48 protein-coding genes, 1 tRNA gene and 1 pseudogene are annotated in these 55858 nt (G+C 59.2%); 23 read left to right on the forward strand and 27 right to left on the reverse strand.

All coding sequences use genetic code 11. The features are described from left to right. Positions 1-269 precede the first annotated feature (269 nt). From EJD88_RS01765 to EJD88_RS01810, 10 genes are all read right to left on the reverse strand, one after another. Positions 270-758, reverse strand: coding sequence for a DUF3237 domain-containing protein (locus EJD88_RS01765; RefSeq protein ID WP_158876440.1), 489 nt, complete (start codon positions 756-758; stop codon positions 270-272). A gap of 42 nt (positions 759-800) precedes the next feature. Then, complete coding sequence (locus tag EJD88_RS01770; protein WP_158876448.1) at positions 801-1904, reverse strand: polyamine ABC transporter substrate-binding protein; 1104 nt, start codon at positions 1902-1904, stop codon at positions 801-803. Between the two features lie 39 nt (positions 1905-1943). Beyond that, a complete protein-coding gene (locus tag EJD88_RS01775; protein ID WP_158876450.1) occupies positions 1944-3281 on the reverse strand; it encodes a hypothetical protein in 1338 nt (445 codons plus the stop codon). A 116-nt stretch (positions 3282-3397) separates the two neighbouring features. After that, positions 3398-4660 (reverse strand): serine hydrolase, encoded by a 1263-nt coding sequence (locus tag EJD88_RS01780; RefSeq protein WP_158876452.1) that lies wholly within the window; start codon positions 4658-4660, stop codon positions 3398-3400. Between the two features lie 316 nt (positions 4661-4976). Further along, complete coding sequence (locus tag EJD88_RS27115) at positions 4977-5543, reverse strand: hypothetical protein (RefSeq protein ID WP_244643838.1); 567 nt, start codon at positions 5541-5543, stop codon at positions 4977-4979. Positions 5544-5942: 399 nt separating this feature from the next. Further along, positions 5943-6018: transfer RNA gene (locus tag EJD88_RS01790), tRNA-Gly, on the reverse strand. Positions 6019-6078: 60 nt separating this feature from the next. Next, positions 6079-6639 carry a CDP-diacylglycerol--glycerol-3-phosphate 3-phosphatidyltransferase gene (gene pgsA / locus EJD88_RS01795; protein ID WP_099585065.1) on the reverse strand — a complete coding sequence of 187 codons (561 nt, stop codon included), beginning with the start codon at positions 6637-6639 and terminating at the stop codon, positions 6079-6081. Positions 6640-6671: 32 nt separating this feature from the next. Continuing rightward, complete coding sequence (gene uvrC / locus EJD88_RS01800) at positions 6672-8495, reverse strand: excinuclease ABC subunit UvrC (RefSeq protein WP_099585066.1); 1824 nt, start codon at positions 8493-8495, stop codon at positions 6672-6674. Position 8496: 1 nt separating this feature from the next. Then, positions 8497-9138, reverse strand: coding sequence for a UvrY/SirA/GacA family response regulator transcription factor (gene uvrY / locus EJD88_RS01805; protein ID WP_099585067.1), 642 nt, complete (start codon positions 9136-9138; stop codon positions 8497-8499). Between the two features lie 151 nt (positions 9139-9289). Further along, positions 9290-9655 carry a helix-turn-helix domain-containing protein gene (locus EJD88_RS01810; protein ID WP_099585068.1) on the reverse strand — a complete coding sequence of 122 codons (366 nt, stop codon included), beginning with the start codon at positions 9653-9655 and terminating at the stop codon, positions 9290-9292. Between the two features lie 82 nt (positions 9656-9737). Between EJD88_RS01810 and EJD88_RS01815 the strand changes: the two genes are divergently transcribed. Further along, the gene (locus EJD88_RS01815; RefSeq protein WP_034097254.1) at positions 9738-9977 is read left to right on the forward strand and encodes a DNA-binding protein; all 240 of its coding nucleotides are present in this window, start codon (positions 9738-9740) and stop codon (positions 9975-9977) included. 35 nt (positions 9978-10012) lie between these two features. On the opposite strand, the gene EJD88_RS01820 is transcribed toward EJD88_RS01815, so the two are convergent. Both EJD88_RS01820 and EJD88_RS01825 read right to left on the reverse strand, forming a co-directional pair. Further along, entirely contained in the window at positions 10013-10438 is a 426-nt protein-coding gene (locus EJD88_RS01820; protein ID WP_158876454.1) for a GNAT family N-acetyltransferase, read from the reverse strand. Continuing rightward, the gene (locus EJD88_RS01825; RefSeq protein WP_158876456.1) at positions 10439-11188 is read right to left on the reverse strand and encodes a carbon-nitrogen hydrolase family protein; all 750 of its coding nucleotides are present in this window, start codon (positions 11186-11188) and stop codon (positions 10439-10441) included. 622 nt (positions 11189-11810) lie between these two features. Here EJD88_RS01825 and EJD88_RS01830 point away from each other — a divergent pair. After that, a complete protein-coding gene (locus EJD88_RS01830) occupies positions 11811-12881 on the forward strand; it encodes a 3-deoxy-7-phosphoheptulonate synthase (RefSeq protein ID WP_158876458.1) in 1071 nt (356 codons plus the stop codon). A 143-nt stretch (positions 12882-13024) separates the two neighbouring features. After that, positions 13025-13236, forward strand: a pseudogene (locus EJD88_RS01835) (aldo/keto reductase); the annotation flags it as partial. Here EJD88_RS01835 and EJD88_RS01840 read toward each other — a convergent pair. The 8 genes from EJD88_RS01840 to EJD88_RS01875 form a co-directional block, all read right to left on the reverse strand. After that, positions 13233-13655, reverse strand: a complete 423-nt coding sequence (locus EJD88_RS01840) for a chemotaxis protein CheY (RefSeq protein ID WP_112194535.1) — start codon at positions 13653-13655, stop codon at positions 13233-13235. The pseudogene EJD88_RS01835 and the gene EJD88_RS01840 overlap by 4 nt on opposite strands. Positions 13656-13789: 134 nt before the next feature. Next, positions 13790-17407 carry a transporter substrate-binding domain-containing protein gene (locus EJD88_RS01845; RefSeq protein ID WP_158876461.1) on the reverse strand — a complete coding sequence of 1206 codons (3618 nt, stop codon included), beginning with the start codon at positions 17405-17407 and terminating at the stop codon, positions 13790-13792. Between the two features lies 1 nt (position 17408). Next, entirely contained in the window at positions 17409-18038 is a 630-nt protein-coding gene (locus tag EJD88_RS01850) for a response regulator transcription factor (RefSeq protein ID WP_099585074.1), read from the reverse strand. Between the two features lie 281 nt (positions 18039-18319). Continuing rightward, the gene (locus EJD88_RS01855) at positions 18320-19036 is read right to left on the reverse strand and encodes an MgtC/SapB family protein (RefSeq protein ID WP_099585075.1); all 717 of its coding nucleotides are present in this window, start codon (positions 19034-19036) and stop codon (positions 18320-18322) included. A gap of 16 nt (positions 19037-19052) precedes the next feature. Beyond that, complete coding sequence (gene mgtA / locus EJD88_RS01860) at positions 19053-21758, reverse strand: magnesium-translocating P-type ATPase (RefSeq protein ID WP_158876463.1); 2706 nt, start codon at positions 21756-21758, stop codon at positions 19053-19055. 534 nt (positions 21759-22292) lie between these two features. Continuing rightward, positions 22293-22880: a GNAT family N-acetyltransferase gene (locus tag EJD88_RS01865; RefSeq protein WP_371926528.1), complete on the reverse strand. Its 588-nt coding sequence runs from the start codon at positions 22878-22880 to the stop codon at positions 22293-22295. A 31-nt stretch (positions 22881-22911) separates the two neighbouring features. Next, positions 22912-23349, reverse strand: a complete 438-nt coding sequence (locus tag EJD88_RS01870) for a T6SS immunity protein Tdi1 domain-containing protein (protein WP_158876469.1) — start codon at positions 23347-23349, stop codon at positions 22912-22914. Positions 23350-23373: 24 nt separating this feature from the next. After that, on the reverse strand, positions 23374-23718 hold the full coding sequence (locus EJD88_RS01875) for an FKBP-type peptidyl-prolyl cis-trans isomerase (protein WP_099585077.1): 345 nt from the start codon (positions 23716-23718) through the stop codon (positions 23374-23376). Positions 23719-23967: 249 nt separating this feature from the next. Between EJD88_RS01875 and EJD88_RS01880 the strand changes: the two genes are divergently transcribed. The 3 genes from EJD88_RS01880 to EJD88_RS01890 all read left to right on the forward strand — a co-directional run bounded on the left by EJD88_RS01880 (position 23968) and on the right by EJD88_RS01890 (position 28107). Next, positions 23968-25917 carry an FAD-dependent oxidoreductase gene (locus tag EJD88_RS01880; protein WP_158876471.1) on the forward strand — a complete coding sequence of 650 codons (1950 nt, stop codon included), beginning with the start codon at positions 23968-23970 and terminating at the stop codon, positions 25915-25917. A 118-nt stretch (positions 25918-26035) separates the two neighbouring features. Further along, entirely contained in the window at positions 26036-26923 is an 888-nt protein-coding gene (locus tag EJD88_RS01885) for a nitrilase family protein (RefSeq protein ID WP_158876473.1), read from the forward strand. Between the two features lie 14 nt (positions 26924-26937). Then, a complete protein-coding gene (locus EJD88_RS01890; protein WP_178117021.1) occupies positions 26938-28107 on the forward strand; it encodes a hypothetical protein in 1170 nt (389 codons plus the stop codon). 181 nt (positions 28108-28288) lie between these two features. Here EJD88_RS01890 and EJD88_RS01895 read toward each other — a convergent pair whose 3' ends face one another. Further along, positions 28289-29257 carry a hypothetical protein gene (locus tag EJD88_RS01895; protein WP_158876475.1) on the reverse strand — a complete coding sequence of 323 codons (969 nt, stop codon included), beginning with the start codon at positions 29255-29257 and terminating at the stop codon, positions 28289-28291. A 186-nt stretch (positions 29258-29443) separates the two neighbouring features. On the opposite strand from EJD88_RS01895, the gene EJD88_RS01900 reads away from it, so the two are divergent. Together EJD88_RS01900 and EJD88_RS01905 are read left to right on the forward strand one after the other, a co-directional pair. Then, the gene (locus EJD88_RS01900; protein ID WP_112194520.1) at positions 29444-30940 is read left to right on the forward strand and encodes a PAS domain S-box protein; all 1497 of its coding nucleotides are present in this window, start codon (positions 29444-29446) and stop codon (positions 30938-30940) included. Positions 30941-31043: 103 nt separating this feature from the next. After that, positions 31044-31316 (forward strand): DUF1652 domain-containing protein, encoded by a 273-nt coding sequence (locus tag EJD88_RS01905; RefSeq protein WP_099585081.1) that lies wholly within the window; start codon positions 31044-31046, stop codon positions 31314-31316. On the opposite strand, the gene EJD88_RS01910 is transcribed toward EJD88_RS01905, so the two are convergent. Continuing rightward, positions 31279-32472 (reverse strand): MFS transporter, encoded by a 1194-nt coding sequence (locus tag EJD88_RS01910; RefSeq protein ID WP_099585082.1) that lies wholly within the window; start codon positions 32470-32472, stop codon positions 31279-31281. The two genes, EJD88_RS01905 and EJD88_RS01910, sit on opposite strands and share 38 nt — an antisense overlap. A 76-nt stretch (positions 32473-32548) precedes the next feature. Then, positions 32549-32857: an RcnB family protein gene (locus EJD88_RS01915; protein ID WP_099585083.1), complete on the reverse strand. Its 309-nt coding sequence runs from the start codon at positions 32855-32857 to the stop codon at positions 32549-32551. A 170-nt stretch (positions 32858-33027) separates the two neighbouring features. On the opposite strand from EJD88_RS01915, the gene EJD88_RS01920 reads away from it, so the two are divergent. The 4 genes from EJD88_RS01920 (at position 33028) to EJD88_RS01935 (ending at position 38400) form a co-directional block, all read left to right on the forward strand. Then, positions 33028-35184, forward strand: a complete 2157-nt coding sequence (locus tag EJD88_RS01920) for a WG repeat-containing protein (protein ID WP_158876477.1) — start codon at positions 33028-33030, stop codon at positions 35182-35184. Between the two features lie 180 nt (positions 35185-35364). Continuing rightward, positions 35365-35922, forward strand: coding sequence for a helix-turn-helix domain-containing protein (locus tag EJD88_RS01925; protein WP_112194514.1), 558 nt, complete (start codon positions 35365-35367; stop codon positions 35920-35922). 11 nt (positions 35923-35933) lie between these two features. After that, complete coding sequence (locus EJD88_RS01930; RefSeq protein WP_158876480.1) at positions 35934-37280, forward strand: glutamine synthetase family protein; 1347 nt, start codon at positions 35934-35936, stop codon at positions 37278-37280. 22 nt (positions 37281-37302) lie between these two features. After that, positions 37303-38400: a DNA alkylation repair protein gene (locus EJD88_RS01935; RefSeq protein WP_158876483.1), complete on the forward strand. Its 1098-nt coding sequence runs from the start codon at positions 37303-37305 to the stop codon at positions 38398-38400. 42 nt (positions 38401-38442) lie between these two features. Here EJD88_RS01935 and EJD88_RS01940 read toward each other — a convergent pair whose 3' ends face one another. Further along, a complete protein-coding gene (locus EJD88_RS01940) occupies positions 38443-39333 on the reverse strand; it encodes a LysR family transcriptional regulator (RefSeq protein ID WP_099585088.1) in 891 nt (296 codons plus the stop codon). A gap of 129 nt (positions 39334-39462) precedes the next feature. Between EJD88_RS01940 and EJD88_RS01945 the strand changes: the two genes are divergently transcribed. The 6 genes from EJD88_RS01945 (at position 39463) to EJD88_RS01970 (ending at position 47230) form a co-directional block, all read left to right on the forward strand. After that, positions 39463-41109: a GMC family oxidoreductase gene (locus tag EJD88_RS01945; RefSeq protein WP_158876485.1), complete on the forward strand. Its 1647-nt coding sequence runs from the start codon at positions 39463-39465 to the stop codon at positions 41107-41109. A 65-nt stretch (positions 41110-41174) separates the two neighbouring features. Continuing rightward, positions 41175-42800: an MFS transporter gene (locus tag EJD88_RS01950; protein ID WP_158876487.1), complete on the forward strand. Its 1626-nt coding sequence runs from the start codon at positions 41175-41177 to the stop codon at positions 42798-42800. Between the two features lie 217 nt (positions 42801-43017). Next, positions 43018-44967 (forward strand): DNA topoisomerase III, encoded by a 1950-nt coding sequence (locus EJD88_RS01955; protein WP_158876490.1) that lies wholly within the window; start codon positions 43018-43020, stop codon positions 44965-44967. 131 nt (positions 44968-45098) lie between these two features. After that, positions 45099-45539: a CBS domain-containing protein gene (locus EJD88_RS01960; RefSeq protein WP_158876493.1), complete on the forward strand. Its 441-nt coding sequence runs from the start codon at positions 45099-45101 to the stop codon at positions 45537-45539. A 9-nt stretch (positions 45540-45548) separates the two neighbouring features. Beyond that, positions 45549-46394, forward strand: coding sequence for an NAD-dependent protein deacetylase (locus EJD88_RS01965; RefSeq protein WP_158876496.1), 846 nt, complete (start codon positions 45549-45551; stop codon positions 46392-46394). Positions 46395-46900: 506 nt separating this feature from the next. Then, a complete protein-coding gene (locus tag EJD88_RS01970) occupies positions 46901-47230 on the forward strand; it encodes a hypothetical protein (RefSeq protein ID WP_158876498.1) in 330 nt (109 codons plus the stop codon). Positions 47231-47291: 61 nt separating this feature from the next. On the opposite strand, the gene EJD88_RS01975 is transcribed toward EJD88_RS01970, so the two are convergent. Continuing rightward, positions 47292-48197, reverse strand: coding sequence for a LysR family transcriptional regulator (locus EJD88_RS01975; protein ID WP_158876500.1), 906 nt, complete (start codon positions 48195-48197; stop codon positions 47292-47294). Positions 48198-48330: 133 nt separating this feature from the next. Between EJD88_RS01975 and EJD88_RS01980 the strand changes: the two genes are divergently transcribed. The 3 genes from EJD88_RS01980 to EJD88_RS01990 are packed head-to-tail and all read left to right on the forward strand — an operon-like array spanning position 48331 to position 50918. After that, on the forward strand, positions 48331-49029 hold the full coding sequence (locus tag EJD88_RS01980; RefSeq protein WP_017530493.1) for a CoA transferase subunit A: 699 nt from the start codon (positions 48331-48333) through the stop codon (positions 49027-49029). 36 nt (positions 49030-49065) lie between these two features. Beyond that, positions 49066-49725 (forward strand): CoA transferase subunit B, encoded by a 660-nt coding sequence (locus EJD88_RS01985; RefSeq protein WP_099585096.1) that lies wholly within the window; start codon positions 49066-49068, stop codon positions 49723-49725. Positions 49726-49736: 11 nt separating this feature from the next. Beyond that, positions 49737-50918: an acetyl-CoA C-acetyltransferase gene (locus EJD88_RS01990; protein ID WP_158876502.1), complete on the forward strand. Its 1182-nt coding sequence runs from the start codon at positions 49737-49739 to the stop codon at positions 50916-50918. A 103-nt stretch (positions 50919-51021) separates the two neighbouring features. On the opposite strand, the gene EJD88_RS01995 is transcribed toward EJD88_RS01990, so the two are convergent. Continuing rightward, on the reverse strand, positions 51022-51438 hold the full coding sequence (locus EJD88_RS01995) for a PaaI family thioesterase (RefSeq protein WP_099585098.1): 417 nt from the start codon (positions 51436-51438) through the stop codon (positions 51022-51024). Positions 51439-51593: 155 nt separating this feature from the next. On the opposite strand from EJD88_RS01995, the gene EJD88_RS02000 reads away from it, so the two are divergent. After that, on the forward strand, positions 51594-52388 hold the full coding sequence (locus tag EJD88_RS02000; RefSeq protein WP_158876505.1) for a DUF4349 domain-containing protein: 795 nt from the start codon (positions 51594-51596) through the stop codon (positions 52386-52388). Here the strand turns inward: EJD88_RS02000 and EJD88_RS02005 are convergent, their stop codons facing one another. Next, on the reverse strand, positions 52389-53474 hold the full coding sequence (locus EJD88_RS02005) for a DUF1615 domain-containing protein (RefSeq protein ID WP_112194501.1): 1086 nt from the start codon (positions 53472-53474) through the stop codon (positions 52389-52391). Positions 53475-53902: 428 nt separating this feature from the next. Between EJD88_RS02005 and EJD88_RS02010 the strand changes: the two genes are divergently transcribed. After that, positions 53903-55858: RHS repeat domain-containing protein (locus tag EJD88_RS02010; protein ID WP_160384996.1), on the forward strand; the 1956-nt coding region annotated here is incomplete at its 3' end.

A 55858-nucleotide genomic window follows, 5' to 3' on the forward strand; every position in this document is an offset into this window, starting at 1 on the left:
TCACGAGGAACTGTTCGGATACCTGTGAGAAATAACAGTGCCGACGAATGGCAGTGGCCCAGGACGGGCCACTTGAAACAGAGGGGTCAGGGCTGACGGTTCCAATGCCGGAACAACGGCTCCGCCAAAAACAGCACCAACAGCCAAGGCCAACTTACGGGTGCCGGATGAAACTGCGGCGCGCCGCCCTCCAGCATACGACGGAGGGGCAGCTACGCGTGATCATAGTGAAGATAGTCGTCTGTCAGGCCGTCACGGGAGCAAGGGTCTCAGTAAAACCGATAACAACGAATCACTACTTGGTCGACACTGGGGTAATGCACCAGGCCGATAAAACTGGAACGCCCAAGCCACTCCAATCGTCCCTTGGGCACCTGGAACACCGGCGTGCAGGTGCAGCGGTATTCCGCCTCCGGAATCGGCCACTGCCCCTCACGTTCCAGTTGGCGCCCGTACTCAGTCATGTTCAGAACACCCCGGTTCCGCAGGTTGATCAACTCGCCCTGGTCGGTTTTGAGGCTGTAGCGCGCATCCAGCTGACCGACGCCATCCGGGCGCAAGACAAACAAGTCTTCGCCGCCCGCCAGGACTTGGCCTCTGACACCGACCCCGTCGAAATCACCGCCCACAATCGGGTAGTTGCAGCGCACGCCTTCAACGCTGTCACCCAGCATCACGCCAGGCCCTATCGCCACGCGCAACGTCAGCACGCGCTGCAGGTTGGGCGCAATATCCAGCAAGTCCAAATGCTCACTCATGGCACCCTCCAGGCCCGGCGCGCACGCACCGGGCCACACTGATCAGCGATTGGTCTTGATGTTGGTCCAGGTGCGAGTACGAATGCGCTCGATCGCGGCTGGAATCGGTTCAAGCGCGAACAGCGTCTTGCGCGCCTCCTCCGGCACGTACATGTTGGGGTTGTTGCGGATACTGGCGTCCACCAGTGCGGTAGCGTCCTTGTTCGGGTTGGGATAGCCGATCTTGTTGCTGATGCGGGCAATCACTTCCGGGCGCAGGATGTAATTGATGAACGCGTGGGCCTCAGCGACGTCGGGAGCATTGGCCGGAATCATCATCACGTCCGACCACATCGGCGCACCTTCCTTGGGCAGTGCCATCTCGACCTTGACGCCCTTGCCGGCGGCATCCGCCAATTGCTTTGCCAGCGCGACGCCGCCGGACCAGCCCACGCCCACACAGATATCACCGTTGGCCAGGTCCATGCCGTAGCGCGACGAGTTGAAGTAGGTGATGTAGGGACGGATTTTCATCATCACCGCCTGGGCCAGCGGATAGTCCTCGCGTTTCTGGCTATTGGGGTCCAGGCCCTGATAGCGCAAGGCGATTGGCACGATCTCGTTGCCCGCGTCGAGAAAACCCACGCCACAACTGGCGAGTTTGGCGAGGTTCTCTTCCTTGAAGATGACGTCCCAGGTATCCATTTTGACGTCGGGGCCAAGGGCTTTGCGCACCTTGTCGACGTTGTAGCCGATCAGCGTGGTGCCCCACAGGTACGGCGCGGCGTAGCGATTGCCAGTGTCACCCACGGCTTCCAGGGACTGCATGAACTGCGGGTCCAGGTGTTGCCAGTTCGGTAACTGCTTGCGGTCCAAGGGCTGGACGGCGCCAGCGGTGATCAGGTGCCCGAGATTCGCGGTGCCGGGGAACACCACGTCATACCCGGAGTTGCCCGTCAGCAGCTTGGACTCCATGGTTTCGGCACTGTCAAACACGTCATAAATCGGGCGAATGCCAGTGTCTTCCTGGAAGCTCTTGAGCACTTCCGGCGGCAGGTATTCGATCCAGTTGTAGATCCGTACGGTTCGTTCTTCAGCCACGCAAGCGCCACTGATCAGCAATGAGGCAACCGTACCCAGCAAGGTGTGACGCAAAAACCTGTTCATGATGAAACACTCCAGCGCGGCCACGATGGCTCGCGGCACTTAATAGCGATAGGTGAAATACATTTCCAGCGCACTGAATGTCTGGTCATCGCCAAAGACCTGCTTGGCAGCGGCCAGTGGCTTGACCCAGTTATAGGACAGCGACGTATAGAACGACGGCGTGGGCGTCCAGTCGACAAATACCACGCTCTCATCGGCAAAACGCCGCTCACTGACTGCGGCGCCCAGGTAGTTTTTCTCGTCCAGCCAGAACTGGTAGTGAATCGTGCCGAGGGTCACGGTATCGCTGAGGTGGGTCTTGAGCGAGAACTGCTGGACCTTTTCGTTGCTGTTGAACAGCAGGTAATTGCCGACCACGTCGCCGACGAGCCACGTGCCCCAGTCGAGAAAACCTTTGCTCAGTGGATCCCAGGCTTTCTGGCGGTTGTCGGTGAGGTTGTCATCCCCGGAAAAGCTCGCGTAGCGATAACCGATGATCGGTGTCAGCGGCAGCGTACTGAAGGCGTAGTCGGCCTGGGCATACCAGGCGTTGGCAGCGTAATCGGCACCCTCGCCGCTGCCACGCTCCACGGCGTACTCGGCGTTGAGCGTCAGTGCTTGCACACCGGGCACCTTGGCGTTGAGCGCTCGCACGTTGTAGACCTGCATCCCGTCACGAAGACGCGGGAACGTGCTGCCTTTTGGCCCCAAGGCATGGACCTTCATGGCCATCGCCCCGAGGGTTACCTGGTCATCGAGGTTGTAATCGAGGTTGACGCCGGTCATGCGGAAGTCGCCCAAATCGTCGTCGGTGCGCAAGGTAAATGCCTGGGATTTGAATGCGCCATGGTTCCAGGCCAGGATCGCCGAATCCTTGAACGCGGTGCGAGGCCCCAGCCAGTAGGCGGCGTCCTTGTACTGGTCGAGGTTGCCGTCCATGACGATGAACCCCGTACCGATCATGTAGTTCTGGCGGCCTGCGGTGAGCGTCCATTCGCCGGTTCGAACACCCGCGTAGAGTTCTTCGACGGCGGCCTTGCCGTCGGAGCTGCGGGTGAAGCCGCCCGCGTCGCCGTCGCCGAAGGTGCTGGCCGCCACCAGGGAGCCGCCCGTCAGCAGGCTGAAGTCGGGTTGCAGCGCATAATCAAGCTTGACGCCGGGTTTGACGTAGAGCTCTTGCCAGTTGATGTTGGCGCCGCCATTTTTACCGCTGCGGGCATCAACCTGGCCACTGCCGAAGTTGACGCCACGGGTAAACAGCGTGCCACCGCCCGCCGTGAGATTGACTTCACCCTTGAGATTGCCGTCCTCAAAGGTGTAGCCCGCCAGCGCGACGTGGGTGGTCAAGGGTAAGCCGACCGCTAAGAGCGCCCGGGAAAAACGCTTGGTGAAAACCATAAGAAGCTCCTGTGGAATTATTGTTGTTACAGGGCAGTCAATGGCGACGCAGCGCGCCGCCAACACCTGGGCGGGCCAGGTGAATAGAACGCAAGACTCTTATTGTTTGGCGTGTGTCAGTGGTTCAGGTGGGCGGCAATGGCGCGCAGCATGCGCACGCTGTCGGCATCGAACGGGCCGACCGCCTCCGCCAGGGAGGATTGCTTGACGATCACCACGCCGGAGGGCTTGTCGATGAACAAGTACTGGCCGTGAATTCCGCCGGCCATCAGCGCTTGGCTGTGGTCGTTGAACACGTACCACTGGCTGCGATAGGACGCTCCCGGCGTCCAGCTGGAAAACTCGTCATTCTGCGCATAGATCGCCGGATCGGCCCCGGCAGCGATTCGGGCCACGGTGTCAGGCGACAGCAACTCAAGACCGTCGTGACGGCCATCGTTGGCCAGTAACCGACCGAAACGCGCCATGTCTCTCAAGGTGGCGCTGAAGCCCGCCCCCGCCACATTGCGTCCCCAGGCATCGGCCATGAAATAACCATCACGGTCGCACCCCAAGCGCTTCCAGATCGCCTCCAGCATCTGACTGCAGGCCTTGCCCGAGGCACGTTCCATGACCCAGGCGAGGGCTTCGGTGGTCGCGGTCACATAGTGGAAAAACCCACCGTGGCTGCCGCGCTTCTTGAGGGACGGCAAGTACTGATACAGGGATTCGAACTGTGCGTAAGTCGCAGGCGCCGGCTGAAAACCGCAGGCGTAACCGTACTGCGAACTCTCTGAGTTGGGATCGTCATAGACCTCGCTGTAGTCGATGCCTACCGCCATGTCGAACAACTGGCGCACGGTGGCATCGCCAAACGCGCTGCCCGCCAGTTCGGGGACGTAATACGCAGCAGGCAACTCGGGCCTGAGCACACCCTCGGTGACCAGTTGCTCGCCCAAGGTGCCGATCAGCGACTTGGTCACCGAGAACATGATGTGTCGATCACAGGCGCGCTGCCCGTTGAAGTAACGCTCGAACAGCACCGTGTCGCCCTGCATCACCAAAAAGGCGTCGGTCTGGCTGGCGACAAGGTGATCGATAACGCTGATGCTCAGCCCACATTCACTGTCAAAGCACAGCGATTCCAGGGCTTTGGGCGCGTCCTTGAGCGTACCCACGGGACCTGGGCCTGCCGCGACATCAATGGAGGGCCGCAGCCGCGCCAGGTTACGGAACCCCCACTGGTTGAAGGGCGCACGCATCCAGTTGTGCCACGTGACCCGGTGTTTCAGTTCGGCAGGAAAGCCCTGCATCAGCAAGGGGGCAACGCCTGTTGCCAATGACGATTCGTTTGCCTCGACGTAAAGCGTCGCTAGCGAGGACGCGATTGTTTGACTCATCGGGATAACCCTGAAGATGACTCTGCATGACAGCAGATGCCCAGGAATAATTATCCGATAATTTATTTTAGTCAATAAAACTTTTTACGAGGCAATCTGAATTTCACAGGACATCGAGCTACCGCGCTATCACCAGCCAGAGCAGGCATGAACGATTAGCCAAGCCTCATAATTTTACCGACACGTGAGGTTTGAGATACCCAGAGGACAAACAACGCCAGCCTGGGCTTCAGCGGTTTATCGCAGAAACGAAAAAAGACGCCGTAGCGTCTTTTTCAGTGTGCCCTCATCTGGCGTAAATCGCGCCCTGAAGAAATCATTGCCTGGCTTGGCGAATCACAAGCTGCGTCAGACGGCTCTTGACTCGGAAGCAGAACTCACGAATTTGAAATTGATAAGCTGGCATCACCATATCGTTAATATCCGGGCTTATGGAGTCTTTGATTTCCATGTATTTACCCGTCTTGCTGGCGATTGCCTGGTATTCCGCCTCGTATTTATTGTACGACGCCTTGTTGTAAACCTTCAAAACATCGAGCTCTTTGCGGCATTGCTCAGCGCTATAGATGTTTGAGCTCGCTTCTGGTTCTGGCTGAGTCGTATGGGGCGAGACAGCGACCGGGGCCGCAGCAGCGGCAGACTCATACCGCACCGAATAACCCTCAGATGGGTTTGCGGCTGCAGGGGTGGAGACTTCAGCTGGTGATTGCTGGACGACGACAGGTTCTGGAGTCACTCCAGGTTTTTCTGGAGTTTTCGTAGCGCATCCAGAGAGGGCGAGCCCTACCGATACAACGATGCCACAAATTTTATTCATCGGTTTCACCAAGGGGTAATTATGGTTGGCTGAGTCATTACGTTCGGGGTAAAGGTAAGAACTCATTCAATGATCGAGGGTAAAGTTTCTACCAGCCTCAAGGCACTCAGCCTCTCTTCCTTGAGTGCGCAGCTAACCGATAATAGTAAAAAAACAACGACATGACGAGTAAAAGCTTGTCAAAAACGCCACAAGTACAATGGGACAATTACTGCGGGTGCCGGGCATCTTGAGGCGAAACCATGAGCGACGCCTGAAGCTCCAACTATCAAAATTGGCATCACCTGATGTGCCTCATTGAGCGGCTGTGCCTTGAGGTGAGTCTTCCAGGAAAAGGTACATGAGCGTAGCGGATTACCCCGGATGCCAGTGGTTTTGCGCAGAAACGAAAAAGACGCGAAGCTTCTGTTTGGTGAATTTCAGGCAAAAAAAAGCCACTCGTTTGAGTGGCTTTTTCTTAATGCTTGGAGCGGGAAACGAGACTCGAACTCGCGACCCCGACCTTGGCAAGGTCGTGCTCTACCAACTGAGCTATTCCCGCTTGGTGATGCGCATTCTATAGAATCTTGAGCACCCGTCAACCTCTTGATTCAAAAAAGTTTTATTTCTTTTCAACCTCAGTGCGCAGATGCGGCCAGGCGGCGCGCAGATACTGGAGCATCGACCACAGGGTCAAGCCGGCGGCGATGAGCAGCAAGGCGTAGCCCAGCAGGACCCAGAAGGTGAAGTCCGACGGGTTGGCCAGCAGGATCACCAGCGCGAGCATTTGCGCGGCGGTTTTCCATTTGCCCATGTTGGACACGGCCACATGGGCGCGGGCGCCGATTTCGGCCATCCATTCGCGCAGCGCCGAGACGACGATCTCGCGGCCGATGATCACTGCGGCTGGCAGGGTCAGCCACAGGTTGCCATGCTCCTGCACCAGCAGGACCAGGGCGACGGCCACCATGAGTTTGTCGGCCACAGGGTCCAGGAAGGCGCCGAAAGGCGTGCTCTGTTCCAGGCGGCGGGCCAGGTAGCCGTCGAGCCAGTCGGTAGCGGCCGCAAAGGCGAACACTGAACTGGAGGCCAGGTAGCTCCATTCGTACGGCAAATAGAACAACAGTATAAAAATCGGAATGAGCAGGACGCGTAGAACGGTGATCAGATTAGGGATATTCATCGGCACAACTGGCTACGAGGTGGAAAGGCATTCTATTCGCTGTGCAGATTCGCATAAATCAGCTCAGCGAGCTTTTTACTGATACCGGGTGCTTTGGCTATCTCGTCAATGCTGGCACGGGACAGCTCCTGCAAGCCACCAAAATGTTTAAGCAAGTCGCGACGTCGCGTCGGGCCGACCCCTGCCACCCCTTCCAGGGTTGAGGTTCGCCGGGTTTTGCCACGGCGAGCGCGGTGGCCGGTAATGGCGAAACGGTGGGCTTCGTCGCGAATCTGTTGGATCAAATGCAGCGCGGGTGAATCGCCCTTCAAAGTGAACTCATGGGCGGCATCATTCAAGTACAACGTCTCGAAACCGGCCTTGCGCGTGGCGCCCTTGGCGACGCCCAGCAGGATCAGATCGGGTACCGCCAGCTCATTGAGCACGTCGCGGGCCATGGACAGCTGACCCTTGCCGCCGTCGACCAGGAGGATATCCGGCAACTTGCCCTCCCCGTCCTTCAACTTGCTGAAGCGGCGCGTGAGGGCCTGATGCATGGCGGCATAGTCGTCGCCGGGGGTCACGCCTTCGATGTTGTAGCGCCGGTAGTCGGACTTGATCGGCCCTTCCGGCCCGAACACAACGCAGGAGGCCACAGTGGCCTCGCCGCTGGAGTGACTGATGTCGTAGCACTCCAGGCGCTGTGGCGGCTCGTCCAGGTTGAGGACTTCGGCTAGGGCGTCGAAGCGTGCGGCCACATGCTGTCGATTGGCCAGGCGTGCGCTCAGGGCTTGCTCGGCGTTGGTCACCGCCAGTTGCTGCCAGCGCGCTCGGGTGCCGCGTACACGGTGGCTGATGTCCAGTTCCCGGCCGCGAAGTTCGTGAATCGCTTCGATCAAGGTGGGGAAGTCTTCGTGCACCACATTGACGATCAGCTCCGACGGCAGGTCGCGCTCAGGGCTGCTCACATAGTACTGGCCCAGGAAGGCGGCCATGACTTCGGCCACTTCCTCGTCGATCCCGGTCTGCGGGAAGAAGTTCTTGCTGCCCAGCACTCGTCCGCCGCGCACGCTGATCAGGTGTACACAGGCGCCGCCTGGGTTGACGAAGGCCGCGATCACGTCCACATCGCCAGTGCCACCTTCCATGCTTTGCTGGTCTTGAACCCGGCGCAGCAAGGAGATCTGGTCGCGCAATTCTGCTGCCTGCTCGAAATCCAGGGTGCTGGCCGCCTGCTCCATGGCCGTGGAAAGCTCGTCGGTCAGCGCGTTGCTGCGTCCTTCGAGGAACATCACCGAATGGCGCACATCCTCGGCGTACTCCGCCGGCTCCACCAGCCCCACGCACGGCCCCTTGCAACGTTTGATCTGGTATTGCAGGCAAGGCCGCGTGCGGTTCTTGAAGAAGCTGTCTTCACACTGGCGCACAAAAAAGGTTTTTTGCAGCAGGCTCAGGCTTTCACGGATCGCCCCGGCGCTGGGATAAGGCCCGAAGTACTTGCCCTTCGCCTTCTTCGCCCCACGGTGAATGCTCAGGCGTGGGAAGTTACCGTCGGATAAAAACACGTAGGGGTAGGATTTATCGTCACGCAGCAGAATGTTATAGGGCGGTCGCCATTCCTTGATCAGCGTCTGTTCAAGTAGCAGCGCCTCGGTTTCATTGGCGGTGATGGTGGTTTCGACCTGGGCGATACGCGCCACCAGTGCGGCGGTTTTCGGCGCGAGACCGCTCTTGCGAAAGTAGCTCGCCAGACGGTTCTTCAGGTTCTTGGCTTTGCCGACGTAAAGCAGGCGTGCCTCGCCGTCGAACATGCGGTACACGCCGGGGCGGCCACTGCAGGTTGAGAGAAAGGCACTCGGATCAAACGGTGTGGTCATGTCAGGCGCTGGCGTCCACCATACCGTGGCGCACCGCGAGCAGGGTCAATTCAACATCACTGCTGATAGCGAGCTTCTCGAAAATGCGATAGCGGTAGGTGTTGACGGTCTTGGGTGACAGGCACAGTTTGTCGGAGATCGTCTGGACCTTCTGGCAACCGACGATCATCAAGGCGATCTGGATTTCCCGCTCTGACAGCGTATCAAACGGCGAGTCGCTGACAGGCTGGAAGGACTTGATAGCCAATTGCTGGGCAATCTGCGGGCTGATATAGCGCTGGCCGGCAAACACCAGGCGAATGGCCTGGACCATTTCCGCCAAGCCAGCGCCTTTTGTGAGGTAACCCGCAGCGCCTGCCTGCAGCAGACGTGTCGGAAACGGATCTTCCTCGCACACGGTCACCACTACGACTTTGATGTCCGGATGGCTGCGCAGCAATTTGGTCGTCGCACCAAGACCGCCGATCCCAGGCATCTTGACGTCCATCAACACCACATCGGGTTTCAACTCCCGGGCCTTGATCAGGGATTCCTCCCCCGACTCTGCCTGGCCGACTACTTGCAGGCCATCGATGTCAGCCAGCATTCGTGTAATGCCTGTACGAACGAGATCATGGTCATCGACTACTAGCACCCTAATCAAGCAGACACCTCGCGAAATGGTCTTATAGGTTGCTGAACACCTTAGCAAAAAACCAAGGCGCAGACCTAGTTGCACACGTCATATATATGGAGTTTGGTTAAACGACAGCCACCCGCTGGCAGGCGGGTGGCTTGATTTGCTGGGCGAAGCGTCAGGAATCCTGGGGCTGCGGCTTGGCTTTTCCGTTCATCGCAGATGAATGCTCGGCGAGGGTCGAGGTCAGACGACGGATCGCAGCCTGGTCTTCCTTGAACATTGCGCGGTAGTCCCCAAGCACCTTCTCTTCAATCTGGCTAAGGTTTTCCAATTGAATCGGCGTGGCCACGCCGGTCAACACATACAGCACGTCCACGCCTCTTTCGGCGACCCGCGACAGGTAGTCCGCTTTAGGTGCCCGCCCTCCACTTTCGTATTTGCCTTGTGCGTTGGCCTCAACGCCTCCTATTTCACCAAATACTTTTTGCGACAAGCCAAGTCGCTCTCTTTCTTGCCTCAAACGCGAACCGATTCCACTCATTTGGATGTATGATCCTATTTGGCACACCCCAAGAGGTGACACACTCATCTCTTAGTTAAACAAACTTGAACGGTTTTGAACTATGCCCGGAATCCGTACTGCTGCACAAGCCAAGGCCTGGCTGGAACACCAAGGAAAATCAGTTCAAGCGTTCGCCCGAGAACATGGCGTCGATCCGGCAACCACCTATCAAGTGCTCGCTGGGCGCAAAAAGGGACGACGTGGAGAGGCCCATAAGGTAGCGGTCCTTCTGGGCATGAAAGAGGGGATTATCCTTTCTGAGGCTGATGGCCAAAACAACGATCAGGAAGTCGACTCCTGAGGCCAGTATGCGCTTATTGGGATTCAACGCATGGTTTAACTACAGACACGTTCCATGCGCCAGAAGCAGTCTTCTTCACCCACGATATTGAACCCCATACGCAAATAAAGCGTTTTTGCCGGATTCGTCTTGAACACGGTCAGACGCAATCGGCCAAGCCTCTGTGCCTTGAGCGCCATCTGCCCCAACACCCAGGTCCCGGCGCCGATCCCGCGACAGTCTTCGAGCATATGCAACTCGCGAATGTAGAGCGCGCGGCTGTCGCGACTCAGGCTCACAAACCCCAGCACGGCGTCGTCGCGGCAGATCAGCCAATTTTCCCGACCGGCCCAGGCGGTGTCGAAGCCATCGTTGGACCACCACAGCCCGTACTGCACGTAATAGCGGGCCATCGCTTCATGGGTGAGCGTTCGTGCGAAGGGCAAGTGCTGATCCGTCGCCGCGCGTAGGTGAAAAACCATTTAGAGGGCCATCACTTGGTTAGTCCAACGCTCACCGTCGCGACGGGCGATCAGCAGTGCATCTCCCAGCCGAGGCGCAGCCGCAAGCAAACCGCCATCGGCGGCCCAGATCGCACTGCGACCGGCGCACGCCCAGCCACCCGAGGGGCCGCCATGGTTGGCCATCAACACCACCAGGCCATGTTCCGCAGCGTAGCCTCGGAGCAGCGCACTGTCCGTTGCGTAACCGCCCTCACTGATCAACACACCGGCGGCATACACCGTGGCACCCGATTGGGCCGCAGCACGTGGATGGCCAGCATGGGAAAAGTCCGCACACACCGCCAGTGCAATCCGGTCATCCCCGAACTCAAGGGCCGCACCGCCCTGCCCTGGGACAAACGCGACTTCTTCACCATCATGCAGATGCTGCTTGGTATAGACCGCCAGGGAGCCATCTGCGCCCAACACCAGCGCACCGATCAACACACCTGTCTGCGGCGCCAGTCGGATCGGCATACCCACTACCACCGTCAGTCGCAGCTCCCGTGCCATTTCACGCAGGGGCGCCAGCATCTGGTCCTCTGGCGCGATCGCCAACTCAGCCGCCAGCGACGGTTCATAGCCCGTCAACGACAACTCGGGGAACACCAGCAATTGCACACCCTGCTGCGCCGCAGCGCGCATAAATGCCAGGTGGCGTTCGATATTGGCCGGCACATCGCCCGCAATGGAAATGGATTGAGCAGCAGCAAGGGTGAAGGCAGTCATGGTCGCGTCCAAGCAATCAATATCTAAGTGTTACCAGCATATCGGCACTCACCCCATAGCCGTAAGTACCCCACCGCAATAGAAATTACTGATTGAATCCCCCTGCGTGCCTCTAGTAAGCTCCCCCCATCATTTGGAGACATACCATGTTGCAACTCACCCACACTCAGGTTTGCCCTACTGCCAGCGCCCAGCGCTCGGTGTCGGCTACCCGTGTGAACGGTTTGAGCGCACTGGTCAGCTCTTATTTTGGGTATTGGTTTAGCCACTGGCGCGCCTGATACCTGAAATCGGCGCCCACTACTCAAGGGGTCGCCTACCAGAGAAATCTAACCCCCGGTCGGCTCCCCGACCGGGGGTTTTGTTTTTCAGATCCCCACACACTTTTCAGCTTGATCAAGAACACTTAAAGGAATCACGACATGAACTACGCCACTTATTACCGCTACGACACTTGCACTGCATGGCGATTTAGCAAGCTCCGCTCGGGACAGCCTGCCGCCTCCGATCGGTCACCAATGGGTGGCAAGCCAACACACGTAGCCGATACGGCCAATTGTCGAACACCCCAGTAGGCCAAGCGCGCGGGAGCAACCCGCCGCTTGCCCAGGAAGCCTTGAATATGAACTCCTCCGTCGCCGCTCTGCCTGTTTCAAACCTGACCAGCGCCAATGAAGCCCTGACTCAGCGCCTGCCCAGCTCGCTTGAGCTCAAGCACCAGCTCCCTCTCAGCCCGTTCCTCAACGAACAGATCCACGCCCATCGCCAAGCCGTGCGCGCCATCCTCAATGGCGAAGATTCACGCTTGCTGGTAATTGTCGGCCCGTGCTCGATCCACGATCCGGAATCGGCCATGGAATACGCGCGAAACCTGAAGAAACTGGCCCTTGAGGTCAGCGACCAGATGTTGCTGGTGATCCGCGCCTACGTCGAAAAACCGCGCACCACCATCGGCTGGAAAGGCCTGGCGTACGACCCGCACCTGGATGGCAGCGATGACATGGCGGCTGGCCTGACCCTGTCCCGCGAACTGATGCGCGAAATGCTGCGCCTGGGCCTGCCGGTCGCCACCGAGCTGTTGCAACCCATGGCCGCCGGCTACTTCGATGACCTGCTCAGTTGGGTGGCAATTGGCGCGCGCACCACGGAATCCCAGATCCACCGCGAAATGGCCAGCGGCCTGGGCATGCCCGTGGGCTTCAAGAACGGTACCGACGGCGGCGTCGCGATTGCCTGTGACGCCATGCGCTCGGCGTCCCACCCGCACCGCCACTTCGGCGTCGACAGCCAGGGCCACCCGGCCATCATCCAGACCCCAGGCAACCCTGATACCCATCTGGTGCTGCGCGGCGGCCATAGCGGGCCGAACTACGATGCCCAGAGCGTGGCAGCGGTGAAACACGATCTCGCCAAGTCCAAGGTGATGCCACGGATCATGGTCGATTGCAGCCACGCCAACAGCAGCAAGGACCCACTGCGCCAGCCAGCCGTGTTCAACGACGTGCTGGAACAGCGCTTGAAGGGTAACACCGCGCTGATCGGCATGATGCTCGAAAGCCATCTGTTCGAAGGCTGCCAGCCATTGAGCCCGTCGATGAAATACGGTGTGTCCGTGACCGACGGCTGCCTCGGCTGGGCCGCCACCGAGCAGTTGTTGCGCAAGGCTGCAGAGCGCCTGCGCGCTCAAGAGTGATCGATCAAGGCGCTGCTACAGCGGGTACAGCGCCTCAACACCCCGCCCCACACACTTGCCATTCGTGATTTGCAGTCAAGAGTCCTTTTCGGATTCGGCTGTGTTTGCGAAGGAACGACGCGGGGATACTTGACTCCATTGCCTACCACGCCACCCCGGCACAAGTGACCCTGGCCTGGGCCATGCAGTTGGGTTATGCGGTCATCTGGGTTATGCGACCAAGCGCGCCAACCTGGAAAGCAACCTCAAGGCCGTGCAACTCACCTTGAGCGCTGCCGATATGGCGCAGATTGCCGGGCTGGAGCGCGGCCATCGCTTGACCAGCCCCAAGGGCATCGCGCCGAAGTGGGACTAAACCCCTGCTACCCGTGTGCGTGATAATTCACGCAGCCAGGGCAACACCCGCAGGCCGGCGCAGGCCTCGGGTGGGTCGATAATGTCCATGAAGTGTTCAAGATTGACGTTGTCCGGCACGCCGGGCAGCCGTACCAGCACCGCCGGTGTTACGCCGGGGGCTGCACCCAAATCCAGGTGATCGTAGACCAACACATGGCGCACCTGGGGTTGGGGCCCACAGGCATGAGTTGTCAGCCCCGCATTGATGATCAGCACGTCAAAGGGCTCGGCTGGGATGGCCGTCAGTATCTGGACCTCTTCGAAGGTTTGTACCGGCACGATCCGGTGGTACCCCAACTGATTGAGCATTTTCTCGATGTACAACCGTTGCAGGTGTTGTTCATCGGCAATCAGGATGGTCAGTGCTTTGTTCGGCATGGCAAACCCCTGGGCAGGCAGCGCTCGTCAGTGAGCGACGCCCATTTTCCAGACATATCCCGAAGACAAAATCAGGCATGTTCCCCCTTCGTGTAGGAGTTCTCCCAAATCCACCGAATGGCCATCCACCTCAGTCAAGCCTGATTGCGGTACCGACTCAGGCTGTGATGCAACTGTTCGATGGCCACGTCCAACGCCTCGACCGCAGCGCCCAACCCACTGCTGTCACGCCGCTCACACACGTCTTCCAACGTCTCGCAGCAAGTGATCAACACCTGGGCCTTGACCATGCGAGCGCCGCCTTTGACACGATGAGCCAAGTCATGAAGCTTGGCGATTTCGCCTTGGCCGTTCAGCGCCGACAAGCGCCTACGGTCCTCTGCGAGACTGTCGAGCAACGGCAACAGCAGCTCGTTGAGGGCAGCGTTATCACCCTGCGTCAGCATAAGCAGCGGGTTTAAATCAAACGCCGGCGAGGCTTCATCCGTTACGGTTTCGGCGGTACGTGACGCCAAGGCCAACCTCAAGTCGTCAAGCCCGGTAGGCTTGAACAGGCAACCGTCCATACCTGCTTGCCGGCAACGTTCGGTCTCCTGCGGCTGGGCATTGGCGGTAAACCCCAGTATCAGGCACGGTTTCAGCCCACGCTCGCGCTCATCGGCGCGAATATCACGTGCCAGCGCATAACCGTCCTTCAAGGGCATATTGCAATCGGTGATCACGCCATCAAACTGCCCGGCCTGCCACAGTGCAAACCCTTGGATACCATCCTCGGCCGTGTTGATGCGATGCCCCAGAAAACTCAGTTGCCGCGCCAGCAGCAGGCGGTTGGCCGGATAGTCATCTACCACCAGGATGTTCAACGTGCCAGCCGGTGGAAGGTTGGCAGCCTCTGCGCTGGCCGATACCTGCGTGGTGGTCGTCAGTGCCACCGCCACGTCAACCCGAGTGCCCTTGCCCAGCACACTGGTCAGGTGCAGTTGACCGCCCATCATCTCGCACAGGTCCCGACTGATCACCAAGCCCAGGCCCGAACCGCTGCGCGCCGACTGCCCGTTGTTGTGACCCTGGATAAAGGGGTTGAACAAACGCTGCTGATCTTCGGCGCTGATACCTATGCCCGAGTCTTCGACCCACAAGCGCAGGTTCAACAGGTCGCCAGCCACTGCCGGTGCACACTGGGCGCCCAGGCGCACTTGGCCGGCGTTGGTGAACTTGATCGCGTTCCCGAGCAGATTGGACACCACTTGCTTAAAGCGCAGCGGGTCGACCAACACTACCCTGTCGATCAACGGGTCAAGCTCCACCTGCAGCATCAGGCCTTTGTCCCGCGCCAACCCTTCGAATACCCGCGCCACAGAGGCCAGCAGTTCATGCAGGTTGGCCGGCTCCAGGCTCAGGGACAGGTGACCGGATTCGATCCGCGCAATGTCGAGAATATCGCCGATCAACTCCAGCATGCTGCGGGATGCCACCGACGCAACCTCCAGCGCATCGCGGTCGGCCCTGCCATGCTCGGCGTTTTTCAGGGCCAACTCGATCATGCCGATCACCGCATTCATAGGCGTACGGATCTCGTGACTCATGGTCGCCAGGAAGGTGGTCTTGGCGCGATTGGCGGCGTCAGCCTCCTCCTTGGCCTCCTGCAGTTCGCCCAACAACCGCTGGCGCTCGCTGACATCCACCCAACCGGCAATCATGCCCACGACACTGCCATGGCTATCACGGTACGGCAGCATCCACTGGTAGATGGTCAGCACACCACCGGCAGGCAACTTGAGCACGCGGTCATGGATCTGCGGCTCGCCCTCCGCCATCAAGCGCAAGTAATCAGCATGGAACGACTGGGCCTGGGGCGGGTTACCGGTGTCGGTTTCCACCACGGTCTTACCGATGACGTCTTCCAATTTGAAGCCGAACACATCGAGATAGGCATTATTGCAGGCCATCAAGCGACCCTGGCGGTCGCGCACATAAATCGGGTGCGGCGTGCCATCGATCAGCACGCCCATAAACCGCATCTGGTCGCTCAAGGCACGCTCGGCCTGAGCGCGCTTGCGAATCAGGTTGCGCAGATAGAACACCCAGCCCAGGGTGACCAACAACAGCAGGGCGGCCAGGCCGAACCCTTGGATAATCACATTGCGATGGCGTATCCAGTAGCTGTCTTCGAGGATGATTTCACTGCGCCAGTGATTGGTCAGTTCGTCCATCTCTTCCGGGGAAATACTCAACAACGCCTTGTCGAGGATCGAGTACAACTCTAATTGGCTGCGCCTGACCCCAAGGGTAAAACGCGCAGGCTCCCTACCGACGGTACTGGTGATGCGCAGGCGCTCACGGTAATGGCGCGCGATCATATAGCGCGCACTGATCAGCGAAACGGCCGTCGCCTCGACACTGCCCTTGGCCACCAACTCCATGGCCTGTTCAGGACTCTCGACATCAACATACTCAATACTGGGGTAATCCCGGGCGATCTGCGCAGACAGGGTGGTATCGCGAATAATCGCCAGGCGCTTGCCGGGCATATCTTCCAGGGTTACCAGATGTTCGTCGGCGGCGCGTACTACCAACACATAGGGGTTGGACAGGTAAGGCCGGGTAAAGCGAATTTTCTCGGCTCCCTCCACGCTCGGGGTGACGACCGCCAGCATGTCTACGCGACCTGAACTTGCCTGCTCAATCAGCTTGGGCAGTGAACTGCCGCGCTCCACATCAAATTTCAAGCCCGTGCGCAAGCTGATACGCGTCAGCACCTCGGCGCTCAACCCTTCGAATTGCTCTTGCTCGTTGAAAAAAGATAACGGCACGAGTTTGTCGGGAACCGCTACTTTCACCCGTGGGTTTTTCTCCAGCCAGCGCCGCTCACTTTCGCTCAGGCGCAACTGATCGGCCTCCAGAAAACCGCTGCCGCCAGCACTCCAACGGCGCAGGACTTCCATCTGCTGGCTGGCCGGGACAGCAGCCAGCGCGACGTTGACGATGTTCAACAGGCGCCGGTTATCTTTGGCGAAGGCAAATCCGAAAGGATTGACCTCCAACGCAGAAAAATCCGCCATGCGCACGTTATTGAGGTGGTTCTTGTTGATCAGGTAGCGGGCACTGATGGCATCGCCCAGGTAGACATCCGCCTGGCCGAACGCGACGGCCCCGATGGCTTCGAAGGTCGAGGCAAACAAAAGCAATTGCGCTTTGGGGTAGAACGCCTGGACAGCGTCGGGCGGCATGTAGTGGTAGAGCATCGCTACGCGCTTGCCCGCAAGGTCGGCCGTGAGCGTGTGACTTTCCCCCGCGCGCGCTACCAGTGCGGGCTGGTCGTTGGCGTAAGAACGGGACAGCGCCAACTCAGGGTCGGCCGCCTCATACCCATTGGCCGACCCCACAAAATCCACGGCGCCGGTCTTGACGGCCTCGATCACCTCATCGCGGGTGTCGTAACGCCGCACCTCAATGGTAATGTTCAACGCCTGGGCGATCAGCGCCGCATAATCGGCGGTGATGCCCTCCAGCTCATCGTTGTTATTACTCAGATCAAAGGGCGCGTAATCGGGCGCCGACACCCCCATCGACAATGTGCGCTGGGTGCGCAGCCAAGACCAATCGGCTTCGTCCAGCACCACCGGCGGCCCTTCAAGGGTGGAGTGGCCCAACAGCCGCAGTGTGTGCGGCTCATCCAGGGCCATCACACCAGAGGGCATCAGCCCCACCAGCAGCATGGCCACGTACCTCAACAGACGGGTGGCAATCATTTCAGATCAAGTGATTGCGCTGAGCGAACTTGGACAGGTGCACCACCGATGACATTCGCAATTTCTCCTTGAGGCGCGTCTTGTAGGTACTGATAGTCTTGTGGCTCAACAGCATGTTCTCAGCGATCTCCTTGTTGCCCAGGCCAAGCGCCAGCTTCTGCAGCACGGCCAACTCACGGTCAGATAACGCCTCCACCAACTCCCGCTCAGTGGATTGCAAGTCGTCGCGCCGCACCGAGCTGGTAGGCAAGCTAGGGAAGCAGCTGTAGCCAGACCTGATCGCCCTTATCGCCTTTTGCAGCTCATCCAGCTCGCCGGTCTTGGAGACGAACCCCATCGCTCCAGCGCGCATGCAACGGGTGGAAAAAAACACCGCCAGGTACGAGGTCAGCACGAGGATTTTGCAGTCCAACCCAAGCGCCTTGACCCGACTGATCACCTCCAGCCCACCGAGTTTAGGCATCGCCAGGTCCAGAATGATCAGGTCCGGATGCTGTTCGCGCACAGCCTGCATGGCGTCGGCACCGTTATCCGCCTCGTAGATGCTATCGAAGCCTTCCTGCTTCAACAGGTACCTGACGGTGGCGCGTATAAAAGGGTGATCGTCCACAATTAAAGCTTTGTTGCTCATAAGAGTCCCCGGAGAACATCAGTACGCTGACATATCACGCGAGACCCAACTACCTGTGAAAAGTAACAGTTCCGACAAACGGTACTGACTACTCTGTACGACGCTTCAGGCAGAAAAGGCCCCTCCTTTGAAAAACACAGTAACTACGTGTAGTGCGACGCCTTGATTCCTGAGCAGACGCAAGCGCGCAACCTTATCAACCGTGTGCCGTTCAAAATGAAGGGATACTCTCGACTGCTTGTAGGACTTTTCCTCAATAACGCAAGACCAGGTGTCCAGAACTACTCGGTCGTACTCGGGCTCCAGAAGGCCTGCACCACCAGGCTCGACCTGCAAATCCGTGCGACCAGGGCGTCCAGTTCGTCACCGTCCACAGAGGTCACCGCCAGCGTGGCTTCGATTTCCACCTCTTCGGTGCCAAACGGTCGCACATCGACATCGCTGGCCGGGTAATTGCACCGCGCCAATTCGGCTTCCAGCAACGCCAATACCGCGGTTTGCTGAGTGCGCCGGGCGATCACATAGAGGATGTTCGTGACCTCCGCAGACACCACATCAAGCGGCTGGCGGTTGATGTTATTGACGATGGGTCTCAGCAAGGTATTGGCCGCCAGCACAAACAGTGTGCCCAGCAACGCTTCAAGCACCAGGTCGGCGCCGGCACAGGCCCCTACCGCCGCCGACGCCCACAGCGTGGCGGCGGTGTTGAGCCCACGGACATTGCCTTCTTCGCGCATGATCACGCCGGCACCGAGAAAGCCAATGCCCGACACCACATACGCCACCACCCGCACCGCGCCTTCCGCGCCACCGAGGCGGCTGGCCATATCGACAAAAATCGCCGCCCCCACCGCCACCAGCACATTGGTGCGCAGGCCCGCCGTGCGCTGGCGGTACTGGCGCTCGAAACCGATCAGGCCGCCGAGGATAAACGCGGCGGTGAGGCTGACCAGGGTGTCGATCAAGGAATCGAGGTTGATGTTGTTGATTGCTTGCATCGGAAATCGTCCCTGCTCATTGCCAGCCAAACTTACGGATGTAGTAGCCCTTCACCGCCTGGGTCAGCGCCATGTACGCCAGCAGAATCACCGGCAAAAACACGAAATACAGCGACGGCAACGCCTGCAATTTGAAGTAGTGCGCCAGCGGCCCCATCGGCAGGAAAATTCCCACCGCCATGATCACGCCGGTCATCACCATCAACGGCATTGCTGCACGGCTTTGCAGGAACGGAATTTTCGGCGTGCGGATCATGTGCACGATCAGCGTCTGGGTCAGCAGCCCCACCACAAACCAGCCTGACTGGAACAGCGTCTGATGGTCTGGCGTGTTGGCATCAAACACGTACCACATGAGTGCGAACGTGGTGATGTCAAAGATTGAACTGATCGGCCCGAAAAACAGCATGAAACGTCCCACATCCCCCGGCTGCCAGCGCTGTGGCTTGGCCAGCATCTCGTCATCGACGTTGTCGAACGGGATTGCGATCTGGGAAATGTCATACAGCAGGTTCTGCACCAACAGGTGCATCGGCAACATCGGCAGAAACGGGATAAATGCACTCGCCACCAACACGGAGAACACGTTGCCGAAGTTGGAACTGGCGGTCATCTTGATGTACTTGAGCATGTTGGCGAAGGTGCGGCGCCCTTCCAGAACGCCCTCTTCCAGGATCATCAGGCTCTTTTCCAGCAGGATGATGTCGGCCGCTTCCTTGGCAATGTCCACCGCGCTGTCCACCGAAATACCGATGTCCGCCGTGCGCAGCGCCGGCGCATCGTTGATACCGTCGCCCATAAAACCCACCACATGCCCGTTGGCCTTGAGCAGGCGCACGATGCGTTCCTTGTGGCTGGGCGTCAGCTTGGCGAACACATTGGTGGTCTCCACGGCCTTGGCCAGCTCGGCATCGGTCATGTCTTCGATGTCGTTGCCCATCAGCAGGCCCTGTTGCTCCAGGCCCACTTCGCGGCAGATCTTTGCAGTCACCAGCTCGTTGTCACCGGTCAGCACTTTGACCGCGACGCCATGGGCTTTCAAGGCTTTGAGAGCAGGCGCGGTGCTTTCCTTGGGCGGGTCGAGGAAGGCCACGTAGCCGATCAACGTCAGGTTGTTTTCATCCGCCAGGCTGTAGGTGTCGCGCCCCGGTGCCATCGGTTGCGCGGCCACGGCCACTACACGCAGGCCTTCTTCATTGAACGCGGCGGTCACTTGGCGAATGCGCGCCAGCAGTTCCTCGGTGAGCGCTTCGTTGGTGTCGCCGTGGCGCACGCTGTTGCACACCGAGAGGATCTCCTCCACGGCGCCCTTGCAGATCAGCAGGTGCGGCAAGCCCTGCTCGGCCACGACCACCGACATGCGGCGGCGATTGAAATCGAACGGGATCTCGTCGACCTTGTGGAACGCGGTGCCGACTTTCAGCTCGCGATGCACCTCCACATGCTCCAGCACCGCCACGTCCAGCAGGTTTTTCAGGCCAGTCTGGTAGTAGCTGTTGAGGTAGGCCATTTCCAATACGTCGTCGGATTCTTCGCCCCACACATCCACATGGCGTGCCAGGAAAATCCGGTCCTGGGTCAGGGTGCCGGTCTTGTCGGTGCACAGCACGTCCATTGCGCCGAAGTTCTGGATCGCGTCCAGACGCTTGACGATGACCTTCTTGCGCGACAAAAACACCGCGCCCTTGGCCAGGGTGGACGTGACGATCATCGGCAGCATTTCCGGGGTCAGGCCCACGGCAATCGACAGCGCAAACAGGAGCGCCTCGGTCCAGTCGCCCTTGGTGAAGCCGTTGATGAACAGCACCAGCGGCGCCATCACAAACATGAAGCGGATCAGCAACCAGCTGACTTTATTCACGCCATGCTGGAACGAAGTGGTGGCACGGTCAGTGGCCGTCACACGTTGCGCCAACGCACCGAAATAGGTGCTGTTGCCGGTGGTCAGGATCACCGCCGTCGCTGCACCGGACACCACGTTGGTGCCCATGAACAGGATATTGTCCAGGTCCAGGGGGTTGCGGGTGTGGGCGTCCTGCTGCTGGGCGAATTTCTCCACCGGCATCGATTCGCCGGTCATCGCCGCCTGGCTCACGAATAAGTCCTTGGCACTGAGCACGCGGCAATCGGCGGGGATCATGTCGCCGGCCGACAGCACGATCAGGTCGCCAGGCACCAATTGTTTGATCGGCAACTCGATGCGCTTGGCCGCATCGCGGCGCAGTACCGTGGCGGTGTTGCTGACCATGGCTTTCAAGGCGTCGGCGGCCTTGTTCGACTTGGCCTCCTGCCAGAAACGCAGCAGCGTCGAGAGCACCACCATGGAGAAAATCACCGTGGCGGCCTTCATGTCTTCGGTCAGCCAGGAGATCACCGCCAGCAAAGTCAGCAGCAGGTTGAACGGGTTTTTGTAGCAGTGCCAGAGGTGCACCCACCACGGCAGCGGCTGCTCGTGCTCGACTTCGTTGAGGCCATATTGCACGCGCAGGGCGTCAGCTTCCTGAGGGCTCAAGCCCTCGGCATGGCTGCCCAACGTGCCGAGCAATTGCACAGTGCTGCTGTTGGCCGCGACCACCAGGGTTTGCGCCAGGGTCGGCGGCACTTCGCGGCTGACGCTGGCGTCGGTGACGGTTTCGAGCATGGCCAGGCGACGGAAATGCCGGGCAATGTGCCGGGTCCGCAGGAAGCCGGCGAAGAACTCTTTCAACAGAGTGAGGTTCATGGTGTTACTCCTGCGCGAGGAAAAAACCGTCGTGCAGGTACTGCCCATCCGCACCGTGCCTGTCAGACAGGCACAGCCGGCTTGGCCCGCCCGCCGCAAAAGGCAGGCGCGTCCGTAGCATCCCAAGGTTACTCAGGTGCTGGTCAGCGTCGATGAAAGAGGATCGAAACAGAGCCAGGACTGGCCGCTGCCTTGATGCCGCTTCTCGCTTGGATGGCGAGACAACGGCATCGGATAAATGCGCGTTACCTTGCCAAGCCCGTGCCGGTTACCGAAACCGGCCGACTACTGTCACTCGAACAAGTACCCACTGAGGGTCTCCGCTATTGATGAAAACGCGCGAAGCTTACGCCCCGATTTCAGGAGAGTAAACCGTAGGAAAGTTTCCGCCTGGTGAATAAGAAGATTCTTCAGGATGGGTTCAGGAACCGGCTCTGGACACGCAGAAAATCAAATGCAGGAGCAGGCTTGTTGTGGTGAGCGGGCTTGCCGCGCTGGGGCGCGAAGCGGCCCCAATAAGGAAGGCCATCGCGTCTAGGGTGTGCCTGGTCGATCCCGCTCAACCAACGCCAGGTAGTCCTCAACCCTCCCACCCGCCAACGCCTTGATCTGAATCGACACCCTGTTCACCTGCCGCCCCATCGCAACCCCGTCACGAGTGCGCACCGGTACATACCCAAGCCTGGGCCAGAAGCGCTCGGCGCGGGTATTGCCCAGCACCACCGTCAGCCGCAGCCACTGGGCGCCGTTCCCTATCGCCCAGCGCTCAAGGTCAGCATGCAGGTGCTGCGCAAGGCCGCTGCCATGCCAGCGCGAGTCGACCAGCAACAGGCCGATATGCCAGACGCCCTCAGCGAGCAAATCCGCCGCGATATTCACCACAGCGACCAGTTGGCCGTGCGCCCCGCGATACCCCAGCCAGTAGATTCGGCTGCAACGCCAGCCCGGTGGAAGCTGGTTTTGCAACTCGTCGTGCGCTTCGGTTGGCGTGGCCGGCTCGCCATTGACCGAGATGAAGTAATCCGGCGCCTGCTCGAAAAAATGCTGTAGCTCGACATCGTCAGCCACGGTAAGCGCCAGGACTCGAATATCGGGGAAGGTACTCAGAGGAAGATGAGTCATGCAATCCATAACGTGCTGTCCTTACAAGCGACTAATCCACAATCCTGAGCTTCACCTGTGCGCCGTCAGGCAAATTCTTGATCTCACGCGCCAGATCACCGCAGAACCGAAGCTGCTCGACATGATCAAGCCGACGCACATTGTCGCTGGCGTATTCGCCGCCCAACACCGGCGAAATAACGAAATGGTAAACCTCACCCTGCGCCAACGGTCCCAGCATCTCCTCGGCCTGATCCACCATCGGTTGCAGATACCAGTCGTGCAGAAAGACCTGATCTTTGGAAACTTCATCCAAGGCCGCGCGGGTATCGGCGATCACTTCGCAGGAAAGCGCCTCGGGGCAGACTCGCCAGTAGTGGCCCTGTTCGTCCCTGACCATCAAATTGCCGAACGCCGTAGCGCCTACGACCTCAACAGGGTCAATGCCCGCCCAACCCCAGCTGTCGCGCAATGCGTGAAGTATGTTCATGCAGCCTCCTTGCGTCGAAACGACTCAATCATCCCGCGTCAGTACTTCCAGCAACTCAATCTCAAAGCGCAGATTACTGTGGGGCGTGATATGCGCACCCATCGACCGCTCGCCGTAGGCCAGGTGCGCCGGCACGTATAAGGTGCGCACCCCGCCGACCTGCATGCCCATCAGGCCCTGGTCCCAGCCTTTAATGACGCGCCCGGTGCCGATCACACACTGGAACGGCTTGCCCCGTTCCCAGGATGAATCGAACACCGTGCCATCTTCCAGGGTGCCGGTGTATTGAGTGGTGATCAGCGCGCCCTTCACCACGGCTTTGCCGGTGCCCTGGCGGATGTCGGTGATCTGGAGTTCGTCGTGATTCATGGGGGTTCTCTTTAAATGCGCAAGGGCGGGTTTTCCCAGAATCGGACGGGTTTGGCAAGTGCGAGACAACTGAAGACACCGCGTACTGACCGAAGGAATGCCGGACAACCGTCAGTGCCGTTTATGAACTGCCGCCTACAACGAACCACGAAATCCCTTAATCCAAAATCATATCCTGCTTATTTTCAGGCGCTGGAAAACAAGCGCACGCTGAAACGACTTCACTAGTTAAAGAAAGGCACTATCAAGATGACCATCGGATCCAGCTTCAATTACCCTGCCGATATCGCCAATCAACGCAACAGAGTGAAACGTTCTGCGAACAAGAAGTGGAGAGCCACATTCCCCAGTCCGCCAGACTTGTGCTTCGACTATCGGACCCTCGTAGAACAGGAAAACGGAGTTGCGAAAGCTACCGACACAGATCATAAAATCGGCATTATTGGTGCTGGGATAACAGGTTTAACAACTGCCCGAGAATTGCACAGGTGCGGATTCAAGAACATTACCCTATTTGAAAAATCGAAGCGTATTGGCGGCAGGCATTTAACAGTCCTTGGACACAACAATACTGGAAGTATTGGCAGGCCACCTTTTGAAATGGGCGCGATGAGAATGCCTTTTTTCAACACATCAAAAGAGCATCCAAAAGATGGACGCTCACTGATGGCCTACTACGCCAACGAATTTGAGTTAGTCATTTCAGACTTCCCAAACCCTGGCAGCGCGGCCGTTCGATCTACCGGAATATATCTACAGGAAGGGAGCATGGAGAGCAGCACGGAACCAACCATGTTGATCTGGAAAAACACGGATGGAAAAACAGCACCACCCGGCCCGGCCTTGGGCACTGTCTTCTCTAAATGGACAGTATTCGCGGAACGCATGACATTGAAAATTTCCGAGCACTATGGTTCCAAACTATGGGAGGACCTATGGGCTGCCATCGTAAAAAAATATGAAAACACTTCATTTCGTGATTTGGTTAAGATGCCAACAATAGAGACGTGGAGTTCAAATGACCCAGGAAACTTTGGCGGAATGGGCATGACAGCGGATGAGTCTGCTATTTTCTATAGCATTGGAATTGGTGATGGTAGTTGGGGAGCATTTTATGACATCTGCTCACTTTACCCGATACGCACAGCAATGTTCGGCTTCAGCAGCAACCTTCAACTGATCCACGGACGTGTAGACAAAGAAGGCAAACCTGTCGCCTCACCTTACTTGAACGCCGCGCAGACCAAAGATTCGAGAGAACTGACCTTCAACAAACCGAATTACGTTGGGCTTGGATCTTTAGCGGAGTCTTTACTATTCATAAAACCTGCTGAAGCCCACCAATCGTTATATGAACACTTAACAAAAACCGAGACCGGGCTACTTACCGACAGCACAGTGACAAAACTAAAAAAACTTGAGAACGGAAAAATTCGAATTCATTACGATTGGAACGCCGCACAACCAGACCAGATGGAAAAAAACTTTATGGACGTCGACTCGGTTGTCATGACACTCCCTTCATGGCTGATAGAGACACAAATCCTTCTCGAAAACTTTGATGCAAACATGCTTCCACAGAAAATAATCACTGCGTACAAAACAGCTCACTGGGAAACCAGCTGCAAGGTATATGCGCCGTTAAAAAAATCCTTTCTTTCAAAAAATAAAAACATACCTCAAACCATCGTCACTGACAGCTTCATACATGACGTGTACACCTACCGCTACAACGAACACAACACTTATGACTGCACTCTTCTGAGTTACACATGGGAAGACGATGCAACAAAGCTTTCATCATTCAACGACAAAGAACTTGTTGATAGATGCATAAAGGAACTGGATAGAATCCTCTTAAAGTCTTCAAACATAAAAGAGAAAATATCTCCCTACATTGGACACGAGCAGGCCATTGTTCAGCGCTGGATGAACGATAAACATGCACTCGGCTGCGCAAAGCTCTATCGTGCAGGCACCTATTACGACGCGGTAAACCTGATGAAATACAATAGAGACTACGCTTACAAATCCGGACTATATCTTTGCGGCGAGTCTTTTTCTGTCGATGCGGGATGGACTGAGCCTTGCTTTAGGGGAGCTATCGATGCAGTCATAAATATCTGTGACAAAACCCGCGCCCATTTCAATGGCGGCTTTACTTTGCAGGACTATCCCGAATATCAAACCGACCATTAACAAATAAAAGAATCAGATTACAACACCGTGGGAAACATCTGACTTTTCATTAAACGCCGCCTCCCCTCTTATAAACACTCAACCAACGTCGGTTGCATAACAATAAGAGGTTACTTCCATGATGGAACCCATCAGCCCTGCGCGAGTTGCGGTCATTCAACTTGACCCTCAGGTAGGCATGGCCAACCGCGCCAACAACCTGCGTCAAAGCCTTGCACTTGCTACGGAAGCCGCAAACGGCGGCGCCAGCCTGATCGTATTGCCCGAACTTTCCAATTGCGGATATTTCTTCAGCAGTCGCCAAGACGCCTTCGATCATGCCGAAGCGGTTCCGGAGGGGCCCAGTGTAAGCGCGTGGGCAGATTTTGCCCGCGAGCATCAGGTGTACCTGGTTGCCGGCCTGAGCGAGATCGAGGGCAGGCAGCTGTTCAATACCGCAGTGCTAATGGGGCCAGAAGGATTTATCGGCAAATACCGAAAAGCTCATTTATGGAACATGGAAAAACTTTGGTTCACCCCTGGCAATACAGGATTCCCAGTGTTTGAAACGCCGATTGGGCGCATCGGCCTGTTGATTTGCTGGGACATCTGGTTCCCTGAGGTCCCTCGTATTCTCAGCCAGCAAGGCGCGGATATTATTTGTAGCCTGAACAACTGGGTGTGGACGCCCCCGCCGTTGTTCGATGAGGCGGGCAAATGCATGGCGTCCTACCTGACCATGACGGCCGCCCACGTTAACAACGTATTCATCGCTGCTGCCAGCCGCATTGGCGAAGAACGAGACGCACGCTACCTGGGATGCTCGTTGATCGCCGGAACCAATGGCTGGCCTATAGGTTCAGTCGCTTCGGCCAATCGCCAGGAAATTCTGTTCGCAGACATCGATATCACCAGTGCACGCAGTGCGCCGATATGGAATAGCCTCAACGACCTGCAACGTGACCGACGCAATGACATCTACGATCAGATGCTTGGGTACTCCCAACACTCTGCCCTGCCGCGCTAAACGGAGGGCGCCCGATGGAGACGTCATTTACCAAGACTGCATCTATTCGTTCACGAGCGGATATCACGGTCCTTGCCCTAGGCTTTATGAGTTTACTGCTGATCATTTGGGTCTCAATCACTTACGGCGGTTCTTGGCCGGGGTATAGCGAGATGTTGGCAAGCCTGCCCCATCCGAGCGCATGGCTACGTTGGGTAGTGGGGGATATCAGCGAAGTAGCGTTCTATAAGCATGAACTCGCGTCCCTTGGACTTTTATCCGGCGCCTATCTGGCCTGGTGGGCCGGAAAACATGGCAAAGCCTGGCAAGGCTTTTCCATTTCCTACGGCACAGGGCTGTGGCCTTGGCTGATAACCAGTTCACTCCTGGGGCTGCTGCTGAGCAACTTGCTGTGGGGTTGGAGCGTCACCGCTGAGACTTGGCAACCGACGTTCGCAGCATTCGTTTCACTGCCGGCGGCGATGGTGTTGATGTTCGGTGGGGGTTGGAAGGTTGCGCTCAATGGTGCGCTTTTAGGGGCAGTGCTGGTGACCCCAGCGTGCTTACTGATCGTAAACTATGTGTGTATACCGCTTGGGTTGCCGGTGGTCATTGGCAATGTGCTGGGTATGGCATTGGGCAGCGTTATCGCGTTTTTACTCTGCCGACGCATTCCCGCACTGGTACGCTCCGATTACATGACACCGAACACGCCGCCTCCCACCAAGCCAGCCACTTACGGCGTGACATGGAGTCTGCGTCGGGTATTGGCAGACTTTTCCGAAGCACCGTTCTTTGGTAATGAACTGGCGAGTCTCGGCTTACTGGTGGGTGTGTTACTCGCGTATTCGCTCAACCCTTTGAGCCCTGGCTACGGTTCAGGCCTAATCTTGCACCTGGTCGGCGCGCAAGCGCTGACGTCTGCAATCGGCGTTGTGATCTGGCGACATCAATGGATCAAGCGCGGCTGGTATCCAACGTATGTGCCACTGGTTTCGGTGGTACCTGCGGCAGTGTTGACCTACGGCGGAAGTTGGACAGTGGTGGGCTCAAGCGCTCTGCTCGGCGCATTGATTGCACCGCCGTTGGCATATGCCATAGCTGGACGATTACCCGCCTACTTTCATCCTTACATCGGCAATGTAATTTCGATGGCTTTGAGCACATTGATCATTGTGCCTCTGGTGGGTCGATTAGCCGCATAACGTAAGGCTTGCCTGTTGCAATGGCTCTGTAGACCCGCTCCTTTTTAGGCTGGGAGTCATCTATCACAGGCAAGCCATACCTTCTTGAATACGCTCCCAGGCACTGCCGCTTCAAAGGTAGAGTGCTGGGGGCTAGCCTTTTGCTGAAGATCAAACGCGGCATCCTTGCCGCACATTCAGATCACGCCAACGGCACCCGACGGGTTGTCAGCGCGATACGCCCTACGAAGAAACTCAACGCAGCGCCCAACAGCAGCATCGCCAAGGTGCTCCAGGCCGCGCGGGACAGTTGCTTCGCCGCTACTTCAGCCGCTTCACGCGCCTTCTGCTCAGCCTGCTGTTTCAGTTCATCAACCTTCTGCATGGCTTGCTGATACGCCTGGGCATAGTTGTCGACGATCTGAGTGGCCTCGGCCTTGCTCTTGCCGGTACGCGCGGCAACGATGTTGACCAGCGCATCTTTGTCGGCCGCATTCAATGCCGGCTCGCCGGACGCTTTGACACGCTCGAACCACTGCTTCAACTCGTCACCGGCTTGTGCAGGATCGGTCGCTGCATCCGTCGCCGACTGCTTGCCATCCGCTGCTGCCTGATCGGTTTTCTGCTCCACATTCGCAGGATCCAACTCAGGCTTGCCGCTCTGCTTGAGCAAGGTATCGAGCTGACCCTGCAGGCTGTTCCAATCCAGCTGGATGCCCTGCTCGCTCAACTGCTGCTTGATGCTGCTGCCGATGCCTGGGGCTGCGGCGGCGATACCACTGCCGGCAGCGGAAAGGCCCTTGCCCACCACATTGCCGGCGGTCCCGACCACGCTGGCAGCCAGCCCGGCCAACAACCAGGTGGTGAGCAAGGTGGTGAGAGTCCAAGTCAACACGCCATGCAGGCCGCCTCGATCCGGTGCGGTGCGCCCGGCCACGAAGGCACCCAAGCCGACAGCCACCAAGGTCGACACAAACAGCCAGATGCCGGCACCCGTGCCGAAACCGCTCAACGGGTTGCCCGCCTCCATGGGATTGACGGCGCTGGCGCCGATAGCAGTACCGAGCACACTCAAGACCAGGTAGCTCACCAGTGCAATTGCACTACCGGCCAATACCGAACTCCAGGACACGCGAAACAACGAACGATTTGCTTCATAGACAGTGCTCATGATGGATCCTTTGGCAGTTATTGACCGTTTCAGTCTGGCGCTCGACGCGGCACGCCGTCCTCGCGCAAATGCACCAGTACGCCTGGTGCATTCGCACCCCACGACGGGCAATTTCTCTGCACTATCCTCAAGCGTGGTTGTCGTACTCCCATGCGCCCCATTCACCTAAAAGAACGCGGAGAATCCATGAGCCAGGACGTCCTTGCCAAAGAAACCAACCGCCGCCAACTGCAGCAGATCATCTCCGGGCTCTCGGATGGGATCATCCTCGCGGAAGTCGACCAGACCATCCTGTGGGCCAACGAAGCCGCGCTGACCATGCACGGCGTGGATGACGTGCAGGCACTGGGCGCCAACACTCAAGCCTACGCCGAGCGTTTCGCCCTGCGGTACCGCAACAACCATCCCGTACAGCTGGATAACTACCCCTTGGCCCGCGCGGCGGCCGGTGATGAATTCAGCGATGTGGTGGTGGAAGTCACGCCCACCGCCGACCCGGACAAAACCTGGGTGCACCGCCTGCGCAGCCTGGTGATCAGTGACTCCCACGGCGAGCCGGAGCTGCTGGTGTTGATCCTCAGCGACGCCACCGAATGGGCCAGCGCCGAGCAGCGCTTCGAAAAAACCTTCAACGCCAACCCCGCGCCTGCGGTGATCTGCCGCTTGAGCGACTTGCGCTACATCAAGGTCAACCAGGGCTTTTTGGAGATGACCGGTTACAACCGTGACCAGGTCATCGGTAAATCAGTGTATGAATTGGACGTGCTGGAGCAGGCCGAGCGCAAAGACCTGGCTATCCAGCGCCTGGGCGAAGGCGCGACGATCCCGCAGATGCAGGCCGAACTCAAACTGCCCGACGGCGGCAGCAAATTGGTGATCGTCGCCGGCCAGCCGTTGGACATGAACGAGGAAGACTGCATGCTGTTTTCGTTCACCGACCTGGAGCCGCGACGCAAGGCCGAAGTGGCCCTGCGCCAGAGTGAAGAACGTTTTGCCAAGTCGTTCCGCCTCACGCCGGTGCCCACGCTGGTGTGCAACGCCGCCAACCGCCAGGTGGTGGACGTCAACGAAGCGTTTATGAGCATCACCGGCTATATCAGCGAAGAGCTGATCGGCAAATCCATCGAAGACATCGACTTTATCGACAGCCCCCAGGCGGGCACGCAGTTGTTCACCACCCTGGAGAAAGCGGGCAACCTCGACGGCCAGGATCTCAAGGTGCGCAAAAAAGGCAACGAGGTGATCGACTGCGTGGTGTCCGCAGACACCGTGATCATCGAGGACGTGCCTTGCTACCTGCTGGTGCTGATGAACATCACCGAACGCAAGCGCTCGGAGCTGGAATTGGTGGCGGCCATTGAGGAAGTGATGCAGGACGCGTCCTGGTTCAGCCAGACCCTGATCGAGAAACTGGCCAACGCCAAGAGTGTCAACAGCCCCAACGCGCCGAATATCAGCTTCACCGACCTCACCGCCCGTGAGCGCGATGTGCTGGGGTTGATCTGCGAAGGCCTGGCCGACAAAGAAATCGCCTCACGCCTGAAATTGGCGCCCAACACCGTGCGCAATCACGTGGCCACGGTGTACTCCAAGCTGGGGGTGCACAGCCGCAGCGCGGCCATCGTTTGGGCCCGTGAACGCGGGCTGTTTGCCGGCGAACTGCGCCTGAAAAACAAGTCCTGACAGTGCAAATGCACTAGAGCGGCTAGTGCGAATTCAACTTATGGCGCAGCGGTGCACGCAATAACCTTCAAGGCATCTAACCGGACGTCTTGAAGGAACACGCATGTTTACCCTCGCCCAACTGCGAAATTGCATCGAAGAAGGCCTGTCGCCACTGACCTGCGAATTCACCCTGTGCCGGGATGCGTCCTTGACCCTCAAGGTCTATGACGCTGATACCGGTCGGGTTGACCTGGTGGTCACCGGGATCAGCACCAACCGCCTGCAGACCCCGCAAGAAGTGGAAAAAATGGTGGAAGAGCTGCGCTACGAACTGCACAGCAACACCATGGGCAAACTTACGTTGGATGACTTTCCTTCAACGACGAACCAATGAAATAGAACACCCCGCCCGCCACAATGAACGCCCCCAGCATGTAGAACATGGTGTGCGCCGGCAGGTTGGCCAGCACCAGCCCACACAACACCGGCCCCAGTGCAGCGCCGAGGTTGGACAGGTTCTGCGCGCCGTAGTACATGCCCCGCAGGTGGTCCGGGGCGATTCGGTCGATAAACATGTACTCGGCCGGAAACACCACAATCTCCCCCACCGTGAACACTGCCATTGCCAGCACCCACCACAGCACGCTGGTGGACAGCGCAAAGCCAATCAACCCCAGCATGAACATGCTCAAGCCGAAGATGAGCCATTGGCTCAAGTAACGGTGCGAGATGCGTCGGCCGATCACATATTGCAAGGCGATCACCATCACCGCGTTGGTGGTGAGCACGGCGCTGATCACGGTGTAGGTGTATTCAGCCGTGGTTGTGGTCACCAGGTACTGCGACAGGTAGGCCGTGAACTGGCCGAACACCACTGCGCTGAGCAAGCCGCCTATCGTGAAACACACCAGCCGACGGTCCTGCAGCAATACACGGCCAACGGCGAGAAACGACACCGGCTTCTGCGCCACGTCCACCGTGGTTAACCTGCGGTCGCCCCAGCGCCAATACAGCAGGAAAAACCCCGCCCCCAGCAGTGCTGACAACATGAACGGCAGGCTGATATCAAGCTTCGCCACCATCGCCCCGAAAAACGGCCCGACCGCGTAGCCGATATTGGTGAGGGTGTACTTGATGGAAAACACTTCACTGCGCGCATCTTCCGGCAGCAGGCTGGCAAAGCCGGCCTTCACCGCAATGTCGATGACAGCGTAGGCCAGGTTGATCAGGATCAGGCAGCTATAAAACGCCCAGATGTTCTGCGCCAATAGCGTGCCGACAAACCCCAGTACAAACAGCAGGCTCATCCAAAGCAATAACCGATAGCTGTTGATGCGATCGACGAGGAAACCGCCATACACACTCAGTAGCGAACCGACAATCAGCGAGCTGCCGATGACGAGGCCAACTTGAGTGATGTCGAGGGTGAAATGGTGGGTGAGGTAGATCACCAGGTACGGAAACGTGATGGCCTTGGCCAGCGTCAGCAGCAACGTGGCGCCCAGCAGCAGGTTCACGGTGCGGGGGTAGTTTCTTATTGTGGCAAGCATCCTGCTCTCATTCTTCGAAGGTAACGCGACCATTGCGGCCGGTTACCTTAACGCAAGAACAAGGCAAAAAGGAGGGTCACTTCTTGACGGGAGTGATCTCCAGAATAGTGCCGTTGGTGGTCTTGAGCAGCACGAACTTATCGCCTACCCGCGCCCATTGGCTGTCTTCCTCGGGTTGCTTGAGGCCGCGCTTTTTCCAGTCACTGACGGCCGACTCCTTGCGCATCAGGATATCCGGGGCGCGGTCGCCTTCTTTTAAATCACGGGCATTGATGTTGGAAGGTTGCACGGTTTCCTGGGGCGTATCACCGGCCTGGGCCACAAAGCTGACGGTGGACAGGCTGGCAGCGACTAAAACACAGGCTGCGAGGGTTTTGGACTTCATGGGTACTCCTTCAATGAATGGCGCGTACCCAGGTTCCGACCGCAGGCGCGCGCAATCATTCACCGTATGAAATCCGCCTGGTATCGCGCACTGTGCTTATGCCACTCCAGGTTCCCCGCCACCGTTCACCTGCTAACCTTGCGCCAGCCCTATTCTCGAGTCTGACAATAATGAAAACCGCCCTGACCCGAACCAAACTTCTTGCCAGCGCCCTGGTGGTGGTCGCCGTCATCGGCGGCGCGGCCTATTACCTGTTTGACCGGCACGTCATCACGGGCTTGGTCAGCGGCACCGAATACAGCGATGAGCAGCTCAATGAAGGCGCGGTGGACGACCTCCACAGCCTGACGCTGGCGCAAGCGAAAAAACGCCTGAACTACCTGGAAATGGACGCGCGCGACAGCATCAACCAGATCGCAATGATCGAAAGCATGCGCCTGGAAATTTCGCCGGTAGCCGACACTGCCGAGTCGCCCGGCGAGAAAAAACAGCTGCGCTATGACGATCCCTTCGTCCCCTTCCCCGCTGCCGAGCTGAAAACCGCGCTGGAAGATCTCGCACAGAAAAAGCCGACGTTCGAGCAGTTCTTTTTCGACAACCAGTCGGGGCTGAAACTGGACGTGGAGCCGATCCGCGAGCTGCTCAAGCGTGGCGCCCTGCCCGACCAGCGCGAAGAGGAACGTTACGCGGTACACACCCTGTACTTTCGCGACGGGACGCAGCAGGCGTTTGCCGACGCTGGGCCCGACATCAGCGAAGAACAGGACACCTCCAAGGTCGAACTCAAGGTCAATAAGCCGGTAGAACGCGTCAGCGTCACCCTCACCTACCCAAGCTACCCTGGCTTCAAAAAGATTGTGCTGGACCCCAAGCATCCGAAAGTTACCGGCGACAACGGCGAGGTCTACCAATTGACCGCCCTGGCTGACGAGCGTGTGTCCCTGCTGCTGGCCACGCCAAAGGACAAGACCTACGTGATCGAGGGCTTGAGCGCCGACGGCAAGACACTCTACAGCGGCGGCAACAGCAGCAACTCTTCGCCTACCGCCGAGCAAAAGGCCAACCTGCGCGCTTACTACGACGAACTGCTGCGCATGCAGGACCAGTTCTCCCGCTATACCACCAGCGCCGAACTGCAGGAACACCTGGAGCAGTTCGTCAAAGGCCTGCCGGACAGCGACGGTGCCCTGACCAACGTGCAAGCCACCTACCAGTTCGAAGACACCCCGGCGAGCATCGTCATCTACCTGCTGGACCCCGCCCAACCGCAACCCCTGACGCTGGAGATGCACAACAGTGTGCCGGCCCAGGCTCGCTATATCGCTTACGACAATGCCACGAAAAAAAGCGGCTTTATCGACAGCAACGGCCAATGGGTGGTCAAGCCGCGCTTTGAGCGCATCGAGTACAGCCCCATGCCCGGTGTATTCAACATGCAGGTGGGCAGGACACCGCAGAAAGATGGCTGGAGCCAGTTGCAATTCAAGTACTTTGCGTTCGTGCCCGGCGGGCACACCTTGAAGGAGTTACCGTTCGAGATCATCGAAAAACCGCTCAATGATGAGCTGATGATCGTCGAACGCGAAACGAACGGGCCCTACGGCGTATACGACGTGAAGAAGCAGCAAGTGGTGGTGCCGATGAAGTACGTCAATGTTCAGGTAGTCGGCGACCTGTTCATTGCCCGGCCTGGGCTGAAGACCTACGGTGGCGACTCCTCCTACGGCGTGTGGAACCTGGCCGGCAAGGAACTGCTGGCGCCGCGTTTCTCCAACATCGACGTCGTCGGTGACTACCTCTACACCACCTCGGCTGACGGGGGGCAAATCGACATCTATACGCTGAAACTGCAAAAGCTCAATCCACCAGGCAGCACGGCCATTGGCGCGTTTATCCAGGGCCAGCCGCAACTGCTGCAAGACCGCAAAAACCGGAAATACCGCTTTATCGACGCCGAAGGCAAACCCTTGCCCATCAGCTTGCCCTATGACGAAGTCGAGCCGTTCTCCAATGGCATGGCCGTGGTCAAAAAAGGTGAACGCTACGGCGCGCTCGACCTGGCCGGCAAACTGCGCGTGCCCCTGAAGTACACCCGCCTCAACCCCTTCCAGAAAAACCTCGCCTCGGCGGAAATGGACGGTTTCAGAGGCCTGGTGCTGATCGACAAAAACAACACCCTGGTGAAAAAACTCGGCTCGTACACCACCTACAGCCTGCCCACCAACAGCAACGACGCGACGTACAGCATCTGGGACGCGAAAGACGAAAACCGGGTGAATGTGTTCAATGCCGACGGCGTACAGGTGGACAGCTACCAACGCGAGTAACCGCCCCCGTGGCGAGGGCGCTTGCTCCCGCTGGGCTGCGCAGCAGCCCCAAAAAGCCGAACCGAAATCCCTCTGAAACAACCCAGTGGCCGGAGGGGGGCTGCCTTTGAATCTCGGCCAACCATTGCCTGCGTGAAATTTATGCTGTAATTTTTCATGAAATTTCTCGACATAAATTTCATGAACCAACAAGAAGAACTCGACGCCCTGGCGAGCCTGGTCCACGACCTTCGCAAGCATAAGAAGCTGACCCTCGCCCAACTCGCGCAAAAGATCGAGCGTTCAGTAGGCTTCCTGTCCCAGGTAGAGCGCGGCCTGTCGCGCCCGACCGTGGCAGACCTGACGGCCATCAGCCACGCCCTCGACGTGCCCACCACTTATTTCTACAGCCAACCCAAGCCCAAAGCGGTGGACTGGATCACCCGTCCCAACGAGCGGCGCACGGTGTATTACGCCAATGGGATCACCGACATCCTGGTCTCCCCCAGCATGAAGGGTGCGTTTTCGATACTCGACAGCCTGCTGGCGCCCGGTGCCAACAGTGGTGAACAGACCATGAGCGACCGCGCCGAGCAGGCCGGTTTTGTGCTCGAAGGTGAATTGACCCTGTGGGTCGAAGGCCAGGCCGACTCGGTCACCCTCGGCCCCGGCGACAGTTTCCACCTGGCCAGTTTCGCCCATTGTCGCTACGCCAACCTGACCGCCCTGCCCGCCCGCGTGTTGTGGGTTTACAACTAGGAGCTGCACCCGTGAAAAGCCATGCCGCCACGTTACTGGCCGAAGTACGGACCTTTCGCCAGAACCACCCCGACGTGCGCTACGTCGACCTGATCGCCCTGGACCTTCCCGGGCATTTCTACGGCAAGCGCTACCCGATCGAGATGCTGGAAAAGGTCGCCGCCGGCAGCCCGTTGAAACTGCCGCAGAACGCTGTGCTGCTTGGCGCCCAAGGCGGGCTGTTCAAGATTGGTGACTACTGCTTCAACGACGGCGACCCAGACGCCAACCGCCGCCTGGTGCCGGGCACGCTCAAGCCGGTGAACTGGGAATCGCAGCCCCTGGGGCAGATGCTGATCACTTCCGACGGCACCGAAGCGCCCATCGAGTTCGAGCCGCGTGAAGTGCTGGCCAAGGTGCTGGAGCGCCTGCACCACAAGGGCATTCACCCGATGGTGGCGTTTGAACTGGAGTTCTACCTGTTCGACAAGAAACTCGACAACGGCCTGCCGCAATTCGCCCGCGACCCGCTGAGTAATGACGCCGACGACCAGCCCAACCTGCATATCGAACGGCTGTCGCGTTTCAGCGAAGTACTCGACGACATGGCCCAGACCGCCAAGGACCAGGGCATCGACATCACGGTGATCACCGCCGAACTCGGCCCCGGCCAGTTCGAGATCAATTTCGGCCACCAGGGCGACGGCCTGTGCGCCGCCGACTGGGCTGCCCTGTTCTGCCGCAGCACCCGCGGCGTGGCACTCAAGCACGGCTACCGCGCCAGCTTCATGGCCAAGCCTTACCTGCAATTTCCCGGCAGCGGCATGCATGTGCATGTCAGCCTGTATGACGGCGCGGGCAATAACCTGCTGGCGGCGCATCAACAGCAGCCGCTGCGCCATGCCGTCGCCGGTTGCCTGGAACTGCTGCCCCACTGCATGCCGATCTTCTCGCCCAACCACAACGCCTTTCGCCGCCTGGGCGGCACGGTCAACGCCGCCACCCGCGCCTGCTGGGGCTTTGAAGACCGCGACGCGTGCGTGCGTGTCCCCGAGTCCGACCCGCGCAACCTGCGCATCGAACACCGCCTGGCCAGCGCCGACGCCAACCCGTATCTAGTGCTGGCGGCGATCCTTGTCGGTCTGGAACATGGTCTAGAAACCAAACAGGAACCCATCGCGCCACTGAACGAGGACCGCGCCAGCGGCACCGACTTCCCCGTCGAAATGCTCGACGCTGTGCGTGCCATGCAGCATCAAGCGGTAGTGCGCGATAAGCTGGGCGCCGAATTTGTCGACGTGTACTGCGAGAACAAGCGCCAGGATCACCTGGCCTTCCAGCAAGAGATCCACGCGCGGGAATACCGCTGGTTTCTCTGACTCAACCGCCAAGGAATCACCGATGACCGACCCAAGCGCCCCGGCCCTCAAGGACATCTTCAACGTCGAACGCCTGCAACATATCGCCACGGAAATGACGGCGGTGTACCCGGCGTTCGACGCCAAAGGCTTCCTCGCACACGCCAAGGCCGGCCTGGCCGAGCTGTCGGTGATGCAGCGCATGGCACGGGTCAGCGAAAGCCTGCATGCGGTAATACCGCTGGATTATCCGCAAAGCCTCAAACTGCTTTACGCCCTCGCGCCCCGCCTGAACAGCGGGTTTGTCAGCCTGTTTCTGCCGCACTACGTGGCGAGCTACGGCCTGGCGGACTTCAAGCGCTCCATGGCGGCACTCAAGTACTTCACTACCTTTGGCTCTGCCGAATTCGCCATTCGTCACTTCCTGCTTCAAGACTTCCCACGCACCTTGGCGGTGATGCAGCAGTGGTCGCTGGATGACAACGACCACGTGCGCCGCCTGGCAAGCGAAGGTTCGCGACCGCGTTTACCGTGGTCGTTTCGTCTGGCCGACGTGCAGGCCAACCCAGCGTTATGCGCCTCGATCCTCGACAACCTCAAGGCCGATCCGAGCCTCTACGTGCGCAAGTCCGTGGCCAACCACCTCAATGACGTCACCAAGGACCATCCCGAGTGGGTGCTTGGCCTGATCGAAGGCTGGAACCTCGATAACCCCCACACCGCCTGGATCGCCCGCCATGCGCTGCGCAGCCTGATCAAGCAAGGCAACACCCGCGCACTGACGATCATGGGCGCGGGGGCCAAGGCCGAGGTCAAGCTCCATCACCTGAGCGTGACGCCGGCGGTGATCAGGCTGGGGGAACGGATCAACCTGTCGTTCAGCCTGGAATCCACTGCGGTCACTGCGCAAAAACTGGTGGTGGATTACGCCATCGACTATGTGAAAAGCGCCGGGCACAGCGCGAGCAAGGTATTCAAGCTCAAGGCGTTTACCCTGGGGGCCGGAGAACAGCAGCGCATCAGCCGCGAGCAACACATCCGCGAACTGACCACACGCAAGCACTACCCCGGTCGGCATGTGGTGCATGTGATGGTCAATGGCGAAAGACTCGGCAGTGCTGCATTCGAATTGCACGACTGAACCCACACCAGAGCACCCATGTGGGAGGGGCGGTTTCTTCAGTCAAGGTTCGCCGAGCAGCAATCCCTGCTCCCGCGCGCACAGTTCCACCACGTAATCCCACAACACCCGCAATCGTACTGACTTGTGCAGCTCCCGACGCGAGCTGATCCAGTAGCTGCGCTGGATCCCCTCCCCCGGCAACACAGCCACCAGATCCGGGTCGCCCGAGGCCATGAAGCACGGCAACACCGCAATGCCCAACCCGGAGCGCGCCGCCTGGTGCTGGGCGATGACGCTGGTGCTGTGAAACACCACTTTGGGATTGCGGCAGAAGCTGCTGAGGAGCTTCAGCTCCTGGCTGAACAGCAGGTCGTCGACGTAATCGATCCAGGCATGGGCGGCGAGGTCTTCGCGTTTTTCGATGGGTGGACTGCGGTCCAGGTAGGCGCGGCTGGCGTAGAGCGCCAGGCGGTAATCGGTGAGTTTGCGGGTGACCAGTTGATCGACGCTGGGGCGTTCGAGATGGATGCTGATTTCCGCTTCGCGGTTGAGGATGCTGACAAAGCGCGGCACCGCCACCAGTTCCACCTCCAATCCCGGATAACGGTCGAACAACCCGCCCATGCGACTGGCGAGGAACATCACCCCCAGCCCTTCAGCCACGCCAAGGCGAATCTTGCCCAGGGGCGCGGCGCAATGGGTGAGTTCGTCTTCGGCCAGCAGTGCGACGTTTTCCATGGCTTCGGCGTGTTTGAGCAGCGCTTCGCCGGAAGGCGTCAGCTCATAGCCTTGGGCATGCTGCACGAACAACGCGGTGCCGAGGCTTTTCTCGATAGCCTCGATATGCCGGGCCACGGTGGCGTGGGTGGTTTTCAGGCGTTGCGCAGCGGTGAGCAGGCGGCCGCTGCGCTGGAGCTCAAGAAAGAACCGCAGGTCATTCCAGTCGAACATGTCGCCTCCATTCCATCAGCCAGGGCAGCGCTGTTTAAAAACGCACAGCAGCTGGGTAAAAACTAACATTTTTAAGACGAAAACTAACAACTAGGATGGAGCCAATAAGAAAAACAAGCGAGACCTCAGATGCCCATTGCAGCTGCTGAATACGATTACGTGGTAGTAGGCGCCGGCCCCGCAGGCTGCCTGCTGGCCAATCGACTGTCCGCCAACCCCGCCCACCGCGTGCTGCTGCTCGAAGCCGGTGGCCGCGACAATTACCCCTGGATCCATATCCCGGTCGGCTACCTCTTCTGCATCGGCAACCCGCGCACCGACTGGTGCTTCAAGACCGAAGCCCAGGAAGGCCTGCAAGGCCGTGCCCTGAGTTACCCGCGCGGCAAGGTGCTGGGCGGCTGCTCGTCCATCAACGGCATGATCTACATGCGCGGCCAGGCCCAGGACTACGACGGCTGGGCCGCTGAGGGCAACCTCGGCTGGGCCTGGAAAGACGTGCTGCCACTGTTCAAACAAAGCGAAAACCACTTTGCCGGTGGTTCCGAGTTCCACAGCGACGGCGGTGAATGGCGCGTCGAGCAGCAGCGCCTGTCGTGGCCGATCCTGGATGCGTTTCGCGAGGCGGCGGCGCAAAGTGGCATCGCCAATATCAATGACTTTAACGAGGGCGATAACGAAGGCTGCGGTTACTTCCAGGTCAACCAGAAGGCCGGCGTGCGCTGGAACGCCGCCAAGGCGTTTCTCAAGCCTATTCGCCAACGTCCCAATCTCACCGTGCTGACTGAAGTCGAAGTCGACCGCGTGGTCTTGGAAAACGGCCGCGCCTCGGCAGTGGTCGGGCGTCAAAACGGCCAGCAGATGAGCTGGAAGGCGCGCAAGGAGATCGTGCTGTGCGCCGGCTCCGTGGGCTCGCCGGGCATTCTGCAACGCTCCGGCATCGGCCCGTCCAGCGTGCTCAAGCCCTTGGGCATCGACGTGTTGCATGAACTGCCTGGCGTGGGCGGCAACCTGCAGGATCACCTGCAATTGCGGCTGATCTACAAGCTGGAAAACGCCCGCACCCTGAACCAGATCGCCGGCACCGTGTGGGGCAAGATGGGCATGGGCCTGCGCTACCTGTACGACCGCAGCGGCCCGCTGTCGATGGCACCCAGTCAGCTCGGCGCCTTTGCCCGCTCCGGCCCGGAACAGACTTCGGCCAACCTTGAATACCACGTGCAGCCGCTGTCCCTGGAGCGCTTCGGCGAACCGTTGCACGCGTTCCCGGCGTTCACCGCCTCGGTGTGCGACCTGCGCCCGCAAAGCCGTGGCCGTATCGATATCCGCTCGGCCAACCCGGCGGATGCGCCGCTGATCCGGCCCAACTACCTCAGCCATCCGCAAGACTTGCGCGTGGCCGCCGACGCGATTCGCCTGACTCGACGCATCGTCGCCGCCCCCGCCCTGAGCCAGTTCAAACCGGTGGAATACCTGCCCGGTGATTCGCTGCAAACCGAAGAGGAACTGCACGAAGCCGCCGCCCGTATCGGCACGACGATTTTCCACCCGGTGGGCACCTGCCGCATGGGCAGTGACAAAGACGCAGTGGTCGATGCGCAACTGCGGGTGCATGGCGTGCCCGGCCTGCGCATCGCTGATGCCTCGGTCATGCCGCGCATCACCTCCGGCAACACTTGTTCACCCACGCTGATGATCGCGGAGAAAGCCGCGCAGCTGATCCTTTCGCCGCCTACAAGGAGCCTCGCCCCGGAGAAAGAACTGGTTCATGCAATCTGAATAGCGGCGCCGCACCTGGCGCCGACAGTGGAACAACAATAAATAATCACTGTGAGGGCTACCCGATGTCAGAACATGCTCAACCCTTGGGCTCGACGGTCAACACCGCCAGCACCACCAACGACTCAAAAAAGGTCATCTTCGCCTCGTCCCTGGGGACGGTGTTCGAGTGGTATGACTTTTTCCTCTACGGCGCCCTGGCGGCCGTGATCAGCAAGCAGTTCTTTGCCGGGGTCAACGACACCACGGCGTTTATCTTTGCCTTGATGGCCTTCGCGGCCGGCTTTGTGGTGCGCCCGTTTGGCGCGCTGGTATTCGGCCGCCTGGGCGACATGATCGGGCGCAAGTACACCTTCCTCGTCACCATCATCCTGATGGGCGTCGCCACCTTCTGCGTCGGGCTGCTGCCGACTTACGCCAGCATCGGCATCGCGGCGCCGATCATCCTGATCGTGCTGCGCATGCTGCAAGGCCTGGCGCTGGGCGGTGAATACGGCGGCGCGGCGACCTATGTGGCCGAACATGCACCGGCCGGCAAACGTGGCCTCAATACCAGCTGGATCCAATCCACCGCGACCATCGGCCTGCTGTTGTCGCTGCTGGTAGTGCTGGCCTGCCGTTACTTCACCGGTGACCAGTTCGAAGTGTGGGGCTGGCGGATTCCGTTCCTGTTTTCCATCGTGCTGCTGGGCATTTCCACCTGGATCCGCATGAGCCTGCACGAGTCGCCAGCGTTCCTCAAAATGAAAGAGGAAGGCAAGGCCAGCAAGGCGCCGATCCGTGAGTCGTTCGGCAAATGGGAAAACCTCAAGGTGGTGCTGATTGCGCTGTTCAGCATCAACGGCGGGCAAGCGGTGACCTTCTACGCGTCGCAGTTCTACGTGCTGTTTTTCCTCACGCAGTTCCTGAAGATGGACCCGGCGCTGGCCAACATGCTGCTGATTATCAGCGTGGTGATCGGCGCGCCGTTCTTTATCTTCTTTGGCTGGCTGTCGGACAAGGTCGGCCGCAAGCCGGTGCTGATGCTCGGCCTGCTGCTGGCCACCGTGCTGTACTTTCCGATCTTCAAGAGCCTGGCGCACTACACCAACCCGGCGATGGACCAGGCCAGCACTCAAGCCCCCATCACCGTACTCGCCGACCCGGCCACCTGCACCTTCCAGTTCGACCCGGTGGGCAAGGCGAAATTTGACAGCCCGTGCGACAAGGTCAAGACCTTCCTGGTCAAGCAAGGCCTGCCCTACAGCAGCGCCGCCGCACCCGCCGGCAGCCCGGTGCAGGTGAGCGTGGGCGAGGTGCGCATCGACGGTTTTGACGAAAAGGCCCTGCGCGGCGCCGTGACCCTGGCCGGTTATCCGACTTCGGCGGATGTGGCTCAGGTCAACAAGGTCATGGTGGTGGTGCTGATCGTCGCACTGATCCTGATCGCGGCCATGTGCTACGGCCCGCTGGCGGCGCTGATGGTGGAATTGTTCCCGACGCGCATCCGCTATACCTCGATGTCCTTGCCCTACCACATCGGTAATGGCTGGTTTGGCGGGTTCCTGCCGACCGTGTCGTTTGCGCTGGTGGTGTACACCGGGGATATCTTCTACGGGCTGTGGTACCCGGTGGTCGTGACCGGGGTAAGCCTGATCGTGGGGATGATCTGCCTCAAAGAAACGCGGCATGTGGATATCGATAAAAACTGATCCCGAAGATCCCCTGTGGGAGGGGGCTTGCCCCCGATAGCGATGGTGCAGTCAGCGTTGCAGTGACTGGTATGCCACTATCGGGAGCAAGCCCCCTTCCACATTCACTCCCCAGTGCCTACATAAATAACTGTATATCCATACAGATAACAGTTGCTCAATTCCCTTCTTATGCCCATCCTGCTCTCCATTCAACTGTGAAACGAATGGGCTGACCATGCGGCTGTACCTCTGTGAAAAACCCTCCCAGGCCAAGGATATCGCGGCCGTGCTTGGCGCCAGTCGCCGGGGCGACGGGTGCTGGCTGGGCAATGGGGTCACAGTCACCTGGTGCATCGGCCATCTGCTGGAAACCGCTCCGCCCGACGCCTACGACGAAAAGTACAAGCGCTGGGTGCTGGCCGACCTGCCAATCGTCCCGGAAAAATGGAAAATGCGGGTCAAGCCCAAGACCGCCAGCCAGTTCAAGGCAGTCAAGCGCCTGCTCGGGGAAGCCCAGGAGCTGGTGATCGCCACCGACGCCGACCGCGAGGGCGAGATGATCGCCCGCGAGCTGGTGGAGCACTGTCGTTATCGCGGGCCGATCCAGCGTTTGTGGTTGTCGGCGCTGGATGACGCCTCCATTCGCAAAGCCTTGGCAGCGCTCAAGCAGGGTGCCGAAACCTTCAGCCTGTATCACTCGGCCCTGGGCCGCTCCCGTGCCGACTGGCTGATCGGCATGAACATGAGTCGTCTGTTTACCCTGCTGGGGCGTCAGTCCGGTTATCAAGGTGTGTTGCCGGTAGGCCGGGTGCAAACCCCGACCCTGCGCCTGGTGGTGGACCGCGACCGCAGCATCGCCGATTTCGTGCCGGTGGCTTATTGGGCCATTGATGTGGACCTGCGGCACGAGCGCATGACCTTCACCGCCCAGTGGCGTGCCGCCGAAGACGCCTGCGACGATCAAGGCCGCTGCCTCAATCCTCAGCTGGCCCGTGAAGCCGCCGATGCGATGAGCAACGCCGCCAGCGCACGCCTGGTAAAACTGCGTACCGAACGCATGCGCGAAGTGGCGCCCCTGCCCTTCGATCTCGGCACGCTGCAGGAAATCTGTTCCAAGAAACTCGGTCTCGGCGCCCAGGAAACCCTGGACATCGCCCAATCCCTCTACGAAACCCACAAGGTCATCACCTACCCACGCAGTGACTGCGGCTACCTGCCCGTGAGCCAGCACAGCGATGCGCCGAAGATTCTTGCCGCTCTGGGCCGGGCCGACGCAGCGGTCAACGAGCTGATGTCCCATATCGATCCCCAACGCCGCTCGCGGGCCTGGAACGACGCCAAGGTCAGCGCCCACCACGGCATCATTCCAACGGGCGCCGGCAAGGACGTCGGGCAGCTCACAGGCAAACACAGAGCGGTGTACACGCTGATTCGTGCGCGCTACCTGGCGCAGTTTCTGCCCAACCATGAATACGATCGCACGCAGGCGGATTTCGACTGCGCGGGCTTTGCCTTGCGCGCGGTGGGCAAGGTGGTGATCGAAGCAGGCTGGAAACGCGCCTTGCCCGAAGCCCTGGCGCCGACCAAGGGCCGTGAAGCCCCCGCACCACAAGCCTTGCCGACGTTGGTACAGGGCCAGGACTATGCCGTGGCCAAGGTCAACCTCAAGGACTTGTGGACCCAGCCGCCCAAACCCTTTACCGAAGGCGACCTGATCAAGGCGATGAAAAACGTCGCCAAGCTGGTGGAAGACCCCCTGCTCAAGCAAAAACTCAAGGACACCACCGGTATCGGCACCGAAGCCACCCGCGCCGGGATTATCCAGGGCCTGCTCGACCGAGGTTACCTGGTGAAAAACGGCAAGGCGCTGTCGGCCACCCCGGCGGCGTTCAGCCTGATCGACGCTGTGCCTCGGGCCATTGCCGACCCTGGCACCACTGCCATCTGGGAGCAGGCACTGGACATGGTGCAAAGCGGTGAAATGAGCCTGGAAGAATTCGTCGCCAAGCAGGCGGCGTGGATGAGCAAGCAAGTGGCGCGCTGCAATGGGATGCGCATGACCATTACCGGGCCGGCGAGCCCCGCGGGTCGAGGCGCCACGCCGTGGAAAAAGAAGCGCAAGGCCGCCCCACGTAAGACCGCCGCCAGCCCCAAGCGAGCTAAAAAGCCAACAAATGCAGGCTAAATGCAGAAAAAATCCGGCGAATGACGTTTTTCGACGGGTTTAGCGCCGCTTTGGACCTTGCTCCCGCGTTGGACGTCTAGGATTCTGTAGGGACCTGCTGATTTCCTAACAACAACACCGGAGTGGCCGCCATGAAAACCGTTGCACAAGTGCTCAAAGCCAAGGACCAGAAGAACCAGGACGTCCACACCATCCAATGGGACCACACCGTGTTTGAAGCGCTGGTGCGGATGTCGGAGAAAAACGTCGGGGCCTTGCCGGTCGTTAAGAAAGACGTGGTGGTGGGGATCATCAGCGAACGTGATTACGCACGTAAAATCATGCTCAAGGGTCTATCGTCGGTCACTACCAAGGTCCACGAGGTGATGAGTTCCCCGGTGATCACCGTCGACACCCACAAAAGTGTCGACGAATGTATGAACATCATGACCGACAGTCACCTGCGTCACCTGCCCGTGGTTGAGGATGGCAAATTGCTCGGCTTGCTCTCCATCGGTGACCTGGTAAAAGAAGCCATTGCCGAACAGGCCGATCTGATCAAACAGCTGGAGCAATACATCCGCGGCGAATAGGGAGCCCCCATGCTCGACAGCCTGCAACACCAGGAAGACCACCTCGACACCCTGCTCCGCGCCATGGCCGAACGGCGCTTTCTGGTGCTGACCGGTGCGGGGATCAGCACATCGTCGGGCATCCCCGATTACCGTGACAGCGAAGGCGTGCGCCGGGGCAAGGCGCCGATGATGTACCAGGAATTCCTCGCCACCCCACAAGCCCGCCGCCGTTACTGGGCGCGTGCGATGCTGGGGTGGCCGAGGGTGCGTATTGCCGAGCCGAACAAGGCGCACCTGGCACTGGCGACCCTGCAACAACGCCAGCAAATCAGCGGACTGATCACCCAAAACGTCGACACCCTGCATGATCAAGCAGGCAGTCACGATGTGATCGAACTGCATGGCAGCCTGCATCGGGTGCTGTGCCTGGATTGCCAGCAACGCAGCGAGCGCGATGTGATCCAGCAACTGATGGAAGGCCAGAATCCCTACCTGGCTGGCGTCGACGCGGTGCAGGCACCCGATGGCGATACCCTGCTTGATCCTGCGTTTGAAGAGCGCTTCCTGGTTCCGAGTTGCCCCCATTGCGGCGGCCAGCGGCTCAAGCCGGACGTGGTGTTTTTTGGCGAGAACGTCGCTCAGGACACCGCAGCCAAGGCGATGGCTGCCGTGGAGCACGCCGAGGGGTTGCTGGTGGTGGGTTCATCGCTGATGGCGTATTCGGCGTTCCGCCTATGCAAAGCCACGGTTGAACAAGGCAAACCGGTGATCGCCATCAACCTCGGCAAGACCCGTGGGGATGAGTTGTTGCAGGTAAAGATCCAAGCGTCGTGCGAGCGGTTGTTACCCCTGCTTGTCGATCGATTGACCTGACCTGCCGCAAGCCCGCTCGCCACAAAAGCGCCTTTACGGCTTGACCGTCAGCTCCAGAAAATGACGCCCAAGTCACGTTTTCCCGCATTTCCCCGTCCCCACGGCAATTTATGTAGTGACTAAAAATAATCACTACATAATCGTTGACGTAACCTTTTTGTCCTTGCATTATCGAGACGTCTCCCGGATCGGGAGCGTTGGTAACAAGCGTTTTGAAAGAGCTCGTCTGACCGCCGAGCTGTTTTTTCCGGATGTGCACTGCCCACAAGGCAGATTGATGAAGCTGACCCGTCTCGAAAGGGATAGGTACAAGGAGCTCAAACGCTGCTTGTCTTCGTTATGAAACCATTGCGTAGCAGTTCATCAGCAAGACTACATGCATCAGGTTCAAGACCCTGCCCGTATTCGGCAGACCGTCACTGACGCCCGGCTTTCAACGCCGGAGACAACTAAGCAGTTTTAACGGAATCAACTGATAGATCGCCAACTGGTCAAGGGGCTTACACATGAATCTGAACAACCAACCAACTATCGACGAATTGGCTGAGATGTTCGCAGCGCAGAAAGACACACTCGACGACCATATCCTGTGGATTGGCAAATCGGGCGAAGTGCAACTTGCCTGCCTGGAGCCCAATACCGAAGAAGCCGAGTTTGACCGCAATAACCGTGAGCTGGCAGCGCGCCTGAAGGTGTATCGCCGTGGCCAGGGTTATGTCGGCAAGAAGGCCGCGGCTGATCGCAACTTTATCGAGCAGGTCTTTCATACATTGAATACCGAATGGCAGAACCTTAAGGGCCAGTCGCAAGTCAAGGTGATTGATAGATACTGCTGATCACTCAGCATTAAACATTCAAGCCCGCTCGTTAGTTCGAGCGGGCTTTTTAATTGCACTCTTACAACACTGCCGGAAATCGTCCTTTGCCGGCTTCGTCGCGAAAAATATCAAACAACACTTGTGCCGCCGCCGACAACTCATGCCCCGGCTTGGTCAGAACACCAATCGGCCGCTCGATCACTGGACTGTTCAAGGTGATGCAATGGGCACCTGCCTCTTCCATCTGCCGTGCACACAATGCAGGCACCGCACTGACGCCCAGGCCACTGGCAACCATCTTGCCCACAGTTGCCAATTGATGGCTTTCCAACGCCACGGGCAGTTTCATCTGTAAGGCGCCCAAGTGTTCTTCCAGCATTACCCGCACCGTGGACGGCCGCTGCAAGGTGATGAACGGCTGTTCCAGCAAGGTCGCCCAATCGATCTCGGCACATTGCGCCAAAGGTGAATCACCCGGCACTACGGCAATGAAACGATCCAGGTACAACGGCGTGAACGCCAGTGACGAGCCTTCCGACGGCTCAAACGCTACGCCCAGTTCCACCTGGCGGTCGCGGACCATTTCCAGTACCTGTTCGTTGATCAAGTCGTGCACCGTCACATTCACCTGGGGGTAACGTGCGCGGAATGTCTTCAGGATCGGCGGCAGCAAATTGCCCGCAAACGATGGCATCGCCGCCACAGTGACCCGTCCGCGTTGCAGGGTGAACCGTTGGCGCAATTCGTCCTCGGCATTGTCCCAGTCAGCAATCAGCCGGCGCGCCAGGGGCAACAGGGATTCACCTTCCGGCGTCAGCGCGACATTGCGGGTGTTACGGCTGAACAAGCGGCCCCCCAAGCCTTCCTCCAAACCTTTAATGGTCAGGCTCAACGCCGATTGTGAGAGGTGCAAGCGCTCGCACGCAGCGGCAAAACTCAGGCTTTGGGCCACGGCGAGAAACGCACGCATCTGCTTAACGGTCATGACGCTGCTCCGAACGGGAATGGACTATGCTGTTTTCTAAATCAATCAACCTTAAAAAACAACTTAACAAATCAATCCGTCGGCGCAACACTCGGTTCATTGGCTGGCCCACACACAATAACTAGAGGTGCATATGGCAGGTTTCGATAAACGCGTGGCGTCCTACGAGGAAGCGCTGGCAGGCCTGGAAGACGGCATGACCGTGCTCTCCGGCGGTTTTGGCCTGTGCGGTATTCCCGAGAACCTCATCAATGAGATCAAGCGCAAAGGCACCCGCGACCTCACCGTGGTTTCCAACAACTGCGGCGTCGACGGTTTCGGCCTGGGCGTGCTGCTGGAGCAAAAGCAGATCAGTAAAGTGATCGCCTCCTACGTAGGTGAAAACGCGCTGTTCGAGAAGCAACTGCTCAGCGGCGAGATCGAAGTGGTCCTCACCCCTCAAGGCACCCTCGCGGAGAAAATGCGCGCAGGCGGCGCCGGCATCCCGGCCTTCTTCACCGCCACCGGCGTCGGCACGCCAGTGGCCGAAGGCAAGGAGACCCGCGAATTCAACGGCCGTCCGTACCTGATGGAAGAGTCCATCACCGGCGACTTCGCCATCGTCAAGGGCTGGAAAGCCGACCACTTCGGCAACGTCATCTATCGCCACACTGCCCAGAACTTCAACCCGCTGGCCGCCACTGCCGGCAAGATCACCGTGGTTGAAGTCGAGGAAATCGTCGAACCGGGCGAGCTGGACCCGGCGCAGATCCACACCCCTGGCATCTACGTCGACCGGATCATCTGCGGCACGTTCGAGAAGCGCATCGAACAGCGCACCGTGCGCAAATAATCCGCCTGCGGCCCTAAGAATAAGAGGAACACAACCATGGCTCTGACCCGCGAACAAATGGCTCAACGCGTCGCCCGCGAAATGCAGGACGGTTTCTACGTAAACCTCGGCATTGGCATTCCGACCCTGGTGGCCAACTACATCCCCGAAGGCATGGAAGTGATGCTGCAATCGGAAAACGGCCTGCTTGGCATGGGCCCGTTTCCTACGGAAGAAACCATCGATGCCGACATGATCAACGCCGGCAAGCAGACCGTCACCGCACGCGTCGGCGCCTCGATCTTCTCCTCCGCCGAGTCCTTCGCGATGATTCGTGGCGGCCACGTCGACCTCACCGTGCTCGGTGCGTTTGAAGTCGACGTACTCGGCAACATCGCCTCGTGGATGATTCCTGGCAAGTTGGTCAAAGGCATGGGCGGCGCCATGGACCTGGTGGCCGGCGCGGAAAACATCATCGTGATCATGACCCATGCTTCCAAGGATGGTGAGTCCAAGTTGCTCAGCCAATGCAGCCTGCCGCTGACCGGTGCCAACTGCATCAAGCGTGTATTGACGGACCTGGCATACCTGGAAATCGAAAATGGCGCTTTTGTCCTCAAGGAACGCGCACCTGGCGTCAGCGTTGAAGAGATTGTGAGCAAGACCGCCGGTAAACTGATCGTCCCGGACCACGTTCCAGAAATGCACTTCCAGTGAGGACAGATTCCATGCAAGACGTCGTGATTGTTGCTGCCACCCGCACCGCCGTGGGCAGCTTTCAAGGTTCACTGGCCAACATCCCGGCACCGGAACTGGGCGCCGCCGTGATCCGCCGCCTGCTGGAGCAGACCGGCCTGGACCCGGCCCAGGTAGATGAAGTGATCCTCGGCCAGGTGCTTACCGCTGGCTCGGGCCAGAACCCCGCGCGCCAGGCCTCGATCCTCGCCGGCCTGCCCCACGCTGTGCCAGCCATGACCCTGAACAAGGTCTGCGGCTCGGGCCTCAAGGCCTTGCACCTCGGCGCCCAGGCCATCCGATGCGGCGACGCAGACGTTATCATCGCCGGCGGCATGGAGAACATGAGCCTCGCCCCGTACGTATTGCCGGCCGCACGCACCGGTTTGCGCATGGGCCATGCCAAGATGATCGACAGCATGATCAGCGACGGGCTGTGGGATGCATTCAACGACTACCACATGGGCATCACCGCCGAGAACCTGGTGGACAAGTACGGCATCAGCCGGGAAGCCCAGGACGCCTTCGCTGCCGCCTCCCAGCAAAAAGCCAGCACGGCCATCGAAACCGGGCGCTTTGTGGATGAAATCACACCGATTCTGATCCCCCAGCGCAAGGGCGACCCAGTCGACTTCGCCGTGGATGAACAACCGCGTGCCGGCACCAGCGCCGAATCCCTGGCCAAACTCAAACCCGCATTCAAGAAAGACGGCAGCGTCACCGCCGGCAACGCCTCCAGCCTCAATGACGGCGCCGCCGCCGTGCTGCTGATGAGTGCCGACAAGGCCAAGGCACTGGGCTTGCCGGTACTGGCACGTATTGCCAGCTACGCCAACGCCGGCGTCGACCCGGCGATCATGGGCATCGGCCCGGTCTCGGCCACCCGCCGTTGCCTGGACAAAGCCGGCTGGAAACTGAGTGACCTGGACCTCATCGAAGCCAACGAAGCCTTTGCTGCTCAAGCATTAGCCGTGGGCAAAGAGCTGGAATGGGACGCTGAAAAAGTCAACGTCAACGGCGGCGCCATCGCCATCGGCCACCCCATCGGCGCTTCAGGCTGCCGTGTGCTGGTGACCCTGCTGCATGAAATGATCAAACGCGACGCCAAGAAAGGCCTGGCAACGCTGTGCATCGGTGGCGGCCAGGGCGTAGCCCTCGCTCTCGAACGCAGCTGATATTGACGATCTGTGGTGCGCGGGCTTGCTGTGGTGAGCGGGCTTGCCCCGCGCTGGGCTGCGAAGCAGCCCCAATAGGAGTATCTCTTTTATATCGGCATTTTCAGTCCGAGCGCGGCACCGCAAACACCGCATTCGCCCGCGCCACCACTTTGTCTCCCACCTGCAGACTCACCGTCCCAAACGCCATCTGCCGCCCACGCTTGTGATGCTCCAGCCGCACCACAATCCACTCCCCCACCTGCACCGCGCCCAGGTAATCCACGGTCATGCTCGCAGTGATCAGCGGCAACGGCGGCTCACTGGAAAACGCCATCGCATAGCCCATGCCGATATCCGCCAGCGTCGCCAACACCCCGCCATGCACCGTGCCGCGCCCATTGGCGTGGCGATTGTCGGCGCGCAGGCCGACTTCCAGTTGCAAGCCTTCACCCCGGCAATACGCCGGGCCAAGCAGGTCAAGCAATGGGCTGCTGCGAGGCAGTGGAACAAATCCTTCAGGCACGGCGTGAGCAATCATGGCAAGTCTTCCTTGGAGTCAGGCTTGACGTGTACGCCACGCTCCGAACGCTAGCCATCACCATCAGCCGCACAAATCTTGCGCGATGCTTTGCGTTAATCCGCCAGACCGGCTTTAATCGCCGCCCATTTCCCCGCACACCTCAAGGAACAGCAATGCGCCATCAGGACGGCAACCTTCACTCGCTTCGCGCGCCTCTGTTGATTTTGCTGGCCGGCATGGCCCTGGTCGGTTGCTCGCCCAAGGATCACTCCCGCGCCACGGTGGTCAATGGGGAGCAAGGCAAGGCCGGCGCCCAATTGGCCTATGAGCATGAGCTGACCCTGGCCCTGCCCGGCGCCCTACTCGCGCCACGGATGCAGGCCACCCGTGAGGCTTGTGAAACGGCGCGGTTCGGCACGTGCAATATCCTGGGGATCACCGAAGACAGTAACGGTGGCGAGATGATCCTGCGTATCGCGCCAGCGGGTGTTGAGCCAATGGTCGCCATGGCGGCTGAAGGCGGCACGCTCGGCCAGCGCATCACCACCGCCGAAGACCTGGCCGATGCTGTCGACGATGTGAATCGCCGCCGAGACCGTCTGCAAGCCCAGCAAAACCGCCTCGATGAACTGGCCAAGCGCAAGGACATCACCGTCAGCGATCTGATCGTCTTGAGCAAGGAACAGGCCGGCATCGAAAACGACCTGCAGGCGCTGGCCCAGATTGCCGCCGGCCAGCAGCGCCGCCTGGATACCAACCGTGTCACCCTCAACTTCCGCTCTTCGGACGGCGCGAACCAACCGTCACGCTTCAGCCGGATGTTCAGCAACCTGGGCACGAATATGGTGGAAGGCACGGCTGACGCCCTGGAACGCGCCAGCTACGTCCTGCCCTTTGTGATCCTGGCGTTCCCGGTGGTCTGGTTGTGGGTGTGGCTGTGGCGCAGGTTTGTGCGCCGCCGCCCCTGATCAGCGCTTCATACAGCGCTGATAGCGCTCATCCACGCGCTTGGCGAACCAGGCCGTGGTGAGGTTACGGGTGATCTTCGGGCTCTTGAGCACAATGCCCGGCAAGATCGCCCGGGGCAGCGGTTTACCGGCAGCCTTGTCGGCCAGGGCAAACACGCGCTTATAGAGCGTGGTGTCCTCAAAATCCAACTGTTCGCCCTGCTCCAACTGGCTACGGATGCTGGGGTTGCGCATATCCAGCTTGGCGCCCAGGGAGCGCACTGCCAGCTCAGTGGTGCCGGGCAGCAGTGAGCCATAGCGGATCAAATCCCCGTCCAGCGCCAGCTCAGTGCCGGAAGCCCGGCTGACCGCCGCCTGGAACGCCGCGTTGCGGCTCGCATACCAACCTGCATTGAAATCGGCAAAGCGGTACAGCGGCTGGTCGTAATTCACTGGATAACCGAGCAAATGGGCGATGCCAAAGTACATACCGCCACGGCGGGTGAAGACCTCCCGACGAATCGTGCCATCCACCGTGTAGGGATAACCCCGCGCCTGTTTCTGTGCAAAGTCGATGCTGACCTGCATGGGGCCAGCGGTGTGCACCGGGTTGAAGCCGCCAAACAGTGTATTGCCCAAGGGCACCATGCTGATGAAGTCATCGAAGATGCCGCTGAGGTCTTTCTCGGTGCGGGCAGCATTCAACCGGTCGGCGTAGGACTTGCCGGTGGGCGACCTCAATTGCAGCGCGCTGCGCACCACGAAGGCCGGCACATGCACCTTGCCAGCGCGGCGCAGGATCTCGTCCTGGGCGATCTTGCCCATATTGGGCACGGGCGGGTCGACCTGATAGGTGGACTCCTGCTCCGTCACCGCCAGCACAGCGCAGATATTCTCGGTGCTGGGGTAGATTTTCTGGGTGTCGAAAGCCGTGTAGATATCCTGAGCCCAACCATTGCGATCCGCCACCTTGGCCGGGAGCAGGCGCACAATCTGCGCCTTCACCTCGGCCTCGCTGCGCTCCGGTTGCTGCGGGCCGCGTGAGGTGGAGCAACCGGCCAGCACCAGCAAGGGGATGAGGCACAGGATCAGGCGGCGTGGGGACATGGGGCTTCCTTGAAGAACAATGGGCCGAGCGTTGCGGATATGGACAGGTAAGTCTAACGCGGGTTCGTCAACTCGCCCTCTCGCCAGCCCGAGCCGATCATGACAGGATCTTTCTTCGACCATTCGTACAAGGAGTTTGAATGCCATGCTGAGCCTGAACTTCCTCGTCACCCACCGCGACCGTCTGTCTTCGCAATGAATCACGTGTTTCACTGCTGCGTTTGCAGGGCTGGAATTAGGCCTTGCGTTTGCGCGTCACAAAAGGCTTTTTTCAAGCTGACAAAAGCTGTCGAAGCTTCCCACGTGGACGCCGGATAAGCTCTACAGCTTCCCCCTGAAAACCTCTGCAAAGTCCCTCGCCTGAATACACAGTGCGAGGGATTGCAGATGGTTCTTTTCGTTAAGGCCCTGGTTGACGGGGCTGTCTCATGATCAACGCCACCAGCCAAGCCATTGGGTATCTGGTGCTGGCGGCCATGGATTCAAAGACGCGTGACGTCGAGTCCGTGCTCAGTGATTTCCGCAGTTGCCTCAATCACTACGATGCCTGGGCCGAAAGCTTTTTCAGTTTTTCGGCGCTGGATATCGAGCAGGTGTTCAAGGTTGGGGATGAGGTGGCGCTGGTGGCGCCGATCAACCGCTCCCTCTTCCCCAGTGCGACCGTTGCACAGTGTCCAGCCAGTGGGACGTTGACGCTGGTGCATATGTTTCAAAGTTCACGCTTCGTGCCCATTGGCAATACGCCGGTGGTGCTGCAGCGCATCGACCCAAACGGCGGCCCATTGGGCGAGCCCATTCATAAAACCATTGGCCCCAGCGGCATTCTTGAAATCAAAGAATGTGATCGCAACCAGCGGTATCGGATCAGCTTCTACCCCAACGTTTCCAAGGAACACTTCAAGGCGCTCTACGCATCTTATCGGTCGGTGATCACGCCACTGGAAGTGTGGTTGCGTACTGAATGGAGCGAAACGTTTGAACCATTGTGGAAGGGCTATTCCGAGGCGGACTTCCTCAAGCGCTATCTCTCATTGCATCAAGCCTATGCCCGTGGGTTCGGCGACGCGCTGTACACACTCTGGGACAACCTCCAGCAGCTTTGCCAATGGCTGAGCGACCCCTTGGCCAACGCCGAAAAGCTGCTGCAATACCTGACCCAGGATGAATTTGAACAGTTACTGGCGTTGAGCACAGAGACCATCGCCAAGGGCCTGCTGGTGCTCAGTGATGAACCCTTGCTGTTCATCCATCTGGCCGCACTGGTCAGCTGGATGAGGATGTTGCCGCCTCCGTACATGAACGAAATGCTGGGGGAGATCGGTGCCGAGGTGCTGATCAACTTACTGCTGGGGTTTGCTACCGCGGGCATGGGCATGGCGGTGCGTATGAGCACGAAAGTGCTCGGCAGTATCAAGTCTCAACGTGTGCGCAAGTGGCTGGAGCAAATAGCCAAACAGTTTGGCACCGCTCAACTGGATGGCCATGCCGAAGCGCTAAAGCCGGTGTTGTTCAAGAGTGAGGCTGTGCCAATCAAGGTGGTACCGGCTGCGCCGTTGAAGGCTGGGGAGAATCTGGTTTCGAACGCGGTGCCGGCGGTTCGCGGCAAGACACAGCGGACGGTGTTGGTTCGCCAGGAACATGTCGACGACGCGCCTGCCGTGGCGACGAATCCGAAGGGGGATGCTGCGGCGGCTTCGGACAAGACCGTGACTAACGGGTGTCCGGTGTCGATGGTCACCGGCGAAGAATTACTCACCCTCACCGATGGCACGTTGGACGGAATTTTGCCGTTTGAGTGGACACGGTTGTATCGCACCAGTGCGGTGGAAGTGGATGTCGGGCTGGGGTTTGGCTGGAGTCATTCGCTGGCGCATCGGCTTTCGGTTGACGGTGATTTCGCGGTCTGGACGGATCATGAGAACCGCTCGACTGAGTTTCCACTGCCGACAGTTGCTCGACCTGCAATCACCAATAGCCTGGCTGAAGCGGCGATTTATCTGGGGGATTTGCCGGATGAGTTGGTGCTGGCGCAGGCGTCGCGGTTTTATCACTTTCGCGATGGGGTGCTGGTTTCGATCAGTGATGCGTATGACAACCGGCTGCGGATTAGTCGGGACGTTTTAGGGCGCATTGAGCGGCTGGATAACGGTGCCGGTTGTGCGCTGTTTTTGCGTTACGAGTCGGGCCGCATTGTGGCGGTGGACTACCAGGTTCAGCGGGCCAAGGGACATGAGCCTTACGTCTGGATCACAGAGCGCAGCGTTGTTTCCTACGTCTACGACGACATAGGCCGACTGGTCTCAGCGACCAATGCCGTCGGTGAAAGCGAGGTTTATCGCTACGACGATCAGCACGTGATTCTTGAACGTGGGTTGGCCGGTGGG

The organism is Pseudomonas sp. PB105 (genome assembly GCF_009764655.1).
Lineage (GTDB): Bacteria > Pseudomonadota > Gammaproteobacteria > Pseudomonadales > Pseudomonadaceae > Aquipseudomonas > Aquipseudomonas cyclaminis.

What these genes read in the sequence shown, in the direction of transcription:
- EJD88_RS01765 (WP_158876440.1), bottom strand. Translation starts at nt 758, where the DNA reads ATGAGTGAGCATTTGGACTTGCTGGATATTGCGCCCAACCTGCAGCGC.
- EJD88_RS01770 (WP_158876448.1), bottom strand. Translation starts at nt 1,904, where the DNA reads ATGAACAGGTTTTTGCGTCACACCTTGCTGGGTACGGTTGCCTCATTG.
- EJD88_RS01775 (WP_158876450.1), bottom strand. Translation starts at nt 3,281, where the DNA reads ATGGTTTTCACCAAGCGTTTTTCCCGGGCGCTCTTAGCGGTCGGCTTA.
- EJD88_RS01780 (WP_158876452.1), bottom strand. Translation starts at nt 4,660, where the DNA reads ATGAGTCAAACAATCGCGTCCTCGCTAGCGACGCTTTACGTCGAGGCA.
- EJD88_RS27115 (WP_244643838.1), bottom strand. Translation starts at nt 5,543, where the DNA reads ATGAGTTCTTACCTTTACCCCGAACGTAATGACTCAGCCAACCATAAT.
- pgsA (WP_099585065.1), bottom strand. Translation starts at nt 6,639, where the DNA reads ATGAATATCCCTAATCTGATCACCGTTCTACGCGTCCTGCTCATTCCG.
- uvrC (WP_099585066.1), bottom strand. Translation starts at nt 8,495, where the DNA reads ATGACCACACCGTTTGATCCGAGTGCCTTTCTCTCAACCTGCAGTGGC.
- EJD88_RS01810 (WP_099585068.1), bottom strand. Translation starts at nt 9,655, where the DNA reads ATGAGTGGAATCGGTTCGCGTTTGAGGCAAGAAAGAGAGCGACTTGGC.
- EJD88_RS01815 (WP_034097254.1), top strand. Translation starts at nt 9,738, where the DNA reads ATGCCCGGAATCCGTACTGCTGCACAAGCCAAGGCCTGGCTGGAACAC.
- EJD88_RS01820 (WP_158876454.1), bottom strand. Translation starts at nt 10,438, where the DNA reads ATGGTTTTTCACCTACGCGCGGCGACGGATCAGCACTTGCCCTTCGCA.
- EJD88_RS01825 (WP_158876456.1), bottom strand. Translation starts at nt 11,188, where the DNA reads ATGACTGCCTTCACCCTTGCTGCTGCTCAATCCATTTCCATTGCGGGC.
- EJD88_RS01830 (WP_158876458.1), top strand. Translation starts at nt 11,811, where the DNA reads ATGAACTCCTCCGTCGCCGCTCTGCCTGTTTCAAACCTGACCAGCGCC.
- EJD88_RS01840 (WP_112194535.1), bottom strand. Translation starts at nt 13,655, where the DNA reads ATGCCGAACAAAGCACTGACCATCCTGATTGCCGATGAACAACACCTG.
- EJD88_RS01845 (WP_158876461.1), bottom strand. Translation starts at nt 17,407, where the DNA reads ATGATTGCCACCCGTCTGTTGAGGTACGTGGCCATGCTGCTGGTGGGG.
- EJD88_RS01850 (WP_099585074.1), bottom strand. Translation starts at nt 18,038, where the DNA reads ATGAGCAACAAAGCTTTAATTGTGGACGATCACCCTTTTATACGCGCC.
- EJD88_RS01855 (WP_099585075.1), bottom strand. Translation starts at nt 19,036, where the DNA reads ATGCAAGCAATCAACAACATCAACCTCGATTCCTTGATCGACACCCTG.
- mgtA (WP_158876463.1), bottom strand. Translation starts at nt 21,758, where the DNA reads ATGAACCTCACTCTGTTGAAAGAGTTCTTCGCCGGCTTCCTGCGGACC.
- EJD88_RS01865 (WP_371926528.1), bottom strand. Translation starts at nt 22,880, where the DNA reads ATGACTCATCTTCCTCTGAGTACCTTCCCCGATATTCGAGTCCTGGCG.
- EJD88_RS01870 (WP_158876469.1), bottom strand. Translation starts at nt 23,349, where the DNA reads ATGAACATACTTCACGCATTGCGCGACAGCTGGGGTTGGGCGGGCATT.
- EJD88_RS01875 (WP_099585077.1), bottom strand. Translation starts at nt 23,718, where the DNA reads ATGAATCACGACGAACTCCAGATCACCGACATCCGCCAGGGCACCGGC.
- EJD88_RS01880 (WP_158876471.1), top strand. Translation starts at nt 23,968, where the DNA reads ATGACCATCGGATCCAGCTTCAATTACCCTGCCGATATCGCCAATCAA.
- EJD88_RS01885 (WP_158876473.1), top strand. Translation starts at nt 26,036, where the DNA reads ATGATGGAACCCATCAGCCCTGCGCGAGTTGCGGTCATTCAACTTGAC.
- EJD88_RS01890 (WP_178117021.1), top strand. Translation starts at nt 26,938, where the DNA reads ATGGAGACGTCATTTACCAAGACTGCATCTATTCGTTCACGAGCGGAT.
- EJD88_RS01895 (WP_158876475.1), bottom strand. Translation starts at nt 29,257, where the DNA reads ATGAGCACTGTCTATGAAGCAAATCGTTCGTTGTTTCGCGTGTCCTGG.
- EJD88_RS01900 (WP_112194520.1), top strand. Translation starts at nt 29,444, where the DNA reads ATGAGCCAGGACGTCCTTGCCAAAGAAACCAACCGCCGCCAACTGCAG.
- EJD88_RS01905 (WP_099585081.1), top strand. Translation starts at nt 31,044, where the DNA reads ATGTTTACCCTCGCCCAACTGCGAAATTGCATCGAAGAAGGCCTGTCG.
- EJD88_RS01910 (WP_099585082.1), bottom strand. Translation starts at nt 32,472, where the DNA reads ATGCTTGCCACAATAAGAAACTACCCCCGCACCGTGAACCTGCTGCTG.
- EJD88_RS01915 (WP_099585083.1), bottom strand. Translation starts at nt 32,857, where the DNA reads ATGAAGTCCAAAACCCTCGCAGCCTGTGTTTTAGTCGCTGCCAGCCTG.
- EJD88_RS01920 (WP_158876477.1), top strand. Translation starts at nt 33,028, where the DNA reads ATGAAAACCGCCCTGACCCGAACCAAACTTCTTGCCAGCGCCCTGGTG.
- EJD88_RS01925 (WP_112194514.1), top strand. Translation starts at nt 35,365, where the DNA reads ATGAACCAACAAGAAGAACTCGACGCCCTGGCGAGCCTGGTCCACGAC.
- EJD88_RS01935 (WP_158876483.1), top strand. Translation starts at nt 37,303, where the DNA reads ATGACCGACCCAAGCGCCCCGGCCCTCAAGGACATCTTCAACGTCGAA.
- EJD88_RS01940 (WP_099585088.1), bottom strand. Translation starts at nt 39,333, where the DNA reads ATGTTCGACTGGAATGACCTGCGGTTCTTTCTTGAGCTCCAGCGCAGC.
- EJD88_RS01945 (WP_158876485.1), top strand. Translation starts at nt 39,463, where the DNA reads ATGCCCATTGCAGCTGCTGAATACGATTACGTGGTAGTAGGCGCCGGC.
- EJD88_RS01950 (WP_158876487.1), top strand. Translation starts at nt 41,175, where the DNA reads ATGTCAGAACATGCTCAACCCTTGGGCTCGACGGTCAACACCGCCAGC.
- EJD88_RS01955 (WP_158876490.1), top strand. Translation starts at nt 43,018, where the DNA reads ATGCGGCTGTACCTCTGTGAAAAACCCTCCCAGGCCAAGGATATCGCG.
- EJD88_RS01960 (WP_158876493.1), top strand. Translation starts at nt 45,099, where the DNA reads ATGAAAACCGTTGCACAAGTGCTCAAAGCCAAGGACCAGAAGAACCAG.
- EJD88_RS01965 (WP_158876496.1), top strand. Translation starts at nt 45,549, where the DNA reads ATGCTCGACAGCCTGCAACACCAGGAAGACCACCTCGACACCCTGCTC.
- EJD88_RS01970 (WP_158876498.1), top strand. Translation starts at nt 46,901, where the DNA reads ATGAATCTGAACAACCAACCAACTATCGACGAATTGGCTGAGATGTTC.
- EJD88_RS01975 (WP_158876500.1), bottom strand. Translation starts at nt 48,197, where the DNA reads ATGACCGTTAAGCAGATGCGTGCGTTTCTCGCCGTGGCCCAAAGCCTG.
- EJD88_RS01980 (WP_017530493.1), top strand. Translation starts at nt 48,331, where the DNA reads ATGGCAGGTTTCGATAAACGCGTGGCGTCCTACGAGGAAGCGCTGGCA.
- EJD88_RS01985 (WP_099585096.1), top strand. Translation starts at nt 49,066, where the DNA reads ATGGCTCTGACCCGCGAACAAATGGCTCAACGCGTCGCCCGCGAAATG.
- EJD88_RS01990 (WP_158876502.1), top strand. Translation starts at nt 49,737, where the DNA reads ATGCAAGACGTCGTGATTGTTGCTGCCACCCGCACCGCCGTGGGCAGC.
- EJD88_RS01995 (WP_099585098.1), bottom strand. Translation starts at nt 51,438, where the DNA reads ATGATTGCTCACGCCGTGCCTGAAGGATTTGTTCCACTGCCTCGCAGC.
- EJD88_RS02000 (WP_158876505.1), top strand. Translation starts at nt 51,594, where the DNA reads ATGCGCCATCAGGACGGCAACCTTCACTCGCTTCGCGCGCCTCTGTTG.
- EJD88_RS02005 (WP_112194501.1), bottom strand. Translation starts at nt 53,474, where the DNA reads ATGTCCCCACGCCGCCTGATCCTGTGCCTCATCCCCTTGCTGGTGCTG.